This window comes from Arthrobacter sp. AOP29-A2-19 (assembly GCF_058138025.1).
This window is the reverse complement of the sequence record NZ_CM176894.1, coordinates 1,578,361-1,633,935: the sequence shown is the minus strand read 5'-3', so window position 1 is coordinate 1,633,935 and position 55,575 is coordinate 1,578,361. Positions and strand designations below refer to the sequence as shown.

The following is a 55,575-nucleotide window of genomic DNA, read 5'->3' as shown; positions in this document are numbered from 1 at the left end:
GGCCGCCGCGGCGGCGGACGCGGAACGGCTTCGCTTCGAGGCCGCGTCCCTCGCCGGCCATGTGGAGGCGGCCCGGGCCAGGCGGGACACGGCGCTGGAACGGCTCCACGAGTCGGACGCCAGGATCTCCGCGGTCGCCGAACGGTTGGGGGACCTGGGGTCGACGCTGCGCCAGGCCGATGGTGAGCGCGAGCGCCTGTCCGCCCAGGCGCGCGCGGCCGAGGCCGAAATCGAACGGGGTCAGGCCGAGCTCGCCGCGGCGATCGCCCGGGCAGAGGCGGCGCGGCAGACTCCGAACGACGACGATCCCTCCACGGCGGAGCGGGACGCCTTGACCGCCACCGCGGCCGCCGCCCGCCAGGCGGAGCTGGAGGCCCGCCTGGCAGTCCGCGGCGGCGAGGACCAGGTGTCGTCGTTGCGATCCCGCGTCGAGTCCCTTCGCCGCGCCGCCGAGACGGAGCGGCTGGCGCGCGAGCAGGGGGAGAAGAGGGCCGCGGTGCGCCGCCTGCAGGCGGCAAGGGCGCGCGCCGTCTCGTTGGCGGTGTCCCAGGCCCTTCGCCACGTCCGCTTGTCCCTTGAGACGGCCGCCGGTGAGCGCGACACCGCGGAGGCCGCGCGCGCGGAAATCGACGCCCGGCTTTCCTCGGCGAGGACGGAGGCCGAGGCCCTGGCGGTCGACGTGGCCCGGACCAAGGATTCCGTGCACCGCGACGAGCTCGCGCGCGCCCAGCAACGCTCCCGGATCGAGGCCCTCGAGAATCGCTCGATCGAGGAGTTGGGGCTGTCGCCGGACCACCTTCTGGACAACTACGGCCCGCATCGCCTGGTCCCGGTGCCGCAGGACTCGACGGACAAATGGGCGGAACTGCGGCGGAGCGTCGACGACGACGGACAGCCGCTGCAGGAACCGGAATCGGGTGTGCCGTTCGACCGGGAGGAGCAGCTCAAGCGCCTCAAGCGGGCGGAGCGCGACCTCGCCTCCCTGGGAAAGGTCAACCCCCTGGCGCTGGAGGAGTTTGCGGCGCTCGAGGATCGACACAACTTCCTTGCCACCCAGCTGGAGGACCTCAAGGCCAGCCGGAAGGACCTGCTGCAGATCGTCAAGGACGTCGACGAGCGCGTTCAGGCGGTGTTCGGCGAAGCCTTCGCCGACACCGCGTCGCAGTTCGAGCGCGTCTTCGGACGGCTTTTCCCCGGCGGCGAGGGACGCCTGGTCCTCACGGAACCCGACGACCTGCTGAACACCGGAATCGAGGTGGAGGCCAGGCCCGCGGGCAAGAAGATCAAGCGCCTCTCCCTGCTGTCCGGAGGCGAAAGGTCCCTCACCGCGGTCGCGCTCCTTGTGGCAATCTTCAAGGCCAGGCCGTCGCCGTTCTACGTGATGGACGAGGTGGAGGCCGCCCTCGACGACACCAACCTCGGACGCCTGATCACCATCTTCGAGGAGCTGCGGGAGTCGAGCCAGCTGATCGTCATCACGCACCAGAAGCGCACCATGGAGGTCGCCGACGCGCTCTATGGCGTGACCATGCGCGGCGACGGCGTGTCCACCGTGATCAGCCAGCGGCTGGAGCGGAGCTCCGGCTAGGCGCCGTGCCCGGGCGGTCCGCCGTCAGCGCGGGCGCCTGGTCAACAGCGTCCCCGGTTCGACGAGGGGGCGCAGCAGGGCGCGCACGGGGGGAGTCACGGAGAGCACGGTCAGCAACAGGGCGCCGCCCAGGTAGATGGCCGTGTTGGGTGTTGGCGCGGCCAAATGCCTGGCGGACGTGGCGCCGACGACGGTGAGCAGCGGCAGGTGCAGGAGGTAGGGGTACATGGTGTGCTGGCCGGCCGTCGCCACCCAGGAGCCGACCGCGCTGGGGGCCCCGGGGCGGCCCGGAAGGGCGACCATAAACGCGCTGGCCACCACGAGTCCGACCACCAGCACGAGGGCGCGCCACAGCATTCCCTCCAGCCAGCCGACGTCGAGCGCCTCGTATGACCTGCTGCCGAGGAACGGCGTGCGCCAGAACTCGCGCCGCAGGATCAGGCAGGTGGCCGCCGCGGCGGCAAGGACCGCGCCGGCGGCGATCCGCATGACCGGCTTGGTTCGCCATTGCGATACCCGGTCAACCACCATCGGACCTGCCAGAAACAGCGGTAGGAAAACGAGGATCCGCGACAACGAGAACGTCCCGCCGATGCGGTCGCTGAGGCCGGCGGCGAGTGCGAGCCCGACGGCGATGGGCAGACCGAAACGAAGGCCGCGGAACCACGGCGCCACGAGGCGCCAGCCGGCCAGCGCCACCAGGAACCACAGCCCGAACGTCTGCGTCGTGAATGCCCAGTTCGGCTCGGTGCCCTTGACCGCGTAGTTCACGCCATAGGCCACCACCTGAAACACCATGAACGGCGCCAGAAGCTGCCACCAGATCTTCGCCAGGCCCCCGCCGGTGGCCTCGATGCGCCGCGCCCCCCAGCCCGCCAGCAGCACCAGCACCGGGATGTGGAACATGTAGAAGAAGTTGGACAGGACAACGGCCAAGTCGCTTTCGCTGCGCATCTGGCCCAAAGCGTGGCCGGCGACGACCAGAAGGATGGCAGCCCATCGGGCCTGGTCTATCCAGGTCTGCCTGACGGTCGTCCGTGCCGTGGTGACGGATGCTGGCGAGGACACTGTGGAGCTCCTTCGGGTGGCGTGCCGCGGTGCGCGGGCGCAGGGCCCCGCCGCGGATTTTGACTAGGTCAACCGTACGGCACGCCGCCTGCCCGGCCCCGAACGTCGGTCGGGTGGGCCCGTCAGGAAGCGGGGGAGGCGTCCCCGCGCCCCCCGGACGGGGTCCTCAACCAGGCCGCGGCGCCCGCGAGGCCGATGAGCCCGGTCAGCGCGAACGCCCACCCGTAGCCGAACCGGTCCGCCAGCAGACCTGCCGCAACGGGCCCCAGGATGGCGCCGAAGTCGGTGGCCATCTGGAAGGTGGCCAACACCTTGCCCCCGTTCGCGTCCTGTCCCACGACGTCCGCGACCGCCGCCTGCTGGGCGGGGTTCATGATCCCGATTCCCGCGCCGGCCACAACGGACAATCCGATGAACAGCGCCACGTTCTCCGTGAGGCCGATCCCCGCCATGGCCACGGAACCCACGCCGAGGCCAACCATGATCGGCATCCGGCGGCCGTAGGTGTCCGTCAACTTTCCGGCGACCGTCAGGGAGGCCCCGTTGCCGATGGCGAAGAGCGCCAAGGAGACGCCGGCCAGCGCAATGCCGTTGGTGAACGCCTGGGCCGCGAACAGGGGCACCAGCGCCACCCGGACCCCGAAGGTCGACCAGCCATTGGCGAAGCCAGACGCCAGGGCGGCGCGGTAGACGGGGGAGGACAGCGCCTCCCCAAGGCCCATGGTGGGGCGGGCATCCCACCGCGGGCCGCGTCGCCCGCCCACGCCGAGCAGCGAGAAGTAGACGATCGCGGCGGCCACCACCAGCGCGCCGCCGTAGATGAAGAACGGCAACCTGTAGCCAAGCCCGGCCAGCAGTCCGCCGATCACCGGTCCCGCGATGCTGCCGGTCAGGAAGGCGCCAGCGTAGAGTCCCGAGATGCGGCCACGGATTTGGGGCGGTGCCAGGCGTGCCATCAGCGACATGGCGGATACGGTGAACATGGTCGAGCCGATGCCGCCCAGCGCCCTGAAGAGGAGCAATTGCTGGTAGTCCGCGGCAAACCCGCACAGGATCGTGGACACCGCCACCGTCAGCACGCCGCCCACGTAGACGAACGGCTCACCCAGCCGGTCCGTGAGCCGCCCGCTCACGGGGGCGAAGGCGAGCCGGGTCATGGCAAAGACGCTGACGATGAAGCCGGCCGCGGCGATGCCAACGTCGAAGCTGAGCGCGAACTGGGGCAGGATGGGCGCGATCAGGCCGAAGCCTATGGCGATTACGAAGGCCGCGCCGATCAGGACCTTGATTTCCCCGGGGACGCGCGGGAGCTGCTCCTGCGGGGCGGGGTTCCGGGGGCTTGTCATGACCCGATGATTCTAGTGGTCACAATCGCTTCGGCCGTCTCCGTGGATAAGCTAGGGGCGTGCCTACTGATCAGCTCATTCTCATCGTTGTTGTCGTTGCCGTCTTTTTGGTGGTCGGGGTCGGCGCTGCCTTCCTCCTGCGCGGACGCAGGACGCCTCCGGGAACCTATCCCACAACCCGGGACGCCAACGACCCTCCCGCCGGCGGCACGCTGCTCGAGGACCGGGAGGCCCCCGTCCAGGAGCGGCCGGCCGACGCGGGGCCCGCGACGGACGCGGACACGCTGGAGGAGGAGGAAACCGCCGGCATCGAGACTGTGCCCGTCGACGTCCCCGCCCCGGTTCTGGGCCGCCTGGCCCGGTTGCGCGCCCGGCTGGTCAAGTCCAACAACGCCCTGGGCAAGGGCCTGCTGGCCCTCCTGTCCCGGGACGACATCGACGAGGATGTCTGGGACGAGATCGAGGAGACCCTCCTCATGGCCGACCTGGGGACGGAGCCGACCCTCGAACTGGTGGACGCCCTGCGAGCCCGCGTCAAGGTGGAGGGCCACCGCGACCCGGAGCAGGTGCGCCTGATGCTGCGCGAGGAACTCGTCAAGCTCGTCGACCCCTCGATGGACCGCTCGCTCGTTTCAAGCCGCCAGGGCGACCGCCCGAGCATCGTGATGGTCGTGGGCGTCAACGGCGTCGGGAAGACGACCACGATCGGCAAGATCGCCCGCGTGCTGGTGGCTGAGGACAAGGACGTGCTGCTGGGCGCGGCGGACACGTTCCGCGCCGCGGCCGCCGAGCAGCTGGCGACGTGGGGCGCCCGCGTCGGAGTGCCCACCGTGAAGTCCGACATCGACGGCGCCGATCCTGCGTCCGTGGCCTTCGAGGCTGTGCGGGCCGGGATCGAGCAGGAGGTCGACGTCGTTATGATCGACACCGCGGGACGCCTGCAGAACAAGATCGGCCTGATGGACGAGCTCGGCAAGATCAAGCGCGTGGTGGAGAAGCAGGCCACAGTGGACGAGGTGCTGCTGGTCCTGGACGCCACCACGGGACAGAACGGGCTCAACCAGGCGAGGGTCTTCTCCGAGGTCGTCAACGTCACGGGCATCGTCCTGACCAAGCTGGACGGCACGGCAAAGGGCGGCATCGTCGTCGCGATCCAGCGCCAGCTCGGCGTGCCGGTCAAGCTGATCGGGCTCGGCGAGGGACCGGACGACCTCGCGCCGTTCGACGCCGAGGCGTTCGTCGACGCGCTTCTGGACTAACGGCAGCGGCGGCCGAACGGGGCCGAAACGCACACGAAACATGGCGGCCACGTTGTTTTTACGTGGCCGCCATGGCCGTAACTTGGCCGAAACGGGCGCCCGATCCGGCCGAAACATGCCGGCGTCAATCTTGTGTAAAGGCGGGAAATGTCCCGCACCGAAGACACAGGAGGACGGACATGGATCTGACCGCAGGTCACGTCTGGATGATGGTATGCGCGGCCCTGGTGCTGCTCATGACCCCGGGACTGGCATTCTTCTATGGCGGCATGACACGCGCCAAGGGCGTGCTGAACATGATGATGATGAGCTTCGCGGCGATCGGCATCGCCGGCGTCGTGTGGGTGCTCTGGGGCAACTCGATGGCCGGCGGCGGCGACAACATTGCCGGCCTCTTCGGCAACCCGTTCACCCAGTTCGGCATGGAGTCGCTGCTGGGCACCGAGGACTTCATCGGCGCAGGCTACGGCGCAACCTTCGCGATCATCACCGTCGCGCTGATCTCCGGCTCGATCGCCGACCGCGCCAAATTCGGAGCGTGGGCCCTGTTCGTCCCCATCTGGGTCACGCTGGTCTACGCGCCCCTCGCCTTCTGGGTTTGGGGCGGCGGCCTGCTGGGCGCCGAGGGCGCGATCGGCAGCTGGGCCGGAGAGGCCATCGACTTCGCCGGCGGCACCGTGGTGCACATCAACGCCGGTGTGGCCGGCCTCGTCCTGGCCCTGACCCTCGGCCAGCGCAAGGGCTTCGGCCGCGACCCGGGCCAGCGCCCGCACAACATCCCGTTTGTGATGCTCGGCGCCGCACTGCTGTGGTTCGGCTGGTTCGGCTTCAACGGTGGAGCGGCCGCGACGGCCGAGGAAGCCGGCCTGATCTGGGTCAACACGCTGGTGGCGCCGTCCGCCGCAATGCTTGCCTGGATCCTGACGGAGCGCATCCGCGACGGACGCCCGACGTCCCTCGGCGCCGCATCGGGCGTCGTGGCCGGCCTGGTGGCCATCACCCCCGCCTGCGCCAACGTCTCGCCCATGGGCGCCATCGGACTCGGCCTGGTGGCCGGCGTTCTCTCCGCACTGGCGGTCGGCCTGAAGTACAAGCTGGGCTACGACGACTCGCTCGACGTCGTCGGCGTGCACCTCGTCTCCGGCCTCGTCGGTACGCTGGCCCTTGGCTTCATCGCCCTCCCCGTCGAGGGCGCGGGCGGCGGCCTGTTCTACGGCGGCGGCGCCGCGCAGCTGGGCGCGCAGACCGTGGCGGCAGTGGTGTCAATCGTCTTCACCGGCATCATGACGCTCATCATCGGCCTTGCGATCCACAAGACCATGGGCTTCCGCATCACCAGCGACGACGAGTCAACCGGTGTCGACCTCACCGAGCACGCGGAGACCGCGTACGAGTTCGGTGGACTGGGCACCTCCGGTACCTTTGTTCCGCACCCCGCGACCTCCGGTCACCTGAAGTCGCACAAGAAGGAAGAGACCAACGCATGAAACTCGTGACAGCAATCGTTCGTCCGGACAAGCTGGACGCCATCCGCGGAGCACTCGAAAGCTACGGCGTGCAGGGACTGACCGTGAGCCAGGCCAGCGGCTACGGCCGCCAGCGCGGACACACCGAGGTCTACCGCGGCGCGGAGTACACGGTGGATCTGCTGCCGAAGGTCCGCGTCGAGGTCCTCGTCAGCGACGAGTGGGCGGGCGACATCGTCGACGTCCTGGTCGCCACGGCCAACACCGGCCGCGCCGGCGACGGCAAGGTCTGGGTTGTCGGCGTCGAGGAAACCGTGCGCGTCCGCACCGGTGAGCGCGGCGACGCGGCCTTGTAGCACAACCCTCTGGCAACGACGGCGGGTCCGCCACCAACCATGGTGGTGGACCCGCCGTTGTTGTGGCCTCGGCCGCCCCTAGCGTGCGGCCGGCTGGTGGGCGCCGTCGCGGCCGATGTCCGTGCCGGGCTTTTCGCCGTCGCCCCGCGGCTGCTGCGGTGCGCTGGTGGCCCAGGAATCCGGACCCTCCGAACCGGCGGCGTACTCTTCGAGCGGAACCTCGTCCGCGGCCCAGGCCGCGAGCACGGGTTCGACAATCCGCCAGCACTGCTCCGCCGTGTCGCCGCGCACGGAGAGCGTCGCGTCGCCGGAGAGGACCCCCAGCAGCACCTCCCCGTAGGGCAGCAGGTCGGGGCTGTTCAGTTCGGCGCTCAGGTCGATGCGGTCCAGTGTGAACATGTCCCCGGGGCCGTTGACGTCCAGCTCGAGATCCAGCGTGTCCGGGCCGAACCCGATGCGGAGCCGCGTGGGGGAGTCGCAGCCCTTGAACCCGCCGGGCAGGTGGGCGACCGGCTTGAACGTCACCACCGCCTCCTTGCGCTTGCGCCCCAGGGCCTTGCCGGAGCGCAGGATGAACGGCACGCCCGCCCAGCGGGCGTTGTTGATGCGCACCTCGATCTCGGCGAGGGTCTCCGTGCCGCGCCCCGCGTCCACGCCGTCCTCGGCCACGTAGTCCGGGACCGGGCGGTCGCGGCTGGTTCCGGCGGTGTAGACCGCGCGGCGCGTGCTCTTTGCGAAGTCCTGCGGCACGGACGCGGCGCGGAGGACGGCGCCGATGTGGTCCCGCAGGTCGCGCTCTCCCAGGGTCGCCGGTGCGTTGATCGTCAGCAACGCCAAGATCTGGAGGAGGTGCGACTGGATCATGTCGCGCAGCGCCCCGGCCTTGTCGTAGTAGCCGGCGCGGCCCTCCAGGGCGAGGTCCTCGTCGTAGAAGATCTCCATCTTGGCCACGTGTTCGTTGCTGAACAGCGGCTCGACGAAGCGGTTGGCGAAGCGCAGGCCGAGGATGTTGAAAACGGTCGCCTTGCCGCGGAAGTGGTCGACGCGGTGGATGTTGCCCTCCGGGACCAGCCGGGTCAAGGTCGCCGTCAGGTCGTGGGCGGACGCGGCGCTCGAGCCGAACGGCTTCTCCATCACGAAGGAGGTCCCCGCCGGAACCTCGGCCGGCTGGAGGACCTCGCAGGCCTTCTGGCTCACGGCCGGCGGCAGGGCAAAGTACACGGCCGTGGGTCCCTCGGTCTCGGCGAGCAGCGAGCCCAGTTCGCCCGGCGCCGTCACGTCCAGGGACCGGTAGGTGCTGCCCGCGGCGATGGCGTCGAGGTCGCGGGCCCCGTCGTCGTTCGCCTTCTCCTTCGCACCGGCGAAGACGGTCGAGACGCGTTCGCTCCAATCCTTGGCCGTGAAGTCCGGCGAGCCGGCGGCGGCCACCACCAGTCCAGGCACGCGGCCGGTCGCGATCAGGCGCGCCAGGCCGGGCAGGAGCAGGCGTCCGGTCAGGTCGCCCGAAGCGCCCAGAATGAGAAGTGTTTTGACCTTGGTGTTCTGTTCGGGGCTCACAATCACCACCTTGCCACTAAATCGGCTCGGATGCCTGCCCGACCTTGGTAACCTTGCATGTTGAGTCCGGCGGGTCTTCCCCGCAGTACCGCCAACCGAAAGAAGTGCACGGCTCGTGTTCAATTCACTCTCCGACCGTCTCACAGCGACCTTCAAGAACCTGCGCGGCAAGGGCCGGCTGTCAGAGGCCGACGTCGACGGCACCGTCCGCGAGATCCGCCGTGCGCTCCTCGACGCCGACGTCGCCGTTCCCGTTGTGCGCGAGTTCGCCGCACACGTCAAGGAGCGGGCCCTTGGCCTCGAGGTCAGCCAGTCGCTGAACCCTGGCCAGCAGGTGGTCAAGATCGTCAACGACGAGCTGGTCCGCATCCTCGGCGGCGAGACGCGCCGCCTGAACCTGGCCAAGAACCCGCCGACCGTCATCATGCTGGCCGGGCTCCAAGGCGCCGGCAAGACCACGCTCGCCGGCAAGCTGGCGAAGTACCTCAAGGCCCAGGGGCACACCCCCCTCCTGGTGGCCTGCGACCTCCAACGGCCCAACGCCGTCAAGCAGCTCCAGGTCAATGGAGAGCGGGCCGGCGTCCCCGTCTACGCGCCCCACCCGGGCGTCAGCTCCGAGTTCGAGGCCGCGACCGGCGACCCCGTGGCCGTCGCGCGAGACGGCGTTGCGGAAGCCAGGACGAAGCTGCACGACGTCGTCATCGTCGACACGGCCGGACGCCTGGGCATCGACGAGGAACTGATGCGCCAGGCCGCGGACATCCGCGCCGCGGTGAACCCGGACGAGGTCCTCTTTGTCATCGACGCGATGATCGGCCAGGACGCCGTCAACACCGCGCAGGCCTTCAACGAGGGCGTCGACTTCACCGGCGTGGTGCTCTCCAAGCTGGACGGCGACGCCCGCGGCGGCGCGGCACTGTCCGTCGCGTCGATCACCGGCAAGCCGGTCATGTTTGCCTCCACCGGCGAGTCCTTGGACGACTTTGAGGTCTTCCACCCGGACCGGATGGCCAGCCGCATCCTGGACATGGGCGACATCCTGACGCTCATCGAGCAGGCGGAGAAGTCCTGGGACAAGGACGAGGCCGAGCGGATGGCGAAGAAGTTCGCCGACCGGGAGGACTTCACGCTCGAGGACTTCCTCGCGCAGATGCAGCAGATCAAGAAGATGGGCTCGCTGAAAAAGATGCTCACCATGATGCCGGGCGCCCAGGTGTCGCGGCAGCAGCTGGAGCAGTTCGACGAGCGGCAGATCGACCGCATCGAGGCCATCGTCCGCTCCATGACCATGCACGAGCGCGTGGCGCCGAAGATCATCAACGGCTCGAGGCGGGCGCGCATCGCCAAGGGATCGGGCGTCCACGTGTCCGAGGTCAACCAGATGCTGGAGCGCTTCGCCGAGGCGCAGAAGATGATGAAGCGCATGGCGGCCGGCGGAGGCATGCCCGGCATGCCCGGCGCCCCCGGTCGCGGGCGCAAGGCCGCCGCCAAGGGCGGCAACAAGAAGAAGCCGCAGAAGTTCGGCAACCCGGCGAAGGCGGCGCAGGCGGAACTGGAGTCCAAGAACCGCAAGCCGGCGGCGCCGACCGGCGCGGCCTTCGGGGGGCAGGCCGCCGGCCAGGACTTCGACCCGGCAGACCTGAACCTGCCAAAGGGCTTCGAGAAGTTCCTCGGAAAGTAGGAGCACCGTGGCGGGTCTGCAGGCACTCGACGGCTTCCTGAGCGCTCGCTGGCGCCACCGTCTTGCCGCGCACGTGCTCCTGCGGCGACGCGACGGCGCGGTGTTGCTGGTCCAGACCACGGACGGCTGGACGCTGCCGGGCGGCGCCGTGCGGGCCGACGCCTCGCCCCGCGCGGCGGTGGGCGCGGCGCTGCTGCGGCTCGCGCTGGAATCGGCCGTCGGGCGCCTGCTGGCCCACGATTTCCGCCGGGCCGACGACGGCGGTTCGGAGGTCCTGCTCTACGACGGCGGCTCCTGGGCCACGGACGCCGACGGCTTCACCGCGGACGGCGGCCAAATCACCGCCCGCTTCTGCCCGGCCGGAGAGTTGGGCGCCTGGCTGGCCCGGGGAGAGTCCGCGCTGGCCGCGGCCGGCCTCCGGGGGCTGGAGCTCGGGGGCGTCGCCGAACTCGAGGACGGGGTGGATGCCTCGCCGGCCGCGGCGCCCGGAAACAGGATGCCCCCGCGGGCGCTGATGCCGTCGCTGCCCGAGAGCTCGGCGGTCCTGTCCGGATCGTGATGTCCGGGACGGGTGGACCGTCGCGGGGCCGGAGCGGCCTTTACTTGAGGATTCAAGTAAAAGGTGCGATGATGGAGGTGCGGCAAGACTCCGGGCACCAGTTCCGGCCGCGGAAGGAGCCACAGCCATGAAGCCACACACTGTCGCCGGCGCAGCGGGGGACCAGGCAAGCCAAGATCGGCTGCCCGACCGGCTCGGCATGGGCGCCGTGACCCTCAAGGTCCGGGACATGGAGGGCATGGCGCGCTACTACGGCCAGGCGCTCGGCCTGGAGATCCTCGACGAGGGCCCGGACGGAACACGCCTCGGCCGCGGGTCGACGACGCTGGTGCGCCTTGAGGCCGGCAAGGGCCTGAACCTGCCGGGCCGCGGCGAGGCCGGACTTTTCCACACCGCCATCCTCTTCGCCGACCAGCCGTCCCTTGCGGCCACGGTCGCCACGGCGGCGCGCTTCGACGGCAGCCTCTTCACCGGCAGCTCGGACCACCTGGTCAGCGAGGCCTTCTACTTCAACGATCCCGAAGGCAACGGGATCGAACTGTACTGGGACCGCCCGCGGGACCAGTGGCGCTGGCAGGGCTCGACAGTCATGATGGACACCCTTGCCCTGGACCCGAACGCCTACCTGCGCCGGCACCTCTCCGAGGACGCCCTGTCCGGGCAGCGGGCCGCCAGCGCGGAGATCGGGCACGTCCACCTGCAGGTGGGAGACACGCGCGTGGCCGAGTCCTTCTACGTGGACACCCTGGGGTTCGCGAAGACGGCGAGCTTCCACGGTCAGGCGCTCTTCGTCTCGGCGGGCGGCTACCACCACCACATGGCCATGAACGTCTGGAACAGCCGCGCCGCCGGACCGCGGAAGGACACGCTGGGCCTGGCCGAGGTCCTCATTACGGTTCCGCTGGCGGACGAGGTGGACGCCATCGCCGACCGCCTGAGGAGCGCGGGCGTCTCGAGCCATCACACGGGCGCGGAGTTGCGCTTCGAGGACCCCTGGCGCAACCGCCTGCGGGTCGTCGCGGCGTAGCCCCGGCGGCCGCCGGCAGCACCGCGCGCGCCGGTTCGCGCGCCGACGACAACCTCTGGCATAATGGCAAGGTACTCGATCGGCGCGGCCCCTCTCTCCGCGTGCGCATCTTGTCCCTTGAACCCACGAAGTATGGCCCGCCCCACGGGTGCAGAAACACGGGTTCACCCTTTGTTGAGAAACAGGAGTGACCACTACAGTGGCCGTTAAAATTCGTCTTAAGCGCTTCGGCAAGATGCGCGCCCCGTACTACCGCATCGTCATCATGGACTCCCGCGCCAAGCGCGACGGCCGTGCCATCGAGGAGATCGGCAAGTACCACCCCACCGAGGAGCCCTCGTTCATCGAGGTCGATTCCGAGCGTGCCCAGTACTGGCTGTCCGTCGGCGCCCAGCCGACCGAGCAGGTTGCCGCGATCCTGAAGATCACCGGCGACTGGCAGAAGCACAAGGGCATCGAGGGCCAGGAAGGCACCTTGCGCACCAAGGCTCCCAAGGAAGCCTTCGTCGCCCCGGAGAAGGGTTCCGTCATTCTGCCGGAGGCCATCACCAAGAAGGCGGACAAGACCGAGGCTCCGGCCGAGGAAGCTGACGCCGAGACCACCGAGGCCGAGTAGCAATGCTCGCCGAGGCTCTCGACCACCTGGTGCGCGGCATCGTCGACTCCCCGGAGGACGTTGCCGTCACCTTGAAGGGCAACCGCCGCGGGGACATCCTCGAGGTTCGCGTGAACCCGGAGGATCTGGGCCGGGTCATTGGCCGGCAGGGCCGCACGGCCAAGTCGCTGCGCACCGTCGTTGCCGCCCTGGCAAACGGCGAGCCGGTCCGGGTCGACGTCGTCGACACCGACCGCCGCCGCCCGTAGGTCGAAGAGCCGCGTCGCCACCGCGCGTCGCACGCTGGCCCCGTACCGTTCGCGGTGCGGGGCCAGCGCATTTAAGGGCGCCGCGCCGGCCCGCCGCGCGCCGCTAGGATTTGTACCGGAACCGCCCACAAAGGAGACATCCATGCGCCTCCAGGTCGCACGTATTGGCAAGCCCCACGGGATCCGCGGTGAAGTCACCGTCCAGGTGATGACCGATTCTCCGGGTGAGCGCTTCACACCCGGGGAGGTCTTCGACGTAGAGCCGGCGACGATCGGCCAGCTCACCGTCGAGGGCGCCCGCTGGAACAAGGACATCCTCCTCCTGGCCTTTGAGGAGGTCCTGGACCGGAACAGGGCGGAGACGCTGCGCGGCGCCAAGCTGTTCGTCGAGACGGACGGCGACGCCGACGACGATGACGACGACGATGCCTGGTACGAGCACGAGCTCGCGGGCCTCGACGTGCGCGTGGACGGGCAGTCCGTCGGCAAGGTCACCGGACTGCGCACGCAGACCGCTCAGGACCTGCTGATCGTCGCCTCCAGCGACGGACACGAGGTCCTTGTTCCCTTTGTCGAGGCCATCGTTCCCGTGGTCGACGTCGCGGGCGGATTCATCGCCGTGACGCCGCCGCCCGGCCTCTTCGGCCTCAACGCCGACGACGACGCGGCGGGCGGCGGGAGCTAGCGGTGCGCATCGACGTCGTCAGCATCTTCCCCGAATACCTGTCCGCCCTGAACCTGTCGCTGATCGGCAAGGCGAGGCGCGACGGGCTTCTGGACCTGCGCGTGCACGACCTGCGGGACCACACCTCGGACCGCCATCGCACCGTGGACGACACGCCGTACGGCGGGGGCGCGGGCATGGTCATGAAGCCGGAGCCCTGGGCTGCGGCCCTGTCGGGGATCGCGGCCACGGCGGACGCGTCCGGCGGACGGCCCCTGCTGGTGGTGCCCTCGCCCGCCGGGGCGGTGTTCAATCAGGCGATGGCCCACGAACTGGCCGAGCGCTCCCACCTGGTATTCGCGTGCGGGCGCTACGAGGGGATCGACGAACGCGTCCTGGAGTGGGCGGGCGAGCACTTCGAGGTTCGACCCGTGAGCCTCGGGGACTATGTGCTCAACGGGGGAGAGGTTGCCGTCCTGGCCATGGTCGAGGCCGTCGGGCGCCTGGTGCCGGGCGTCGTGGGGAATCCCGAATCGCTCGTGGAGGAGTCGCATGCGGACGGGTTGCTCGAGTACCCGGTCTACACGAAGCCGGCCGTGTGGCAGGGGCGGGCCGTGCCGGACGTCCTGCTGGGCGGAAACCACGGCAAGGTGGCCCGCTTCCGTCGCAACGAACAACTCCAAAGGACCGCCCGACGCCGCCCGGACCTGATCCTCGCCTTGGATCCGGCCACGCTCAACCGGCACGACCGCGACACGCTGTGGCACGCCGGCTTTGCGGTGGACGGCCAGAGGATCGTGGCCAAGCCGGCGGCGCCGCCGGCCGGTGTGGAGGGGGACGCGGAATCGGTCGCCGGTTGACGGCCGCCAATTAGCGGCCCCGGACCGCTTGTGGCAGAATTAAGCCTTGTGCCTACTGGGCTCTCTTCTGCCGTAGGGGGAGGGCGCCAACAGTCAGGCCAACCGGCATCCGATTCCGGACCGGCCGGTTCATCATCTTCGGTCGCGGAGGTTCCCGGCACCCCAGTGGTACCGGCCTTGCGACCGTGTCGACGGTGGGTGACCTGCGGCGTCCACCCAAGGAGTAGCATCCAATGCAGATCCTAGATTCAGTCAACGCGGCCTCGCTGCGCACCGATGTCCCCGTGTTCCGCGCGGGCGACACCATCAAGGTGCACGTCAACATCGTTGAGGGCAAGAACTCCCGTATCCAGGTGTTCCAGGGCTTTGTCCTGGGCCGCCAGGGTGCAGGCGTCGGCGAGACCTTCACGGTCCGCAAGGTCTCCTTCGGTGTCGGCGTGGAGCGTACCTTCCCGGTGCACTCCCCGATCATCGAAAAGATCGAGGTCCTGGCCAAGGGCGACGTCCGTCGCGCGAAGCTGTACTACATGCGCGATCGTCACGGCAAGGCCGCGAAGATCAAGGAAAAGCGCGACTTCGGCAACGCCAAGTAGCCTGATCCCTGACCGCGGCGTCCGCTCCGGACGGCGCGAATGATCTTGCACACGACATCCGGCTCCAGTGATTCCTCGCTGGAGCGCACGAAGCGCCAGCCCCGCCGGCGGGGCTGGCGCTTCGTCGTCTGGGCGCTCGCCGCGGCGGCCGTGCTCGCCATCGTCGTCCGCGCCACCCTGGTTGACTTCTACTACATCGGCAGCGGGTCCATGCGCCCCCTCCTGCAAGAGGGGGACGGGTTGCTGGTCAGCCGGATCGCCTACGGTCCGGAACCCGTGCGGCGCGGCGACGTCGTTGTGTTCGACGGGCGGGGCTCCCTGCTGGCCTACGGGAGGGACAATCCCGTCGAGGCGACGCTCCGGGCCCTGCGCGTGGCCGGCGACGACACGGTCTTCGTGAAGCGTGTCGTCGCCGTCGGCGGCGACACCTTAAGCTGTTGTGACGACGACGGTGCCCTGGTCCTCAACGGCGTCCCGCTGGACGAAGCGTACCTGGCCCCCGGGGAGTCGCCGAGTGGGCAGGCATTCAGCGTGACGGTACCCAAGGGGCGGCTGTGGGTCATGGGAGACCACCGCTCCGACTCGACGGATTCCCGGGCGCTGCTCGGCGCGCCAGGGGGCGGCATGATTCCCGAGGACCGTGTCATCGGGCGCGTGGAGTACATCGTGTGGCCGCCGGAACGCTCCGGGCCACTGCAGAGGGAAGGCATCAAGTGAACGAGCAGGAGTCCGACGGCACCGCCGCCGAACCGGCAGGACCCACGGCCGGGGCGCGCGCATGGGGTTGGCTGAAGGAGGTCCTGATCGTCATCGGGATCGCGTTGATCCTCTCCTTCGTCATCAAGACCTTCTTCTTCCGCGCCTTCTACATCCCCTCGGGCTCCATGGAGCCGACGCTCGAGATCGACGACAGGATCTTCGTCAACCTCATGGTTCCGGGGCCCTTCGACCTCGCGCGCGGCGACGTTGTGGTCTTCCGCGACGACCAGGACTGGCTGGGGGAGGCCGTGCCGGTACCCACCGACCCCGTCACCACCGCGCTCGCCTTCGTCGGCCTGGTACCCGATGCCGCCGACCAGCACCTGGTCAAGCGCGTCATCGGCCTGCCGGGGGACACGGTCGAGTGCTGCGGGGACGACGGACGGATCAGCGTCAACGGCGAGCCCGTGACGGAACCCTACATTTGGCCTGGCGCCGCCCCCTCCGACGAGGAATTCGCCGTCACCGTGCCGGAGGGCAAGCTGTGGGTGATGGGCGACCATCGGGACGCTTCCGCGGATTCGCGCTTCCACCTTGACGCGCAGGGCGGGTTCGTCGATGTGGCCCAGGTGGAGGGCAAGGCGACCGTGATCGCGTGGCCGCTGAACCGCGCCGGCGTGATCGACGGGCAGCACGAAGTCTTTGGCAGCGTGCCCGCGGGTTCCGACGGTTCGGGATCGGGCGGATAGGCGATGCCTCGCGCGGGAGCTTCCCCGACAACACAGGCCATTCCGGGTCCCGGTCGGAAAGTGGCTGCCGCGCGCGCGGCACGCCTCGTGGTGCCCGCGCCCACCCTCGCTATCGAGAGGCGCCTCGCCGTCGGCGGCGTGCGGTTTGTCGGAGGGTGCGACGAGGTGGGCAGGGGCGCCCTCGCCGGTCCGGTGACCGTGGGCATGGTCGTTGTCGACCCCGCGCGCACCGGCTCGCTGGCCGGGGTGCGGGACAGCAAGCTCCTCTCTGCGGCCTCGCGGGAGGAGCTGGTGCCGCAGATCCGCTCGTGGGCCGCGGGCTGGGGCGTCGGCCACGCCTCGGCGGCGGAAATCGACGCCTTCGGACTGGTGGCGGCGCTGCGGCTCGCCGGCGTCCGGGCCTGGGAGGCGGCGTCGGCCGCCGCGCGGCCGGACATAGTGCTCCTCGACGGCAATCAGGATTGGTTGGGGAGGAAGGCGCAATCCGCCCTGTTCGGGGAGGCGGTGGCGGACACGCCGGTGCCCGGCGCCCCTTCGCCGCCCCACAAGGAACCGGATCCCGACATCGGGGTGGATGTCCCCGTCAGCCTGCGGATCAAGGCGGATCTCGCGTGCCTGTCGGTCGCGGCCGCCAGCGTCCTCGCCAAGGTGGAACGCGATGCGCTGATGGCGGCCTACGACGAGGAGTGCCCCGGTTTCGGCTGGTCGCGGAACAAGGGCTACGGGACCCTCTCCCACCGCTCCGCAATCCTGGAACTGGGACCGAGCCACCACCACCGGCGCAGCTGGCGGCTCACGGACACCGGTCAGGGACAATAGACTTCAATACCAGGAGGAACCATGAGCGCCGAAGACCTAGAGAACTACGAGACCGACATGGAGCTGCAGCTCTATCGGGAGTACCGCGACGTCGTGAACCTTTTCAGCTACGTCGTCGAGACTGAACGGCGGTTCTACCTGGCGAACCACGTCGATCTGCAGGCCCGCTCCGCCGACGGCGAGATCTATTTCGACGTCACCCTGCAGGACGCCTGGGTCTGGGACGTCTACAGGACGGCCCGCTTCGTCAAGAACGTTCGCATCATCACGTTCAAGGACGTCAACGTGGAGGAGCTGTCCAAGTCGGAGGACCTCACCATCCCCAAGGATGCGGGCATGGGCACATAGTCTCGTGCGTCTCGACCCCCACAGCGCGCCGGTGGGCAGCTGAATCCACAAAGGTCCCGGGCACCCGCCCGGGACCTTTGCGTTCCCCGAAGACTGGGGGCGGAGGTGGAGACACATGAGACGCAATCAAACGCTGGGACGCAGGGGCGAGGCCCTCGCCGCGGACTTCCTCGCGGGGCTGGGCATGACTGTCCTCGAACGCAATTGGAGATGCCGCGCCGGCGAACTGGACATCGTCGCGGACGACGCCGGAACCGTCGTCGGCGTGGAGGTCAAGACACGCAGCGGGCTGGGCTACGGCCATCCCGCCGAAGCCATAGGCCGGGCAAAGCTGCGCCGGCTGTTCGTCCTCACGGGCGAGTGGTGCAAGGCCAACGGGCGCGCCGTCCGGCACTCACGCGTGGACGTCGTCTCGGTCCTGCTGTTGCCCGGAGCGCCCGTGGCCATCGAACACTACGTCGAGGTGGGGCCGTGAGCCTGGGCCGCGCCGCCGGCGTGGCCCTCGTGGGCCTGAACGGCTACATCGTGGACGTCGAGGCGGACATCGGGGGAGGACTGCCGGCATTCGTCCTGCTGGGGCTGCCCGACGCGGCCCTCACCGAGTCCCGGGACCGGATCAGGTCGGCGGCCCGCAACTCCGGACTTCCCCTGAGCCCGCGCCGCATCACGGTCAACCTCCTGCCGGCATCACTGCCGAAGCGGGGGTCCTCGCTGGATCTCGCCATCGTCATGGCGGCCCTGGCCGCGGCCGGGGACGTTCGCAGCCCCGCGGATGCCGTCCTTCTGGCCGAGCTTGGCCTGGACGGGTGCCTGCGCCCGGTGGCCGGCGTGCTGCCGTCCGTGATGGCGGCGGTCGCGGCGGGGCGCACCCGGGTGATCGTCGCCAAGGACAATGAAGCAGAGGCCTCCCTGGTCCCCGGGGCCGAGGTCCGCGGATACCACCACCTCGCGGAGGTGCTTGCCGCCTATGGAGGGGACCCACAAACACTCACTGACCGCGCCGGCCTGCGTCCCGCCGTGCCGGCACGTAACGTGGCCGGGGCGCCCGGGGAGACGGCCGCAACGGGCGGCGGACCGCCCGCGGACATGGCAGACATCGTCGGCCAGGCCGAGGCACGGTTTGCCCTGGAGGTCGCCGCGGCGGGCGGCCACCACCTGCTCCTGATCGGTCCGCCGGGAGCCGGCAAGACCATGCTGGCCGAGCGGCTCCCCGGTATCCTGCCGGACCTGACAGATGCCGAGGCGATGGAGACCACGGCGGTCCATTCGCTCGTGCGCGCCGACCGCCGCCTCGACTCGCTCGTTCGGCGCCCGCCGTTCGAAAGCCCACACCACAGCGCGAGCATGGTGGCACTCATTGGGGGCGGGTCGGGGCTCCCGCGGCCGGGCGCGGCCTCCCGTGCGCACCGCGGCGTGCTCTTCCTGGACGAGGCCCCGGAATTCGCGGTGAAGGCGCTCGACAGCCTGCGCCAACCGCTCGAGTCCGGACGATTGACGCTGCACAGGGCGGCGGGCTCGGCGAGCTACCCGGCACGCTTTCAGCTGGTCTTGGCCGCCAACCCGTGCCCCTGCGGCCTGTCCTCCGGCAAGGGCATCGACTGCACCTGCACACCCATGCAGCGCCGAAGGTACTTCGAGCGACTCTCCGGCCCATTGCTGGACCGGATCGACCTGCAGATCGTTGTGCCGCGCGTAGCCGCCGTCCAGCTGCGATCGGGGCCGGCAGCCGAGGATTCCGCGGCCGTTGCGGCCCGCGTCGCCACCGCGCGGGTGCGGCAGCAGCAACGGCTGTCGCGGCTCGGATTCAGCCGCAACGCCGACCTCCCGGGCCGCTTGCTGCGCGGCGAGCTTGCGTTGCCCAACGAAACCACCCTGCGGGCCGACGCGGAGGTCGACCGCGGCAGGTTGACCGCCCGGGGCTACGACAGGGTCCTACGCATCGCCTGGACTGTGGCCGACCTGGCCGCGCGGGAACGGCCGGCGCGGGAGGACGTGGACGTCGCCCTGCAGCTGCGCCAGCATTCGAAGGGGGAAGCGGCATGACCGCCAGCGAACAGCTCAGGATCGCCCGCGCCGGGTTGTCCCGGTTGATGGAGCCGAACGACCTCACCGGTCTGGCACTCGTCGCCGTGGCCGGCGCGGAGGAAGCGTTCCGCATGATCACGGAACACGCGGGGCCGGCACCGGCCCAAGAACAACAGGCCGTCGCGGAACTTCTGGGAGACGGGGCGTCCCCGCGCGCGGAACAGCGCCTCGGGGCCGGACTGGAGCGCTGGCGGCCGCGGGCGCGCGACTGCGCCCCCGCCCGGGACCTGGAGGCGATGCGGAGACTGGGCGGCGGGCTCTTGGTCCCCGAGGACCAAGGCTGGCCGGAACAATTCGACGCGCTCGGGATGGGTGCGCCCCTCTGCCTCTGGTGGCGCGGCCGGGCCGAGCCGTCCCGCCTGCCGCGGGTGGAGCGGCTTATGGCCGTCGTCGGCAGCCGCGACGCCACGGAGTACGGACGGCACGTCACATCCGAAGTGGCCGCGGCCGTGGTCCGGGCCGGCGTCACCATCGTCTCCGGCGGTGCCTATGGCATAGACGCGAGGGCGCACGAGTCGGCCCTCGCCGCCGGGCAGGATCTCGCGTCCTCCGACTTAGCCGCCCAGCTGGGGCAACCCGCGACGGTGGCGGTCATGGCGGGCGGTCTGGACAGGTTCTATCCGGCGGGAAACGAGGAGCTGCTCCGGGCGATCGCCGCGGAAGGGGTCCTGGTCGCGGAGGTCGCGCCGGGGACGGCCCCGACGCGCTGGCGGTTCCTGCAGCGAAACCGGATCATCGCGGCGCTCTGCGGCGCGACGGTTGTGGTCGAGGCGCGGTGGCGGTCCGGAGCCCTGACCACGGCCCGCCGTGCCAGCGAGATGGGCCGGGACGTCGGCGCGGTGCCGGGGTCGGTCTTTTCGCCGAACTCGGCGGGCTGCCACCGGCTTCTTCGGGAGGGCGCCGCGGTGGTGGTGACCGACGCCGCGGAGGCCCTGGAGCTGCTGGGGGGACCTCCCGGCGGTGTCTCCGCCTCGACGGATCCCGTGCCGCGGGACGGTGGCGCACGGCCACACGACGGGCTGGACATCCAGGACCTCCTACTGCTTGACGCCCTGCCGGTCCGTTCCGCCAGCACGCCCGACAAGTTGGCAACCGTCGCCGGACTGGGCATCGGAGCGGTGCTCGGCGGATTGTCGAGGCTAAGCGCCAGGGGCCTGGCCAGGAAGGCGGGGGAGGGATGGCAGCGAGCCGGCCAGTAGTCTCCATCCCGGGGGTGATCCGTCGGCCCGACGGGCTCCCGACGGGCTCCCGACGGGCCCGCCGGCCTCCGCCGCACGGGCGTCCCACCGCTCCGGTCGCGTGTCCCCCCACCACTGCTGCCAACCGGTTTCCCTGGTTAGCCCACCCGGCGGGCGGCGTGGGGCCTAGGGGTTCGCCGCCGTGTGCGGGAGAGTTGCACCATGGGCAGGGATGAGGCAACCGGCGAGGCTGCCGAAGACGGGAACCCCGGCCGCGCCGGTGCGGAGGGCGTCGCGACTCCCGAGAGCTTCCGCGCGGCCGTAGACGCTTTCGAGCGGCACCTCTTGCTCGAGCTGGGGCGGAGCCCCCACACCGTTCGGGCCTATGTCGGCGACGTCAACTCCCTGCTGCTCGCCTGCGCTGGCCGGGGTGGGCGCGGCCTCGAGGATGTCGACCTTGCGCTCCTGCGGCTGTGGCTTGGCGACCAACGCTCGGCGGGCAAGTCGCGCTCGACCCTTGCGCGGCGCTCGGCCGCCGCCCGCACCTTTTTGGGGTGGGCGAAGCGCGAGGGCCTGGTGGATCTGGACCCATCCTCGCGGCTCCAGTCGCCGCGAGGTGGCAGGGGCCTTCCGCACGTCCTCCAACAGGCGCAGATGCAGCGCTTGTTGGATGCGCCGGATTCGGTTGCGGGCGACGATGTGGGGGGAGGATCCTCCGCCCGGCAGTCCGCCGTGCGGGACCGCGACGCCGCGATCCTGGAACTCCTGTACGCAAGCGGGCTGCGGGTCGGCGAACTGGCCGACCTCGACATCGACGACGTGGACCACGATCGACGCACGCTTCGCGTGGTCGGCAAGGGGAACAAGGAGCGCACCGTGCCGTTCGGCCTGCCCGCCCTCGATGCGCTGGGCAATTGGCTGCGCCGCGGCCGCCCGGTGCTGGCGACCCCGGCGAGCGGGCCCGCGGTCTTCCTGGGTTTGCGCGGTTCCCGCATCGGCCAGCGGCAGGTCAGGGACATGGTCTCCAAGGCGTTGACCGCACTCGGCGACACCGCGGCGACGGGGCCGCACGCCCTGCGGCACACGGCGGCGACGCACCTGCTCGACGGCGGAGCCGACCTCCGAACCGTCCAGGAGATGCTGGGGCACAGCTCGCTGGCGACCACGCAGCTCTACACGCACGTCTCCGTGGAGCGTCTGCGCTCCAGCTATCAGCAGGCCCACCCGCGGGCATAGCGCGGCTCCACTCGGCTTTGAGGACGCCGCCCGTGGCGTCCTCCCACGTCGCGGGTCGATTCCCGCGGCCATGCCGGTGGCGAGTTTGCGCGGCATCGTGCACAATGAGAAGCGGAACACGCCATTCAACGGGTTTCTGCCGCGGTCGTAGGGGAAGACGTACCAACGGCAACTGGAGGATGGCATGTCTGTACCCATGACGAGGGGCGTACTTTTCGTACACTCGGCCCCTACCGCGTTGTGCCCTCACATCGAGTGGGCCATCGGGTCGGTCGTTGACCAACGAACCGAGCTGAAGTGGTCCCCGCAGTCTGCCGCGCCCGGAATGTACCGTGCCGAGGTCGGCTGGAGCGGTCCCCAAGGAATCGGAGCGCAACTCGCGTCCTCCCTGAGGGGATGGGCGCACCTGCGCTACGAGGTGACCGAGGAGCCCAGCCCCGGCGTCGACGGCAGCCGCTGGTCCCACACCCCGGACCTGGGCATCTTCCACTCCACGACCGACAGCGCCGGGAACATCGTTGTGGGGGAAGATCGTATCCGCTACGCCTACGAACAAGGGGCCGGCGACCCGGCCGCGGTCTACCACGAGCTGTCCCTGGCGTTGGGCGAGGCGTGGGACGAGGAACTCGAGCCCTTCCGCCACGCCGCGGACGGCGTGCCCGTCAGGTGGCTCCACCAGGTCGGCTGACACCCCCAGAGCGGCGGCTGGCCACCCGTTCGACCCGTCCACTAGTCGATCTTCCTTCTGGTTCAGTGGCCGTGACCGTTCCGCCGGACGCCAGCCAGCGGCGGTGCGGACGCGGAGAAGGCCCCGAACCTCGAGGTTCGGGGCCTTTCACGTATTCCGGGGGCGGCGGGATTCCCCACCACGATTGCGCTAGATGCTGCGGATCGCAACCACCGCGTTGTGGCCGCCGAAGCCGAAGGAATTGTTCAGGGCGACGATCTGTCCCTCCGGCAGGGTGCGCGGGGTGCCGGTGACGACGTCCAGCGGGATCTCCGGATCCTGGTTCTCCAGGTTGATGGTGACCGGAGCGCGGCGCTCGTAGATGGCCTTCACCGTCAGGACGGACTCGACGGCGCCGGAGGCACCGAGGAGGTGGCCCATCTGCGACTTCGTTGCGGAGACCGCCACGTTGTCGACGTGCTTGCCCAGCGCAGCCTTGAGGGCGGTGTATTCGGGCTTGTCGCCGACCGGCGTGGACGTCGCGTGCGCGTTGACGTGGACGACGTCCTCAGGCTGGATGCGGCCGTCGAACATGGCGGCCTTGAGCGCGCGGGTTGCCCCGAGACCCTCGGGGTCCGGTGCCGTGATGTGGTACGAGTCCGAGGTGACGGACGTCCCGGCCAGCTCCGCATAAATCCGCGCTCCACGGGCGAGGGCGTGCTCCTCGGCCTCCAGGACCATGGCCCCCGCGCCTTCGCCCATGACAAACCCGTCGCGGTCGACGTCGTAGGGCCGCGAGGCGTGCTCCGGGTCGTCGTTGCGCTTGGACAGGGCCTGCATGGCGGCGAACGAGGCCAACGGCATGGGGTGGATGGCGGCCTCGGCGCCGCCGACCATCACCACGTCGGCCTTGCCGCTGCGGATGAGATCCAGGCCCAGGTGGACGGCTTCGGTTCCCGAGGCGCAGGCGGAGACCGGGGTGTGCGCTCCGGCCCGGGCGCCGATGTCGAGGCTGACGGCCGCTGCCGGGCCGTTGGGCATCAGCATGGGGACGGTCATCGGGAGCACACGACGCGGACCCTTTTCCTTTAGGGTGTCCCAGGCGTCCAGCAGGGTCCAGACGCCGCCGATGCCGGTCGCGAAGGCCACACCGAGGCGGTCGTGGTCCACCTCTTCGATGCCCGAGTCCCGCCAGGCCTCGCGCGACGCCACAACGGCGAACTGGGTCGACGGGTCCATCCGCTTCATCTCGACGCGGGCCAGCACGTCGGATGCGGGAGTGGAGGCGCGGGCGGCGAAAGTCACCGGGAGCTGGAACTTCTCCACCCAATCGTCGGTCAACGTGTGGGCGCCGGAAACGCCCTTCAAGGCGTTGGCCCACAGGGTGGGCACGTCGCCGCCGATCGGCGTCGTGGCGCCGAGGCCGGTGATAACTACTTTGCGGGCCATCGGAAAACTCTCTGTGCTGAGGTGCGTGGTCGAAACCGCGGAAGGCGGAAACCTGGGTGGGACGGCCCGTGTTTGCGGGCCGCCCCGGGGACCTTGCGGTCCATGCCCCGGTAGGGGCGGGTGCGGCTGTGGGAGGCTGCTAGGCCTGGGCGCCGGCGATGAAGTTGACGGCGTCGCCGACGGTCTTGAGGTTCTTGACCTCTTCGTCGGGGATGCGCACCCCGAACTTCTCTTCGGCGTTGACCACGATGGTCATCATCGAGATGGAGTCGATGTCGAGGTCGTCCGTGAAGGACTTGTCCATCTCGACGGCTTCCGTCGCGAGTCCGGTCTCTTCGTTGACGATCTCGGCCAGGCCGGCCAGGATTTCTTCGTTGCTAGCCATAGTGGCTCCCTTTCTCTTGTGCCGGGACTTTCCCGGCGCGTATTTCTGCGCCTCTCGGCGTGGAACTTTGGAGGTACCCGACCAGCCTAGGGCAGGGTGACGACTTGCGCGCCGAAGACGAGCCCCGCCCCGAACCCAATCTGGAGGGCAAGGCCGCCCGAGAGCTCGGGCTGCTCCTTGAGGAGCCGGTGCATGGCCAGCGGAATCGAGGCGGCGGACGTGTTGCCGGCATCCACGATGTCGCGGGCGATGGCTACGGATTCGGGAAGCTTCAGCTGCTTGGCCATCTCGTCGATGATGCGGATGTTGGCCTGGTGCGGCAGGAAGGCCGAAAGGTCCTCGACCTTGATCCCGGCCTCGTCGAGCGCCCGCTGCGCAACCTTGGCCATCTCCCACACGGCCCAGCGGAAGACCGTCTGGCCGTCCTGGCGCAGGGTCGGCCAGAGCTTGGCCTCGGAGCCGCCGACGAAGACGGTCCCCTCCTCCTGCTCCTCCGCCTCAAGGGCCATGTCCCGCAGGTCGATCATCGAATGGGTCATGCCGATGGCGTCCCACTTGCTGCCGTCGGAGCCCCACACGGACGGGCCGATCCCCGGGGTGTCGGAGGGGCCGATGACGACCGCGCCGGCGCCGTCGCCCAGCAGGAACGAGATGGTGCGCTCGTGCCGGTCGATGATGTCGGACAGCTTCTCGGCGCCGACGACCAGGACGTAGTCGGCCGCGCCGGACTTCACCAGCGCGTCGGCCTGGGCAACGCCGTAGCAGTAGCCGGCGCACGCGGCGGAGATGTCGAAGGCCGGGGCGGGCGTTGCGCCGATGCGGTCGGCGAGGGCGGCGGCGGCCGACGGCGTGGCGTACGGCGAAGTCACGGTGCTGACGATGACGGCCCCGAGCGCGGACGCGTCGATGCCCGCGCTGGCGAGCGCCTCGCGGGCGGCGATCTCCGCCATGTCCACCACGGACGTGTGCTTGTCGGCGCGGTGGCGCGTGACGATCCCGGTGCGTTGACGGATCCACTCGTCGGAGGAGTCGATCCACTGGCAGACGTCCTCGTTGGTCACGATAACGTCCGGGCGCGATGCGCCGACCCCGTGGATCCGGGTGTGTTCGCGCAGCGGCTTCTGGGACAGTACGGCAGTCACGTTAGTTGGTTTCCTCTCCGGTGGCGGTACCGGTGTGTTCGGCAACGAACGCTCGGGCGGCGTCCAGATCTTCGGGGGTCTTCACGGCGAGGGTCGCGACGCCCTTGAGGCCGCGCTTGGCCAGGCCCACCAGTGTGCCTGCCGGCGGCAGTTCAAGGATGCCCGTCACACCGAGGGCGGACAGGCCCTCCATGCACAGGTCCCATCGCACCGGGCGGGACACCTGCGCCACGAGGCTGGCGAGATTCGCCGCGCCGGAGGTGACGGGCGCGCCGTCGAAGTTGCTCAGCAACACACCCCGCGGGTCGGCCGGGGCAAGCGCTGGGACCAGCGCTTCCAAGGTCCCGACGGCCGGTCCCATGTGCGACGTGTGGAACGCGCCCGCGACCTTGAGGGGAATGACCCGCGTCTTGGCCGGCGGGGAGGCGGCGAAGGCGGCTATCGCCTCGCGCGTGCCGGCCGCCACAATCTGGCCGCCACCGTTGGAGTTTGCCGCGGTGAGGCCCGCGTCCTCCAGGGCCGCGAGCACCTCGGCGCGGTCTCCGCCGAGGACGGCCGCCATCCCGGTGGGCGTCGCCGCGGCGGCCTGGGCCATGGCATTGGCCCGCTCGCGGACGAAGACCATGGCGTCGGCCTCCGTGAGGGCGCCCGACAGCGCGGAGGCGGTGATCTCGCCGACCGAGTGGCCGGCCAGGACGGTGCCCTCGGGGACGGTCGAGCCGTCGAACAACGCGCGCGCCGCGACGAGTCCCGCGGCGACGATCAGGGGCTGCGCGACGGCGGTGTCCTTGATGGTTTCCTCGTCTGACACGGTCCCGTGTTCGAGCAGGTCCCTTCCGGCGAGTCGGGACAGTTCGCCCAGATGTTCGGCGACGCCCTGGACCTCAAGCCACGGGGACAGCAGGCCGGGGGTCTGGGAGCCCTGTCCGGGGCACACGATTGCTAGCACTATTCCAGCTTTCCAAAGATCGGTGGGGTACCGCGTGTTTCGCGGCACCAAGCTCCCCACGGTGGGTTGTAGGTATCCTACAACCCCTGCGTGCGGTCGAGCCGGCCCACAACGAGCGCCGTCTGCAAGACAAACGCCTCCCGCGGGACCAGGGGATCCCACCCCGTGACGTCGCAAACGCGCTTGAGCCGGTAGCGGACGGTGTTCGCGTGGACAAAGAGTTCGCGCGCGGTGCCCTCGAGCGAGTGGCCCAGCGACAGGTAGCTTGAGAGCGTCTCGATCAGTCCGTTCCCGGCCTTCTCCAGCGGCTCGTAGATGCTGTGCGCAAGCGCCGCGCGTGCCGCGGCGTCCCCGTTCATGACCCGCTCCGGCCAGAGGTCCTCCGAGGAGACCGGCCGTGGCACCAGCGGCCACGCGCGTGCCGCCGCGATGCCGGCGAAGGCCGCGTGTGCCGAGTCCGCGGCTTCGCGCAGGCTGGAGGCCTCGGGGCCGTAGACGACCGGCCCGGGCCCGAAGAACTCGCTCAGCCTCGGGAAGCCGGACTCGCGTTCGCCGACGCCGCCGAGCATCAGGATCAGCCGGTCGCCTTGGATGCCGACCAGGCAGTCCCGCGCATAGCGCAACCCGGCCCGCCGCAGGTCGCCCACGAACCCGGCGTTTGCGACCTCCGGGGAAGTCCCCACCATGACCTGGATGCCGCTCTGCGACTCCCAGCCGACGGCGGCCACGCGGGAGCGGAGCGCGTCGGGGCTCTCCCCGCGCAGCACGGCGTCGACCACCAGGGCCTCGAGGCGGCTGTCCCAGGCGCCCCGCGATTCGGCGGCCCGGGCGTACACGTCCGCGGCGGCGAACGCCACCTCGCGGGAGTAGCGCAGGACGGCCTCGCGCAGCTGCACCTGCTCGGACTCGGGTGCCAGGTCCGGCACCTGGTTCTCCACCACCTCGACAATGGTGCGGATGAGCTGAAGCGCCTTCTGAAGGCTGATCGAGCGCGTGAGCTCCGTGGGGGCCGCGCCGAAGACGTCCGTGAGGACCCACTGCGGGGACGTGGGGCGCTCGTACCAGGAGACGAAGGAGGCGATGCCCTTCTGCGCGACTAGTCCCAGGGCCGCTCGTTCCTCCGGGCGCAGGCCCCGGTACCAGGGCAGCGACTGGTCCAGGTGCTTGAGCGCCACCGTGGACAGGACGCCGAGGTGCGACTTGAGGCGCTGCAGCGTTTCCGCGCTTGCCTTGGGCTGCCGGACGGGCCTGATGCGGGGGACTCCGGCGGCCGGACGCTCTTCGCTCATCCATCGAGGATACGCACGTTGCCCGAACGGCGCATTTTGTGTGAACGCTACAAAAACGACGGCGGGCCCCGCGTTCCGTGCGTTGGCACGGGGTCGCGGGACCCGCCGTCGTTTCGCCGTCGTGAGCGGGTGGGGACTAGGAGTCTCCGCCCGCGTTGCCGGACGTGCCGGCGTTGACGTCGTTGAGGCTGTACTTCTCGAAGGCCTTGGCCGCCGCGTCCGCGTCGACCTCGCCCCGGCGGCCGAGCATCTCGAGCGCCCGGACCACCACGCTGTGCGCGTCGATCTTGAAGTAGCGGCGGGCGGCCGCGCGGGTGTCCGAGAAGCCGAAGCCGTCGGCGCCCAGGGTCGCGAACTCGTTCGGGATGAACTGGCGGATCTGGTCCGGCACGGCCTTCATGTAGTCCGTCACGGCCACGATCGGTCCGGTCGCGCCGGCCAACTGCTGGGTCACGAACGGCACGCGCGCCTCGGTGCCGGGGTTGAGGAACCGCTCCTCCTCCGCGGCGAGCCCGTCGCGGCGCAGTTCGGTCCAGCTGGTGACGGACCAGACGTCGGCCGAAACGCCCCAGTCCTCCGCGAGGATCCGCTGCGCCTCGATGGCCCAAGGCACCGCCACGCCCGACGCGAGCAGTTGCGTCCTGGGCCCGTCGACCTTGGCCGGCGCGGCGAGGTAGATGCCCTTGAGCAGGCCCTCGACGTCCAGTTCGTCCGGCTCCACGGGCTGGCTGATCGGCTCGTTGTAGACCGTGAGGTAGTACATGACGTTCGGATCCGCGTGCTCGCCGCCGTACATGCGCTCGAGGCCGGCCCTCATGATGTGGCCGATCTCGTAGCCGTACGCCGGGTCGTAGGTGACGACGGCCGGGTTGGTGCTCGCGAGGATGGGGGAGTGCCCGTCCGCGTGCTGCAGGCCCTCGCCCGTCAGCGTGGTCCGTCCCGCCGTGGCGCCGATGATGAAGCCGCGCGTCATCTGGTCCGCGGCGGCCCAGAAGGCGTCGCCCGTGCGCTGGAAGCCGAACATGGAGTAGAACACGTAGATCGGCACCAGCGGCTCGCCGTGCGTGGCGTAGGACGTTCCCGCGGCGGTGAACGCCGCGACGGCGCCGGCCTCATTGATGCCCGGGTGGACGATCTGGCCGCTGATGGACTCCTTGTAGGCCAGGACGAGGTCCCGGTCCACGGACAGGTAGTTCTGGCCCTTGGGGTTGTAGATCTTCGCCGTCGGAAAGAACGAGTCCATGCCGAAGGTACGGGCCTCGTCGGGGATGATCGGGACAACGCGCTTCCCGAACTCCTTGTCCCTCATGAGGTCCTTGAGCAGACGCACGAACGCCATGGTGGTGGCGGCCTGCTGCTTGCCGGAGCCGCGTTTGGCGACCTCGTAGGCCTTGTCGTCCGGGAGGTGGATGGCGTCGTGGTTGGCCCGCCGCTCGGGGACGGATCCGCCGAGCGCGGCGCGGCGCTCCATCATGTACTGGATCTCCGGGGAGTCCATTCCGGGGTGGTAGTACGGCGGCAGGTACGGATCGGCCTCGAGCTGCTCGTCCGTGATGGGGATGCGCAGGTGGTCGCGGAAGGCCTTGAGGTCATCCAGCGTCAGCTTCTTCATCTGGTGGGTCGCGTTGCGGCCCTCGAAGTGCGGTCCCAGGCCGTAGCCCTTGACGGTCTTGGCCAGGATGACGGTGGGCTTGCCCTTGAACTCCGTGGCGGCCTTGTAGGCGGCGTAGACCTTGTTGTAGTCGTGCCCGCCGCGCTTGAGGTTCCAGATCTGCTCGTCCGTGAGGTCGGCGACCATTTCCTTGGTCTCCGGGGACTTGCCGAAGAAGTGCTCGCGGACGAACCCGCCGGACTCGGCCTTGTAGGTCTGGTAGTCGCCGTCCGGAGTCTGGTTCATGATGTCGACCAGCGCGCCGTGCTCGTCCCTGTCCAGCAGGGAGTCCCACTCGCGGCCCCAGACCACCTTGATGACGTTCCAGCCGGCACCGCGGAAGAACGCCTCGAGCTCCTGCATGATCTTGCCGTTGCCGCGCACCGGGCCGTCGAGGCGCTGCAGGTTGCAGTTGATGACGAAGTTGAGGTTGTCCAACTTCTCGTTGGCGGCCAGCTGGAGCAGGCCGCGCGACTCGGGCTCGTCCATTTCGCCGTCGCCGAGGAACGCCCAGACCTGCTGGTCCGCGGTGTCCTTGATCCCGCGGTTGTGCAGGTAGCGGTTGGACTGCGCCTGGTAGATGGCGTTCATCGGCCCGATGCCCATCGACACCGTCGGGAACTCCCAGAATTCGGGCATGTTCCGCGGGTGCGGGTAGGACGGGAGCGCGTGGCCCTCCTTGGACTTCTCCTGGCGGAAACCGTCCATGTCCTGCTCGGAGAGGCGGCCCTCCATAAAGGCGCGGGCGTACATGCCGGGCGAGGCGTGGCCCTGGAAGAACACCTGGTCGCCGCCGCCGGGGTGGTCCTTGCCGCGGAAGAAGTGGTTGAAGCCGACCTCGTAGAGCGTGGCCGCGCCCGCGTAGGTGGAGATGTGTCCGCCGACGCCGATGCTCGGGTGCTGCCCGCGGTGCACCATAACGGCCGCGTTCCAGCGCATCCAGGCGCGGTAGCGCCGCTCGATCTCCTCCTTGCCGGGGAAGGTCGGCTCCTGGTCCACCGGAATGGTGTTCACGTAGTCCGTGGTCGTGACCATCGGCACGCCGACGCTCTTGGCTCCCGCACGCTGCAGGATGGACCGGACAATGAACTGGGCACGTTCGGTGCCCTGGGTCTCCACAAGATCGTCGAATGACTCTAGCCATTCGGCGGTCTCATCCGGGTCGCGGTCCGGCAGCTGGCTGGTCAAGCCGCTGCGGATGTGGGAAATGTGATCGTCTTCAGCCACGTCCAACTTCTCCTCGTTACGGGTACAGCGTGGGGCGAGCGGCGGGTTCCGCCGTGCAGTGGAAACTCGTCGCGGCGGCTCGGCCGCCTGGTGGCACGCCACCGACTCATGGTCGGAGGTGCCTCCACGACACTCTAATGCTCGGGCGGGCGCGATGCGTAGCCGGACTCACGCGGCGCGGGCGAATGAGTCACGCCGCGTACGCGCGTAGCATGACGCGTCCCCGGGGGCGTCATCGGGTGCCATTCGGCACCTTTGACGGCGTGTCAAGGCCCTCCCGCTTGATGGTGGCCGATTAAAGGTGTTGGCTGGTGGTGACGCTAACCACTAGTAGGAGGAGAAACGTGAGCGACGCCGGAGCGGCTAAAACCGCGGCTGTGGGCAAGATGGGCTTCAAGGACGGAGACCTGATCCAGGAGCTGGGGTATGACGACGACGTCGATTACGAGTTGCGCGACGCCCTCGAAGAGGTGATTGGCGGGGAACTGCTGACCGAGGACGACCACGACGTCGTCGACTCGGTGCTGCTGTGGTGGCGCGACGACGACGGTGATCTGGTGGATGCCCTGATGGACTCTCTCACCACGCTCGGGGAGGGCGGGGTGGTGTGGCTGCTGACGCCCAAGTCCGGCCGCGACGGCTACGTGCGCCCCGCGGAGATCCTCGAGTCCGCTCCGACCGCGGGCCTGCACGTCACGACCAGCGAGGGCGTGTCCGCGGACTGGGCCGCGTCGCGGCTGGTGCCCCGGCGCAAGAACTAGCTGGTGGGGATGGACGGACCGGCCGCTGCGGGGGGAGAAGTTCCGCGTGACGGGCCGGCCGTTGGCGACGCGGTTCCCGCCTTCACGCTGGAGAACCAGTTCGGCGAGCGCGTGTCCGACATTCTGTTGGGATCCGCGGACTACTTCCTCGTGTTCTACCCGTTCGCGTTCAGCCGTGTCTGCACCTCCGAGCTTGCGGAGCTCGAGTTGGCTCGCGCGGACTTCGCCGAACGGGGCGTGCGCCTGTTCGGAATTTCCACCGACCACAAACACGCCCTGCGGGCCTACGCCCACGAGTTGGGCATCGGGTACGAGCTCCTGGCGGACTTCTGGCCGCACGGGGCCGCGGCGCAGGCGTTCGGTTGCTTCGACCCGGAGCATGGGCGGGCCGGAAGATCGACCTTCCTCGTGTCCGGCGGGCGGATTGCCGCGCGGTTCGACAGCGCCCCGGGCGTCGCCCGCGGACTGGATAGCTACCGGGCCGCCCTCGCTGCCCTGGCCGCGCCCTGAGGGTTATGGGTCGGCGGATCCGCGCCGATTGGCGCCCCCGGGGCCGGAACGGTAGGCTCTAACGTCGCAAGGGTCTTTAGCTCAGCTGGTAGAGCGCCACGTTTACACCGTGGATGTCATCGGTTCGATCCCGGTAGGACCCACCGCTGAAAACCCCGCCATTCCAAGGGATTCAAGCCCGTAATGGCGGGGTTTTTCCATGTCAGGCGGGATTGCGCCTTGGGCCCACTTGACCCCCTTTGAGGCGACTTGTCCGCACTGAAGTTCCCCCAGAGTCCCCCGGGAGAATCCCGGGTGGTGGTGAATAATCGGCTCATGCAAAAGCTATTGAGCGTGTTCGCGGCGGCCGAACTCTTGGACATGCACCCACAATCGGTCCGGAAGATGCTCCGGACAGGTGAGTTGGCCGGGGATCAAAGCGAAAGGCATCAGGGGCGCATGGAAGGTCGAGCCTGCCGCTATTGAGCGTTGGATCGCTCGGCACCGTTACGTGGCTGGCACGTAGCGCGCATGCACTATTCCGCCCACAGTCCCAGCTGTTCGAGTTTCCTTCGCTGGTCGTCGCTGAGCCGGCCAGACCGGTCGGCGAACTTTTGTCGATCGCACCAGGAGGCTAACCGGGACTCGGCGTCATAGGAATGTGGGTTGTACCGCGGCAGCCGTCCCTGATCTTCAACGAACGCTGCCAGGCGCTGAAAAGTGTCGCACCAGTTGATGGCATGTTGACTTGGAGATCTCTTCAGCTGGGTGAAATAGTGCACCGGAAAACATTACCTGACTAGGGAAGGGCTGGATCACGGACTCCGCCCCACCCGCGGTCGCCCTCGTCATCCGGTTCCCAATCGTCGGGGTGCAGGTTGTGCGGCATCACGTTCATGCGGGGTATGGGCTTGGGGAGCCTCGGTGCCCTGGGTGGCCTTTGCGTGCGCTTGTCCTCGCGCCGGGCGTCGAGCTCCCTTTCGGCCTTATGGACTGAGGCGAGAGCCTTCTCGACGTCGACCTTGTTCACGGTGGTTCCTCAAACGAATGAGCGGCCCCGCACCCCCAAGCGGAGGTTGCGAGGCCGCTCTGCTTCCCATCACGGATTGCTCCGTCGCCGACACTTCTCACGATGCCGGCGCGACTATGCTATTCGAAGATGTGTTCGATTGCCAGTTAAAGAGAGACGCCCTCACCTGCCTATGCGGTGAGGGCGCTCGCGCTATGCCGGCCGAAGCTGCAGCATCGCGATGGTTCCGCCACTTGGGGGTTGGCGAAACACTGTCCTGATCTCGCTTGGGGTCAAGGCCAAGACTACTGAAGAGTAGCATGCACGATCCCACCAGCACCACGGGCACCACATCGGGACTTTGGGGCACCAACGTCAAGACGGCACACGGCGATGCCACCAACGCCTATCGCGACGCGGCGTTCCGTGCCCGCTCTAGGGCACTCCTGCTGAGCTGTCCCGCTCTTGGCATTGAGATCTTAAGCGACCACGCTTTGACGCTTGCTAAACGAAATGCGCGTCGAGAACTGCGAATCTGCGCCTGACTGCTTGGATAGGGGTATGGGCGATTTCTTGACTGTGGTGGGCATATTGCTGGCATTCATTACTGGCGGTATCGGCATATTGCAGGCGCATAAGGCCAACCAGGCTGCCGACGGAGCGATGCGAGCATCCGAGGAGGCCGGGAGAGCCAGTGCGGATGCTCTCGAGATAGCCCGCCGAACCGAGTCCAGAGCAACGGAAGTCAGCAATATCCATTGGGAAGGGTACTGGGCGGGCCGCGGCGTGTACCGGCTTGTGAACAAGGGCGACGATGACGCGCACAATGTTAGGGCCGTCGTAACTGTCGATGATGAGGAGATACGCGGCGCCGAGGCGCTCGTGGCTGCTGCTGGGGGAGAGCTTGAACTTCGCTTTCCTCAAGCGAATCTCCAATGGCAGCAGGATCGTGCCGAGTACAGACAATGGGAACGCGACTCCGGGCGCACCGGACCCTACGGAATCCCGCTCTCGAGTTCGATAGCGCCAATGTTCTTCCACACGATTCGCGAGCGCGTGGACTGGGTTACAGAGAGCGGTGCCCCGGGAAAGTACGAAAAGTTCTGGAAGCTAGCCGACATCGGTCCCGAGTTCTAGCGTTTTGTTCGTCCGAATCGCTATAGCCTCTAAACGGCAAAATGGCCCCCACGCGTGAAGCGTGGGGGCCATAGTCGTCTGTTTCTATGCGCGGTGGTCGGCGCCTTCGACGCGGTCGCTGTCGGCGTGCCGGTTGGTGCTGATGCGGGGGAGCAGGGCGCCGGGGATCGGTGCGTAGACGGTCTGGTCCTCGTCCTTGTTCGTGGTTGGCGAGACGTAGACAGGGGCCTTGGCAGAACCGAGAAGCCAACCGAACCGCGGTGCGACGTGCGTTTCGAGCAGCCTGGCCACGAGGTAGTAGGCCGCAGTGAAGGCGAGGCTCAGCGCCGCCGTGAGCGCCGACTCAAACTCCGGATCGACAGGGATGCCAAGGCCGGCGAACCAGCCGAGCACGATGCCCACGATGGGCGGCACGATGGTGCGGACGAAAGACGTCCAGAGAGTGGATAGCGCGGTGATCATGCTGCGTCCTCCTGGGGGCTGGTGACGAGTTCGAACGTGAGGCCGGAGAGCGCGGACCCGATCTGGGTGCGCATCTCTTCGGCGGTCTTGGTGTGGTCGTGCTGGAGTTCCTCGAGCAGGCCGAGGATGGGGCCGAGGCCTTCCCGGACCGCGTAGACCTGGCCGTTGGTGGCGAGCAGGTGGGCGGCCATGCTGTGCTTGGCTTTCGGGTCAGCGCCTGGCGCCCGAGAGGGGTACTGCGTGTCCAGCCATACGCCACGCCCTGCGAGCTTGGGGATGTCCTTGCGGAGGTTGTCGGCGGCCTTGGACGTGTGCGCGGTGATTTCGCGCTTGGTTTTGAGCAGCTCGTCGTGGACGACGGCGCGGATCTGGGCTTCGGTTGCCATGTCTGACCATTCCTTTGCTGGGGGTGTGACCACGATGGGCGCGGCCGGCTTGCTGATGGGCTTGGACGTTGCGGGGACGAGGGGCGGAATGCCGTACTTGTAGGTGAGCGGCCAGACCCCGAGTTGCTTGAGTACGGGCGCGGGGTTCTTCCATGCGCCGCCAACGCGCAGGCCGAGGTGCAGGTGACTGTTGGTGGCGTGGCCGGACTTCCACATGTCGCAGAGCAGCGTGCCTGCCTCGACGCGCTGGCCGATCTTCACGCGGAAGTTGCGGCCGTGCTGGTAGGTCCAGACGCGACCGATGTCGTCGCGGATGGCCACGATGTTCCCGGTGTGGCCGGGGTAGAGCGGGTTGGACCAGTCGCCGGGCTCGATGTCGGTGAAGAGTGCTTCGACGCGGCCGCCGACGACGGCGTAGATGGGGCTTGTGCCGCCGGCGATCTTGGGCTGGAAGTCGATGCCGAGGTGCTTCATGCCGGCGCGGATGCCGACGGTGTCGTTGGCGAACTCGCTGCCGTAGATGTGCCGGCAGTTGGGGCCGACGGGGGGATGCGCGATCATGGTGCGGCCTCTTCTGTGGGGGTTTCTACGACGGTGGACTCGAGGCGGCATGGACCGTCCGAGTTCTGGGTAGTGCCGTCGGTGTAGGTGACGTGCCAGTAGGACGTGGTCCCGGTGCCAACACATTCGATCGCGCTGATGCCGACGCCTGGCAGCCCGTCCATGCCGGCGGGTCCTACGGCGCCCGTCGCACCGTCCTTGCCGTCCTTGCCCGCGGGGCCGACGGGGCCGGGTTCTCCGGTCGCGCCTTGCGGTCCTGCCTCGCCGGTGGCACCCGTTGCGCCTGTGGACCCAGCCGCACCGTCCTTGCCATTGAGCCCGTTCGCTCCGACCGCTCCGGTCGCGCCAACTTCTCCGGCCGCGCCGTCCTCACCGGAAGTGCCATCGGTTCCATCTGAACCGGCGGGGCCAACCTTGCCCGGTTCGCCTGGTGACCCGTCCGCGCCGTCTTGCCCGTCGGTCCCGTCGGTCCCGTCGGTTCCGGGCGTGCCCTGCGGTCCCGGGTCGCCTTGATCACCCTTCGGCCCGGCTACGGCCGCGGCGGGCTGCGCTGCGACATCTTCCGCCTTCTGGCAGAGGTCCTGCTCGTTGATCAGCAGCGGGCCTTTGGCGCAGGCCGTTTTGACCTGTTCGGCCAGCGTGAGCGCGTTCGTTGTGGCGACGTCGGCGCGCTTGGCCGACAGCACTCCGATGGTGAACACCGCGCCCACGAGCATGATGGCGAGGACGGCGAACGCGGCACCGATCAGGTTTCGTTTCCGCTCGAGCGGGGTCTTACCGATCATGGCGCCTCGACTTCCTCTTGCTCGATGGGGTCCGCACGGGACCCGGGGTAGCGCAGCGCGTAGTAGCCCTGCTGGTACTTGTCTCGCTCGGCGCGGAGCTTGTCGAGCTCCACGTCCTTGGCGGCCAGTTCGCCGTTCTTCCGGGCGATGACGCCTTCCTTTTCCTCGCGGAGTTCTCGGCTGGCTTTGAGCCACCAGAACGCGAGGGCGAGGATGACGACGAGCGCTCCGGCGAACATGCCGAACTGTGCGAGTACGCCGCCGAGTGCGCCGCTGGTTGCTTGCTCCACACGCGGGCTCCTCCTGGTTCTTCTGGGGTGCCCGGGGGCATGGGAAAGGCCCGCCGGCTGAGTCCGACGGGCCTTAATGGGTGGTGCGGGGACTTCACTTATCCGGCGGTTACATGACGCGCACATGTCGCATCTGTTGAGTCCGGCGGGCCCGTTGGGGCTCTTGTTGAATGGGTGAATTCGTCATTTGACTAGGGGGTACAGGCCGACCTAGCCTTCGTTAGTTGAACATGGAAGTTCGGCCCTTACAGAACGGTTTGCTCATGGACGCCCTACGGAATCTTCGGTCCCGCTGTGCCCAGTGGTGGGAGCGCCACATCTCGGCCGCGGACCCTAATCCCCAGCCGTCGAAGCTGGACTCCGTAGACCGGCCGGACCGACAGCCCATCGGGATCGCGCCGCGGAAATCAGATACCGGCTTCAAGAAGTCCGCGTAGCCAAGAACCTCACTTATCCGGCGGTTAGGTGGGCGCTAGGATCTGGGGCATGACTCAATCGCCAGAAGATCAGTACCTCGAATCCGTGCTCATGGATGACGCGGAGGGCTCCCACTGCCCGCGCTGCGGAGAGTGGCACGCCCCTGACGGCATGGGTCCGGAGATCGAGGACTGGTGCAAGCGCGAAATCGGATAGTCGACACTTAGCCGGACCGCTAGGCTGGCACGAGTCTGTTGACATTCCGGGGGGAGCAACAATGCAGCGATTGGCTTGGCTGGACGCGTCAAAGGGCATCGCCATCGCGTGTGTCGTTTTCCTGCATGCAACGCTGTGGTTCGAGTACGTCGGCGTTCGGAGCGAGGCCTTGACTGCGTTCAATACCGCGCTCTCGAACGTTCTGATGCCGGTGTTCTTCGTTGCGGCTGGCCTTCTCGCCGGCCGGTGGGTCACCTCTGAGTGGAAGAGTCTCTATAGCGGCAAGTTGGCACGTCTCGTCTGGATCTACTTGGCTTGGCAGCCGGTTTTCTTCCTGTTCAAGTTCGTCGCTGGCGGCGTGCTGCCGAACCAGCAAGACACTGGCGTCGCCGCCCACTTGCTTCGCATGGTCGCGGCACCGGTGCGCCCGAACGGTGAGACGTGGTTCTTGTGGGCCCTTGTCCTGTACTTCGTAGCAGCGAAGGCGCTGTCCCGATTGCGACCAGGTTTTCATGTTGCGCTAGCCGCCGCCGCATCAGTCGCCTGGTTCGACTTGGTAGTCCCCCTCCTTTCGGACGAGCAGTACAGACTCTTGGGGGTCGGACTGGGGACGGCACCGGGCCTGTACGTATTCTTCATTGCCGGCGTCGTCTATAAGCGACAGTTGCTCGCGATTGCCGAGGCTACGCCGCCCATCGCGTGGCTTGCGCTGTGGGTGGCGTTTATCGCAGTCTCGGCGGTTGTTTGGGGGGCAGGGTTGATGACCGCCCCGCTTGTCCCCACAACGATGCGCGCCTTCGGGTGCTTAGCCGGAATTGGGGCAGGCGTTCTTCTATCAAGAGCCGCCCCGGTTGTATTCCTCGGGACCCGTTCCTTACAGGTGTACGTGACGCACATGCCGGTGATCGCGTTCGCACTGGTGGCACTGTGCGCGGCTGGGATCTACGTCGAGTCGCCCGCGTTGGTGGCGGCGCTTGTGGTCTCTCTCAGCGCCGCCACCCTTGCGATCGTTCTTTTCGTGCCGGCCCGTTTCGGCGCGGGGGCCCTCAGGTACATGTATGACTGCCCTGATTGGTTCCGGGCTACGCGGCCTCTAGCCAGCTGGTCCCGTTCCAGACGAGTGTGATGGCTTTCTGCGGTGCGAGTGTCTTGTTCGCGTCGCCGTCGAGGTCGGTCTTGGTCGCCGTTCCGTGAGGGATGATGAGGCCGACGGTGCCGATGTTGACGATGCGGAGCATCTGGGCCTCGCGCCGCGCCACCGGGAGGGGAGCGAGTGTCGGGTTCGTGCCTGTCGCTTGGATATTCGCCACAATGACGGGTTCCAACGATCGACGGACTCGGGTCGACACATCGTAGGTTCCCTGCTGGAAGGAACTGGAAGACCGCCCGTCCGATGCCACGACATAGTCGAAGACGATGTCACCCGTCGACGTGCTGGCAGATGTTGCCGGCGGGTAGTCCACATCCACGCCACGCAGCTTCACGATGTCTCCAACCGTGTTGCGGATCATCTGCGATCGTGCGGCTGCGGCACTAGTGTTGCGCAGTCGGATCCGCTCCAGCAGCACCATCCCATTTGCGGACGTATCGATGACCGCTATCGGCGTTCCCGACGTGTTGGCGGTCAGGTCCACCGTGATGCCGCCGCCGACGAACGCGCTATTTTGACCGCTGATGACGGTGGCACTGGCTGGCAGTTCCGCCGGTGAGACGATCCGAATGTCCCAGAGTTCCAGCGTCCCGTTCTGCGACCTAATTGCCGAGTTCAAGTAGTTCGGCGAGTCGATGCGCAGGTCACGGAGGGTGCTCGAGCGGGTTTCTCGCACGCTGTTGTGACTGTTCAGGTAGACGTTGACCGGGGTTTCCTGCATGCCCTCAGCCGTGACGTTGGTGACGTCGTGACCCCAGGACTCGCAACCCGCCGCTTCCGTGAAGATGTTGATGGCATTCTTGCCCCCGCGCACGAATCCGTTACGGATGATGTGCTTGCGGCCTCGCAGCGCGAACCCGGCATAGCAGTTGATGGCCTGGCAGTTGATGAAGTGGACGTTTTCGGCTGCGTGGTGGGTGTCCCAGCCCGTCACGGTCGCTCCGTGCGCCACAGAGTCGATGATTTGCGCCCCGTAGGTGCGCCCGTAGTGGTCGGGGTTTGAGTTCGTGACGATACGGCTTGAGTCGTCGGAGTAGGCGTGGCGGACATGCCTCGCATTTAGGCCGATGATGCGACCGTAAGAGGAGGAATTGTCCAATACGCCGTAGCCGAACTGTCCAGCAACGGGATCATTGCTGAGGTTGAGCACAGATAGATTGCGGATCGTGTACCCGTAGCACCCAACCACGGTCACTCCGGCGCCACCGGCACGCTCGATAATGACGTCATCCATCGTCGGGCCAGTCATTCGGATCAAACCGACGAGGGTTGCCGTCGCGGTGGAGAGTGATGCAGTTAGGCGCAGTCCTCGGATATGGACGGCATGGTTTTCCATCTTCGCCAGACGGACGTTCGTGGAGTAGGTTTCGCGAAGACGACCCATGACCGTGACCGTGCTGCTGACGATGGAGTCGACAACCGCGAACTCGCCGCGACGAGAATCCTTCCCACCCGAGCCTGGCCGCGAACCTTCGATGATGTCTTCGGAATAGATCTTGACGACATCGCCACGCTGAAGGTTCGGAGTGCTGGAGAGGGAGATGGCCGTTGTCCACACCGCTTCGCCGCCAGATGTGACGGTGGTCGGAGAGGTCCCGGTGACGGCATGAACGGCACCATAAGCGCCGTTCATGTTGAGCACTCCGTGGTTTCCAGCGGCGACGAGCGTCGCACCGTAACCCTCAATGATGATCGACCTACCGGTAAGCGTCAGCTCGGCAGTCAACTTATAGGTGCCCTGAGGAATAATGAGACGCTGCCCCTCGAGGGTGGCATCGAGTGCCGCCTGCAACTTCGCGGTATCGTCCGTGACGCCATTCCCGGCCACGCCATAGGACGCCGCAGAGACGGTGCTCGTGCCGGCCGTGATCGCGGTTCGAAGTGAAGTGTTGGCCGCGCCGCCCGGCTTGATTGCGACGTCAACGGCGGCGCCCGCAGGAGCGCCGACCAACTGCGCACTTGCGGCGGCTGCGGTTGCGGACTGCTGCGCCAGCACCAAGGAGGACGCCGCAGACGTAGCGGATTCCGCAGCACCCTCCTTGGCTTCCACGGCTTCCCCAACGAGGTCGACGAAACTCGGTCCTGCGTTCGCCGGAACGGCTTCGAACAGGGTGAGGTCGTTGTAGGTCAGCGCGCCCGTACCGGCAGGAACGCCGACGGGTTTCGACCATGCGCGGCCAGACCGAGCGTCACGAACAACCAGCTTGTAGCACCACTCGGGAAGCGGGCCGGCGGGCGAGGGTTCCACGTCCGGGAACTCGGCAGCACCGTTAATGATCGCCACTTTCGTCGGCGCGGGGAAGACCGTGGCGGCTCCGACCTTGTGCATCGAAGTAGGTTCAAGGAGAGCTTCGCCAATCACCACCTCGTCAGCGGAGCCACCGCCGACGCGGGTGTTGATGGTTATCTTGCGGCCCATGATGTGGCTCCTTAGATGAAGTATTCAGGCTGAGGTTCGGCTGGTGGGGCCGTCACGGTTTCGAGGACCTCGGTGAGTAGGGCTGTAATCTCACGCTGGGCGGCGAGGGCGCGGAGCGCGGACGGGTCGGACGTGCCCATCTAGGCGGTCCGGAACATGCCTTGGAACGAGAACTCAGTTCCAGCCGTCAGGGGGAAGCCGGGCGGCAGCGTCGACAGGGCGAGTTCCCCCGCAGAGGAGACTGCGATGCCTGCCGACGGCCCAGTGTGCCCCGTCGCCATTCCCGCCATGTAGCGGGGCCGGTACTGCGACTGGAGCGTTCCGATCGAGATGTTGCCGATGTTGCCGCTTGACGGTGCGGTGAGGGCTGCCCCGGTGTAGGTGCACCGCATCTGGATGTCGACGTCGAAGCCGGTCCGGTTCAGGGCGAACGCCGTGACCGTCCAGTCCGGGGCGAGGGTCATGGCCGCCCCAAGGTTCTCCGTGGCGATCCAGCCGGAGTTGTAGGGCAGTCCCTCCGGGGACATGCCCAGGATCCATGTGCGTATGTATCCGAACCACTCGCTGAACGACAGGACCGGTCGGAGCGGGCTGCTCCGCGTTGGTGCGCTCGGGGCGGAGCTCGTTAGTGGTGTGCTCACAGGGTTCCTCCGAAGTTGGTTAGCCATTCATCAAACTGGTCGAACGTGGTGAAGCCTTGCAGGGCGAGCCAGTCGTCGAGCTGGTAGACGTAGTCCAGCCCGTTGTTCTCCATCCACCGGTCATAGTCAGCGAAGACGACGTCCAGCAGGGCGAAGTCGAGCGACTGCGTGTAGGACCCGGCGTCGCCGGAAAGGTGGACGCCAGTGATGAGCGCCTTGGACCGGAGTTCGGTGTGGGCGTCCTTCAGCAGAACGACGTCGCCGAGTTGCCGGCCGAGGTCCGGCTTGACGCGCACCTGGTTGACGGTCGCCTTGGCCCGGGCGGTCTGGGACGTGAGCCACTCGAGCATCTCCTGCGCGGTGTTGTTGTCCTGCACCCAGCCGCCAGCATCGACCGACAGCGGGTTGAGTGCCTGCTCGTCGTCGGCCCCGCTGCTCGCCGTGACCGGCTCGCCGGGCTGAATGTGCAGCGACGTGCGGAGGATGAGGCAGGGGTTGCCGTTGCCGTCGACCAGCCACAGCGTGCTACTCGTCCGGTTGGTGACCTGGATGCGGACCCGCGACGGGCTGACCATCTTCGCTGTGATGCCTAGCGCGTCGCTTGAAGGGCGTGTGCCGGAGCCGTCTTTGCTGGTCGCTGCGGCCCAACGGGACATCTGGGTTTCGGGGACGTTGATGGGAAACTCGGGGTCGCTGAACGACCAGATGGGGATGAAGGGGCTGAGCCTGTCCGTGGTGCCGGTGATGTCTGCCCCCACGATGACGGTTTGCCCGGGCTTCACGCGGATGGTCTCTGTGGCCTCCCAGAGCGTAGAGGTGCCCCGTGACTCGGCAATGTCCGAGGGCGTGTAGGTCAGTTCGACACGGTCCGCGACCTCGGCGGGGTCGACAGACCAATCGAGCGACTCGAGGGAGTCCTGCGCCTCGATGATCTCGCTGTAGCCTCCGGTGCCCCGGAGGCTTTCGCGGTTCCGATAAGTGAACGCGCCGCCCTCGGTGATCCAGACGGCGCCCATCGTCGCGGCGGCGATGTTCTGCGCCACATCCCAGGCGGAGTTGCCGGCGACGCCGAAGACGCCCCGGAGCGGGGAACCTGTCGGCTCGATGTCCGTGGGGTATCCGGCCGACTCGGCAATGCGGCTCAGCACCCACGCCGCGTCGAAGGTCTCGACGGCGGGGTCGTAGTACCAGTCGAGCTTGAAGGGGAGGTTGAGCCGGGCGGAGCTCTCGTCCAGGTCGAGGCTGACCGCGTTGCTGACGTTGCTGCCGCTGATCGGGGCGACGACGAAGCTGCCGAGCGACAGCCCCGCGCCGGGCCCGTCGTGGGAGGCGTAGAGGCTGCAGGATCCGCCGGCTCCCAGCGCCAGGGCCCCGGTGCCCCACGGGCTGAGAGGGGCTCCCTCCGGCTGTGGGAAGGACGCCGAGGCGGTGGCGATCGAGAAGCCCGACGCGCCGCGCACCTGCCCGGGGAGCGACGATCCGGTGAGTTGCCGGTCGACGCTCCACGACCCGACCCGGGCCGTGCCGGCTGGCAGGTCGTCTCGGGCGGGAGGCCATGCGGATCCGGTCAAGCCCAGGAAGACCTCGGGGACAATCTCGACCTCGCCCTCGGCGGGCCACCCTGCCGGTTTGCTCTGCACGAGGGCCTCCTAGACCACGCCGGGTTTCCCAACCTCGGACAGGGTGACGTTGAACGCCGAACGGGATTCGTTGGCGGTGACCAGCTGGAGTGTGCGGCCGGGGTCGGCGACACTGACTTTGCACGGCGTACCCATGCCGGGGAACCATGCGCCGTCCGGTGGCCCCTCATGGACGCGGATGCCGGACACTCCCGTGTCGGCGACTCCGGCGGTGCCCGGAACATAGAGGGTGAGGACGACGTCGGCGGTCGGCGTGAGGAACGCGACCGCTTGCCGCGGGCCCGCGCCGGGGGGTGCGGTGACCTGCCAGCCCTGAAAGCTGCCGAGATCGTAGTGGGCGACGTTCGTACCGGCCGCGGCCGCGGACCACACACTGACCGCGTACATCCGGTTCGCGAGCAGCGGCACGGATACCTGGTGACCTCTCGGGACCGACCCGAGGGCCAGCCCGTCAACGTTCACCTTCAGCCCCGTCCCGGTGGTCAGGTGCGCGGCAACCATGTTCTCGCGGGCCGCGGCCACGTCATACAGCCAGCAGTCGCGCAGGATGCCCTGCGCGGCCGCCGTGAGAGACCGGACGACTGTGGCGTCCTTCCAACCCCAGTCCAGCGTCCAGCGGCGGGGCGCGTACCGTGCGCGTTGCACATACCGCACCCCGCCGGAGGACACGAACTCGGAACCGCCGCGCTCCACTTCCACCTGGACGTCCGGGCGGACCCTAACCAAAGGGACCATGCCGCCCAATGGGCCAAACAGGAATCCGGACACGCGGCCCCTCCTAGTGGTTGTTTGCGAAACGCCGGCCCTCTTGGACCAACGTGCCAGCCTGCCGGCCGTTGACCTGCAGCTTGGCGTGCAATTGAACGTTCGCCATCGCCGCCGCCAACTGGTTGTAGTCGATGCCAGACGATGCCGCGGTCCTCGAAGCCCCGTACCGTGCGACCTCGGGCGACTCCGGGACCCCGGAGCGGGGAACCGATACGAGCGTGCCCATGGCCGCGTCGACGTCGCTCTGCCGATTGCCCAACTGGATCGTGTAGCCGTCCACGGTGTCGTCGGCGGCGCCCATCATCACCCGCGAAGGCGACTTGATGCCCAGGGACCGCTTGAACGCCTTCTCAGCCTGCTTGCCGAGGTTGTAGAACGCCGACTCCACAGCCTTCTCCCGGCTGTACAGACCTGCGACCAGACCCTCGGCGGCGTGGAGGCCGCCCTTCTGCATGGCCTCCGTCAGCCGGAAGCCCGTGGACCGCCCGTAAGCGCTGACGCTATCGAACGAAGCGTCTAGGGCGTTCGCCTCGGACTTGGTCATCGACAGCATGGCGTCCGCGAGCTCAAACGTGCCAGAGGAAGTCCACTCGTCAATGGCTTGTTGGATCAGTTCGGGGCCGAAGCCCTTCTTCTGCAGACCCTTGATCTTCGAGTGCAGCTTTTTGGCGCTGGCCGCTTTCTCGCGGCCGGCGGCGAGCAGCGTCTTCTTGGTGACGGGCGTCTTATATCCGTAGGCGTCCTCTTGCCCGACCATGGCGCCGAGATCGAAGGTGCCCTCGACGGCGCCGCGGACATTGTTCACGACGCTCCGGAGTTCGTCGCGGGAATCCCGCGCCTTGTCCAGCGCCTTCGTGAGTCGGTTCGCCTTCTTCTCCAGCGACATGAGCTGCGCCTCGAAGGAGAACGCCTGGCCCTTGAGGTTCGACCGCTGTTTTTTGGACAGGTCCGTGTTGCGGGACTGCTCGAACATCTGGTCCACCACGGACATGCCGCTGCCGCTTGTGAACGACTCCCGGATGTTGCCGCGCTTGAGGTCGCGGGACAGGTCGAAGGACTGAGAAGCGAGTCGGGCCCGGCGGTCCCGGGCTTCCTCGTACCGCTTCTCGGCGCGGTCCAGACGTTTTTCGGCGGCCGAATCGTCCTTCTCGGACTTGGACTTGCGTGCCCGAACGGCTCCGGCCCGTGCGCGTTCCAACTCCCGTGCCGCTGATGCTTTCTGGTCGTCCGCCCAGCCGAGTCGGCCGCCGCCGGCGAGACCCGACAACCCGGCGAACGAGCGGATCGCGCTCGAGTCGTCCCGGTTGATGGCCGCCAACAGTCCGTTGTGCTTGTCGCTGGACCGCCGGTTGACCACCCATTCCTTGTCGTCCACCCACGCCAACGGCGTGCCGTCGGAGTTGACGCCGAGGATCTTGTCGGTACCCAACCCCGTGGTCGGCAGGCGCCCGCCGAAGGTAAGGCCGGGCATCCGCCGCCCCTTGGCTGCCTGGGGGCCGCCGAAGTAGGACCCGCTGAACGGTTCGATCTGCCGCTGCACCCGCTGCTTGATCGTCTCCGAGCGGGTCACGCTCACGTTGACGGAGACCGTCTTGCCCTTGAGGGAGTTGATCCTGCCCTGCACGCCGGCGACCGTGCCGTCATCGGTCACCCGAACGTACTCGGTCTTGCCGGTCGTCCGGTTGATGCGGGCCTGCACCGTCTGCACGGTCCCGTCGTCGGACACAAGGATGAACTCGTTCTTGCCGGAGACGCCGTTGATGCCGCCCTGGACCTCCATGATGGTGCCCTCATCGGTCACCGTGGTGCTGACCGTGCGGTCCCGGATATCTTGGATCTTCGCCGCGGTCACCGCGACCGTGCCGTCCTCCGTGACGATTACCTTGACGCCCTTCATCTCCGGGATGCGGTTGACCTGTTCGGTGGTGGCTTCGGCGGTCTTCTTCGCCTGGTCGCTCATCCACGTGTCGACAGACACGCCGTCGGGAATGCCCATAATGTCGCGGGCCATGTCCCGAGCGGCCTGGCCCTCGAGCCCGAACGCTTCCACCTGCTTCAGGACGGAATCGTACGACCCGGACAGGGACTTCTGGACGTCGCCCTGCGTGTAGACGTACTTGCCATTCTCGTCCACCGCCATGGCCATTGCCTCAGCCTGCGCCCGGGCGGCCTCGCCGAGGTCGTACAACATGGCCTCGTTCTCGCTGCCCTGCTCGGTGTTGGTGTTGAGGCTGGTCCCGTTCTCCTTGATGGACTCGGTGACCTCCCGCATGGAATCCTTGAAATTGCGCTTCGCGGCCGCGACGCTGGCCGTTCCCTCGCCGAGTGCGAAAAGCGACTCCATGAACTTGTCGAGCGACTGGACAGCGCCGTCGGCTTCCACTCCGGCTTCCTCAAGGGCCACGGAGAGTTCATCTGCGGCCCCTGCGGCTGCTACCGCTGCCGGTGGGGTACCGGTGATGGCGTAGTTCATCAGTTCCTGCGCAGTCATGGCCACGCCAGCGTTGGTGGCTACCTGGACGAGTGCGTCCTTATAGCCGGGCAGCGAGTTCAGGGCGGTCTGCGCCGACTGGCCATTGGCCTCGAACTCGGCGGCCAGCACCCGGAAGCTTGCGGCCGCAGCGTCTGCGTTGCCGCTGTCCACCAGCGAACCCATTTCGTCGGAGAGGTCGGAGAGGCGATCCTCCACTTGGCCGACGTCACTCTTGGCCCAGCCTGTCCAGGCGAACATGTCGTCGGCCCAGTTGTTGAGACCGTCGCCGAACTTGGGGTTGGAGATGCGTTCGATGCTTTGTGCAAGTGAGTCGATCTGCGGGCCCTTGCCCAGCATGCCGTCCCAGCCGCGGAACACGCTGTCGAGGTCTCTGGAACTGGCCTTCTCTCCAGCTTCGGCGACCCGCATCATGGCCTGGGCGTAGTCGGTGGTGGTCTTGATTTCCCGGTGCCCAAGAATTTGGGCTGCGACGGCTACCCCGGCAAGTGCGATGCCTGCGATGCCTGCGACCTTGGTGATCTTGCCGAGCGTGCCGGGGACTTTACCGCCCTGGGTCCCGAGGGACTGGAAGGCGGTCACGGTCTCGATGGCCGCCGGGACGAGACGCATCAGCCCGCCGGCGGCCAGTGCGCTGACGCCGACTATTCCAGCGACGGCGAACCCGGTGCTGAGGACAGGCTCGGGAATCTTGCCGACGACGTCGACGACGTCTTCCGCGCCCTGCACGATGCCGCGCAGCGCGGTGGAGACGCCCTTGCCGCCCTTGATGAAGACGGTGTCGAAGGATCCGCCGAGCTTCTCGATGTCGCCCAGCAGGTTGTCCTGGTTGATGCTGGCGGTGAGCGCTGCGAAGCCGGCCGAGTTGACGGCGGTTTCCCATTTCTCGATGCCGGCGGCGCCCTGCTCGTAGATGACCGAGGCGGCGCGCACGGCGTCGGACCCGAAGATGGTCTTGAGGGTGGCGTTTCGCTGTTCGGCGGACATGTCCTTGAGCGCGTCCTGCAGTAGGCCCGCGTATTCGGACATGCCGATGAACCGGCCTTGTGCGTCGTAGGCGCTGATGCCTAGTTCGTCGATGAGGCCGGCAGCCTTGTCCGAGTTGGGGGAGAGGGACTGCAGCATGGTCTTGAAGGACGTGCCAGCGTCGGAGCCGGTGAGGCCCGCGGCGGCGAATGCTGCGAGGGCGCCCGTGGTCTCTTCGACGGAGAGACCCGTCTGTGCAGCCACGAGACCGGACTGGTTCAGTGCCGCGCCAAGGTCAGCCACGGAACCCTGCGCCTTGCCCGCACCTGCGGCCAGCAGGTCGGCAAGGTGGGGGATTTGGTCGCCGGAGAGCTTGAACTGGGTGAGGGCGGAGGCGGCTATTTCCGCTGCGTCCGCGACGGCGAGTTCGCCGGCTGCGGCCAGGGACAGCGCCCCGTCTAGTCCGCCGCCGAGGATGTCCGCGGTGGACACGCCAGCCTTGGCCAGTTCTTCGATGGCGCCCGCGGCCTCTGCCGCGGAGAACGCCGTGTCTGCACCGGCCCGAATTGCAGCATCCCGCAGAAGGTCCATGTTGCCGGCCGACTCGTGCGTCGCCGCTTCCACCCGGGACATGGCCTTCTCGAACTCGGCATACTTGGCTACGGACAGGCCGACCATGGCGACCACGGAGGCGCCGAAGCCCATCATGGTGTTTCCGGCGGTCTGCCAAGACTGCTCGTTGTTCTTCGCGTCCAACAGCAGTCGGCCCATGGCCGAACTGGACTTCTTGCCGGCCTTCTCAGTCTCCTCGGCCGCTTGCTTGGCAGCACGGGCCGCGGCCTTCATGTCCGCTTCGAAGGCCCGGTATTCGGCCTTGATACGGACAGTTACGGTGCGTTCGGCAGCCAAGGGGACCCCCTATGTGTGGGTTGGGCATGGCAGAATGGCGCCATGACTGAAAATGGGGGGAAGGTCCGGCACAAGCGCGGACACAACGCGATCATGACCGGGCTGGCGATGCTGGTATTCAGTGCGCCGTTCATCCTGGGGTCATGGGGCAATGACGGGCCGTCCGGGTTTCCCGTGCTCGTAGCGTTCGCCGGCCTGATCACGCTGATCGTCGGCTTTGGCGTTCGCCGCGAGCAGTCGGTTTCTAGTCCCAGCTGACGACGGGATAGATCTTCTGCCCGGGCCACTGCTCTCGGTTTTTGTCGTCCTTCAGGGCATCGAGCGGTTCGCAGCCGTGGCACATGGCGTCGTCTTTCCATTCGACGCGGCCCACGTTGGCGTCCCCGCGGGTAATGGAGTGCGGCAAACCGCACCCCCCGCAGATTGAATCTTCGTAGGCGCGCAGGGCCAGCGCGATGAGCCGGTCCCGGTCATTGATGGTGCCGTCCTGTGTGCGTCCAAGGAGAACCGTGATGGGCCAACGCTGCTCCCGCGCCGTGCGCGCCTCCAGTAGAAGGTGCGCCCAGCGCGGGCGAGCGAAGGCTTCTATGATTTTGGGACCGTGACCACCGGTGCCTCGTTGGCGGATCGGGACGCGGCCTGGGCGAGCAGTTCGACCTGCGCTTCGCCGAGCTTCGCGTAGAGGGCGCGGACCTGCTCGGCGGTGATGGGCTTCCACGTCTCGCGGACCTTGACGGTGGTGGACGCGGCGATGGTGCGGACGGCGACTTCGAACTCCACCAGCTTGCCGATGTGCTCGAGGGCGCCGGCGCGGACGATGCGGTTGACGTCCTCCACGGCCTTGATACCCATGCGGTCAGCGCTCTTCTTGCCTTCGGCGCGACCCAATGCAGCGGCGGCATCGATTTCGGCGGACAGCTCCTTGCGGATGGCCGCCTCGATGGCCTGCGTCTCTTCGGTGGTGCGTCCGGCGACTCGGAACTCCTTCTTGGACGCGCCCAGCTGCTGCCACAGCGAGTCGATCTGCAGCTGCAGGTCGGCGTTCGGGTCGGCCTCGCCGCCGAGAGAGGCGTCGAGCTCGTCGGTCTTTGGGACGTCCACCTTCTGGCGCTCGAGCGCGTCGATGTCGGCGTAGAGGTCTCCGCGGGCGTAGAGGTTCACCAGTTGGGTGTTGCGCTGGCCGCCAGCGAGCCAATCGTCGAGGTCCAGTTCGGTGGTGGCGGGGTTCAGGTTCTCGGACATGGGTTTCAGGCTCCAATGTTTGTGGGGTGTTCAGGCTCGGGTGGTGCGGGGTGGAACCGTGCGGGCGGGGAGCCTGAATTACCCGCCCGCACGGCAGTTGTGGGGCTTGTTAGGCCGTGACGATGGCGCGTTCGTCGATCTTTTCCTGGGGGTACCAGGTGAGGCCGAACTTCTCGTAGGACGCCGTCTGCGGCGACAGGACGCGGGGCGTGCCGGAGTGGACTTCGAACACACGGACCTCGTCGCCTGCCGCGAAGGGCACCTCGTGGGCCTTCTCGCCTTCGGCGATCTGGCCGATGCGCTCCACGAGGTAGCCGCCGATGCCGGACTTGGTGAACGTGGTCCACGCCTTGTCGTCGGCGGTTTCCTTCCAGCGAAAGAATGTGGTGGCCGCCTCGTAGGTGGGCAGGCCGGGGGCCTTCACCTCGTTCGAGGCGCACAGGGCGGGGTCGGCGATTTCCGCGTTGCCCGTGGCGCCCAGCTGGTAGTCGGCGAGCGTGATGAGGCAGGACAGGTCCAGCACTCCGACGCCGTTCAGTTCACTGAGCGGCGGCGCGTGGTAGTCGGACAGGGTGGGTACGTAGACGAGCTTCCGGTTTGCGTCGGTGAGCATCTTCAGCGCCATGGTTAGCGGCCTTCCTTCTTGGATGGAACTTCTTTGAGTTGGGGGAACCGTCCATCGAGGAAGGTTGCCGGGACGGGGCGATCGACCTTGACCCCGGTGTTCGCGTCGTAGACGTGGACCAGTCGGCGCGGGTCTACCGGTTCGGTGGCTTCCACCTCGTCCGGGGCCCCGGGTTCGGTGACGACGTCGACGGTGGTGTCTTTGGCCGGTTCGGTGACTCTTCGGGTTGCCACGGGGGCCTCCTTATGTGGTGGTGAGCCGCCATGGGAGCGGCAGGAAGAACCGGGCCGGGGTGACCTGGTTGTCTTGGATGGGGACGTTGATCCGGAACCCGTCGGGGTCTGGCATAAGCCAGCCGGAGCCGATGGGCTGGTTGGTGAGGGCGCTGCGGGCTTGCTGGGCGACGATCCGGCAGGTGCTGGGGTCTGCGGCCACAACGTTGGTTTGCGGCGCCCAGTCGAGGACCCCCGTGTCCGTGAGGCCGGTCAGGTCGCGCTCAAGAGGTAGGTCGCTGCCGATACCGGACCAGACAACGATGTACGGGCGGATCCTGCCGGCGACTTCGGGGACGCTGGCGGGCACATACCCGTCGTAGATGCGTTGCCCGACGTCGGGGAGCGCCCGTAGGAGTGCGATGTACCGGGCGTGGAGGACGTTCGGGTCAGGTGCCACCTGCCGCCCTCTCCGCTATGTCCGCCATCGCCTGTTCGAAGCCCGGCGCGTGCTTGTCGAGGGCTGGGCTCATGAACGGTCGGGCCGGCATTCGCGAGGTGCCGAGCTCGTTGAACTCCGAATAGTTCGCGGAAGCGATGACCTCGGCTTGGATCGACCCGGACGTGCTCACGGCGCGGAGGTCGCTGGTGCCGATCTTGTCGATCAGGTTGCCGGTGTCGATCACGTCCTTCGCGAAGGCGATCTGTTTCGCTGAACCCTGCACGTCCTTCGCGGTCTTGCGGACGGCTACTCTGGCCAGCTGGCCGAGCGCTCGCGGCCCCTTCCCAAGGTCGGAGGCGAGGGTGCGGAACTCCGAAGCGTCGAAGGTCATGGCTACCCCCTACGGGTTTTGCTGGGTCTGGTTGTCCTGGCAGATCAGGTCGGCTTCCCAGAGTTGGGAGCCGTGCATGGCCTGCTGGATTTGGTATCGGCGCCCACGAACGAGGAGGACGTCGCCGCGTTCGCCGACGCGGACGATGTTGAGGACTTCGACGGGCAGGACGGCGAGGTAGTCGCGCAGCTGCGTGGGTTGCTCGCCGGGGACGGGTGCGGCCTCGCGTTTGAGTGGCTGCAGTCTGCACGAACCGGTCCAGATGGCGGGCTCTCCGGTCCAGCCTTCCGGCAGCGGATACGGCGGGGGCTCGGCACTGCTGCGCAGGATGACACAAGGTGAGGTCATTGTGGCCGCCGCTACAGGCCTGTGGTGTTGTGACCAGTCCTCCGGCAGGACCGGCCAACCCGGTAGGGGGCTCACAGCCGGTGCTCCGCGCCCTCGGGTTTACAGCCGGGGTAGAACGGGATGATTTCGAAGAACCCCTCGTCGTCCGCGGCGTCGGCCGCGTCTGCCTTGCCCCGCAACACTGCGGCCTGTTTGCGCAGGTCTGCGGCGACGGCGGGCCCGTCGGTGGACAGGTCCTGTGTGCGAATCTTCTTCGCGAGGAGGACCTCTGAGGTGGCCATCGCGTCGAGGACATCGGCGGCGGCACGCCAGAGCATCCGGTCGGTGTGCTCGCCGGCGTTGGACGAGTCGGCCGTGTAGGCGTCGAGGTCCCAGCCGTGCAGGCCGAGGTAGCCGGCGAGGATGTCGTCGCCGATGAGGGGCGGTTCGCCCAGGTCGGAGACCAGCAGGCGCACTTTGCCGATTGCCGTGGTGAAGTCGACCATGCTGTCCTCCGTAAGTGTGGGGTGGCGCGCACCCCCGTCTGGGACCAGGGTGCGCGCCGGTTGGGTGCCGGGGTTCAGAACGCGGTTGATTTGCCGCTTCGGAACTGACCCCGGCGCCCGGGGGTCTTACTCGGTGGTGCCGGTGGACGCGTACGTGCCCAGCGGGGACAGTGCCGCGCCGCCCGTGACCTGACGGCCGCGGTACCAGATGGTGTCGTCCTTGAACGAACCGTCCTCGATGCCGACCGCGCCGCCGCCCGGGCGCTCGCCCTGATCGCGCTTCACCCGGATGTCGAGGTCTTCCTCGCCGACCATGGTGACCTTGCCGACCGCAGCGTGCTTGGACTCCTTCGGCGGCAGGATGTACCAGGTCGAGGCCGCGTTGGCGGACTGGTCGATGACCGACACCCGGTAGGAGACGACCACGTTGAACTTGCCGAACAGCGGGTTCGCCTTGGTCGCGGTCGAGGATCCGTCGACCGGGATGCGGGGTTCGCTGACCAGAGCTTCGGCCTCGAACTGCAGGGTCTGCGGGACGACCAGGTTCAGGCGTTGCCCGGCCAGGTTGATCGGCAGCTTGTCCTTGTCCTTGCGGACCACGATCGACTTGAATGCGGCGAGCAGGTTCGCGTGGTTCAGGATCTTGTTGGACGGTGCGTTGCCGTTGCCGGCGTTGAAGAACGCGGCGTTGGGGCCGGCCGCGGACACGAACTGCGAGAACACGTACTGGTCCTCGGTGGCGCGGGCCCCGCTGCCGAGGCGGCCGGGGAAGTCGAGCAGCTGGTGGAACTGGTTGTTCTTCCGCAGCTCCCACGTCAGACCGAACGTGTTACCGGTCTTGACGGCGGAGAACTCGAATGCGGACTCGCCGAGGGTCCGGCCCTTGTACTCCTCGCCTTCCTTGACGAGGTCGAAGGACTCGCGGCCGCCGAACACGTCGACGTCCTTGGCCGGGCGGAAGTCGTTGACATTCTTGATCGGGGCGAGGGCCTGCCACTCGGGCGTGGTGTTCTCGTACAGGTCGCGTGCCTGGATCTGGAACGCCGCGCCGAGGAGGTGCGGGAAGTCGGACGTGGTGAACGCCTCGGTGAGGCGCCCGAGCGCGAACGAGGTCTTGTTCGCCACGCCCTCGTTGAACAGCTTGGCGGCCTCGAGGATGCGGTCCCGCACGTGCGGTGCAGTGCGGAAACCCTCGTTGGCCATGATCGTCTGGATATCAATGGTCATGTTTGTTGCCTTCCTAGGCCAGTGCGGCGGTCGTGGTGATCTTGCCGAAGGGGGCGACTTCGGCGATGCCGGAGCCGGTGGCCTTGGCCGTGATGGCCGCGCCGTACGGGAAGTTTCCGGTGGCGGTTGCGGTCAGCGTGTTGTCCGCTTCCTTGATGTAGACGGCCTGGCCTTCGGTGAGGGCGCCGACAACGGTGACGTCGTAGGACCCGTCGAGCCAGATGGTGACCTTCTCGCCGACGGCGGCCTTGGTCTGGGCGACGCCGACGAACTGGCCGATTTTCACTGGGGCGCCGGATTCGACCGCCTTGGTGGCGGTGAGCGAGATGTGCTTGCCGTGCGTGTAACGCTGGTTCTTCGCCATGGTTACTTGCCTCCCTTGAGCGCGGAGATGATGTCGGAGTCGGTGGCCTTGGGGCCGTCGCCGGCCTCGGTGGCCCCGATGCCGCGGACCTGGCCGAGCCCGTTCTCCTTGGCCAGCTTCGCGAGGTACGTTTCCTCGGCCTCGCGGGCGGCGTTGACGGTCGCGGTGAGCGTGTCCGTGTCCAGCTGCAGGTTCTCCGTCAGCGGGAGGCTGTCGGCGGCCGTGGACGCGGCGACGATGCGGGCGACAACCGATTCGGACAGATCGGCGTTGGCCGCGGTCACGATGGTCGTGGCGAACTCGCGGGCACGGTTGGCGGCCTTGGCCTTGGCCAGCGCCTCCTTCAGGTCCGTGTTCTCGGCCTCGGCGGCGGTGAGCTTGGATTCGAGTGCAGGCACCCGGCCGTGGGACTCTTCGAGGGTGCGCAGGCGCGCTTCCTCGACGGTGATGTCAGCCATGTTGGTGGTCTCCTTAGACTTGGCTTCCTTGGTTTCCTCAGCCGGGATCGGAGAGGAGTCATTGGGGACCGGGGCGTGCGCCTCGGTCGAGATAGGGTCGTACTCGGTGCGGCGGCGAACCTCGACCGGGTCGCCGGTGAAGGTCACGTTGACTCCGTCGAGGGTGTACGCCTGGCGGAACATGCTTCGGCCGGTCGTGAAGAACACGTACGAGTCGTCGTGGTCTTCGAGGTACGCCCAGTTGTCGCCGGCGCCGTGCGTGGCCCGTACCGCCTGGGACAGCCAGTGCCGCACGTCGTCGGCTACGGTCTCGGTGACGATGCGGTTCGCGGATTCGAGGACGGCGCTGATGCGGCCCCCGCGCCCGGCGACCGTCACGTAGTCCACACGGTTCAGCGGGGACGGGTGCAGCTTCTCGATGATGTTGCCCTTGCGGCCATCGGCTTCGCCTTGGCGTATGGTCGCTGCAGCGCTCAGCGAGGCGCCAATGTAGTCCTTGGCTTCGTGCAGGAACGTGCGCCATGGGGAGAAGACACTGTTTTCGGCGACCAGACGCCCCGGAAGTGGTCCAGGATTGTCCGGGTCTACCCAGTCGGGCTCCCATCGGGCGTCTTCGGACAACGCTGCGGCGAGCCGGGTGAGCGACCCTGCCGGCTGTTCGAAGCGTGCCATCTCGCCGTCGTGGTCCATGTGCTGTTGCGTGCCCTTGCTGAACACGCGGTCTGCTGCGGCCTGTTCGAGGACTTCCGGGCTGTAGTAGCCGGAGCTGCCCCATCCAGGCGTGGCAATGGTGATCTCTTGCCGGTTGCCCGTCAGTTCGCCGACGGCGGCTGCCTCGCGGATGATGTCAGTCATTGACCGACCTCCTAGAATTGGTTGCTATGGGGATGGATGATCGGAACGACGATCCGGGCGCCGCGGGGGAGTGCCCCGGCCATGAGTGGGTGATGGCGCACATCGACTTGTCTCGGCACGGCGGATTCATTTACGACGAGTGCAAGTGGTGTGGAACGCAGGCGGTTACGCGGCCTTAGCCAGCAGGTCTTTCACGGGGGTGACATGCCAGGAGTCGCGCCAGCCGTCGGTGTGCTTGACGGTGGCGAGGTCGTCCCAGCCGATGGCTCCACTGTTGAGCAGGTCGCGGCGGGCGCGGCCCATAATCTCGGCCTGCGAATCCGGGGTGAGGTTCCCGTACCAGGCTTGCGCGTCGGGGAACGTGTCTGCCGGCTCGTCAATGTTGAAGCCGAGTTCACGCCACGTCTTGGTGAGGTCGATGCGGGCGCACCGGCAGTTTTGGTGCCCGTCAGGCCCGTACGCCTCGTTGTCGTAGAGCGTCCCGTGTTTGGACAGGCACGCCGGGCAGGTGCGGGTTGAGAGGTCGCACCCCCACTTCCATCCGGTGAGGATGTCCGCGTTTTGTTGCGCTGCCGCGTGCGCCGCCGTGCGGCTGGCGTCCAAGGTTTCGGTGCGGGCGATGGTCAGGGCCCGTGTGAGGCCGCCGTTGAAGTTTCCTTCGGCCCGTT

The 55,575-nt window shown here is 67.9% G+C and carries 59 protein-coding genes and 1 tRNA gene (2 of these 60 cut by a window edge); 28 read left to right on the top strand and 32 right to left on the bottom strand.

Going from position 1 to position 55,575, the window contains the following annotated elements:
* A protein-coding gene (smc, locus tag AC3ZJJ_RS07575; protein ID WP_489895070.1) for a chromosome segregation protein SMC crosses the window boundary here: on the top strand, nt 1-1,588 show its 3' portion. 2,003 nt of this gene lie to the left of the window's left edge; only the last 1,588 of its 3,591 coding nucleotides appear in the window; its start codon lies beyond the left edge, outside the window; it ends in the stop codon at nt 1,586-1,588.
* Nucleotides 1,589-1,612: 24 nt separating this feature from the next.
* On the opposite strand, the gene AC3ZJJ_RS07570 is transcribed toward smc, so the two are convergent.
* Together AC3ZJJ_RS07570 and AC3ZJJ_RS07565 are read right to left on the bottom strand one after the other, a co-directional pair.
* Complete coding sequence (locus tag AC3ZJJ_RS07570; RefSeq protein ID WP_489895068.1) at nt 1,613-2,656, bottom strand: acyltransferase family protein; 1,044 nt, start codon at nt 2,654-2,656, stop codon at nt 1,613-1,615.
* A 122-nt stretch (nt 2,657-2,778) separates the two neighbouring features.
* Entirely contained in the window at nt 2,779-4,002 is a 1,224-nt protein-coding gene (locus AC3ZJJ_RS07565) for an MFS transporter (protein WP_489895066.1), read from the bottom strand.
* Nucleotides 4,003-4,061: 59 nt separating this feature from the next.
* Between AC3ZJJ_RS07565 and ftsY the strand changes: the two genes are divergently transcribed.
* From ftsY to AC3ZJJ_RS07550, 3 genes are all read left to right on the top strand, one after another.
* Nucleotides 4,062-5,261 (top strand): signal recognition particle-docking protein FtsY, encoded by a 1,200-nt coding sequence (ftsY, locus tag AC3ZJJ_RS07560; RefSeq protein ID WP_489895064.1) that lies wholly within the window; start codon nt 4,062-4,064, stop codon nt 5,259-5,261.
* 179 nt (nt 5,262-5,440) lie between these two features.
* On the top strand, nt 5,441-6,748 hold the full coding sequence (locus tag AC3ZJJ_RS07555) for an ammonium transporter (protein WP_489895062.1): 1,308 nt from the start codon (nt 5,441-5,443) through the stop codon (nt 6,746-6,748).
* A complete protein-coding gene (locus AC3ZJJ_RS07550; protein ID WP_489895060.1) occupies nt 6,745-7,083 on the top strand; it encodes a P-II family nitrogen regulator in 339 nt (112 codons plus the stop codon). The genes AC3ZJJ_RS07555 and AC3ZJJ_RS07550 overlap by 4 nt, the downstream gene beginning before the upstream one ends.
* Nucleotides 7,084-7,161: 78 nt before the next feature.
* Here AC3ZJJ_RS07550 and AC3ZJJ_RS07545 read toward each other — a convergent pair whose 3' ends face one another.
* The gene (locus AC3ZJJ_RS07545; protein ID WP_489895058.1) at nt 7,162-8,640 is read right to left on the bottom strand and encodes a glucose-6-phosphate dehydrogenase; all 1,479 of its coding nucleotides are present in this window, start codon (nt 8,638-8,640) and stop codon (nt 7,162-7,164) included.
* Between the two features lie 115 nt (nt 8,641-8,755).
* On the opposite strand from AC3ZJJ_RS07545, the gene ffh reads away from it, so the two are divergent.
* From ffh to AC3ZJJ_RS07460, 17 genes are all read left to right on the top strand, one after another.
* A complete protein-coding gene (gene ffh / locus AC3ZJJ_RS07540) occupies nt 8,756-10,321 on the top strand; it encodes a signal recognition particle protein (protein ID WP_489895056.1) in 1,566 nt (521 codons plus the stop codon).
* A gap of 7 nt (nt 10,322-10,328) precedes the next feature.
* Nucleotides 10,329-10,880 carry an NUDIX hydrolase gene (locus AC3ZJJ_RS07535; protein WP_489895054.1) on the top strand — a complete coding sequence of 184 codons (552 nt, stop codon included), beginning with the start codon at nt 10,329-10,331 and terminating at the stop codon, nt 10,878-10,880.
* A 127-nt stretch (nt 10,881-11,007) separates the two neighbouring features.
* The gene (locus AC3ZJJ_RS07530; protein ID WP_489895052.1) at nt 11,008-11,907 is read left to right on the top strand and encodes a VOC family protein; all 900 of its coding nucleotides are present in this window, start codon (nt 11,008-11,010) and stop codon (nt 11,905-11,907) included.
* Between the two features lie 199 nt (nt 11,908-12,106).
* Nucleotides 12,107-12,523, top strand: a complete 417-nt coding sequence (gene rpsP, locus AC3ZJJ_RS07525; RefSeq protein ID WP_489895050.1) for a 30S ribosomal protein S16 — start codon at nt 12,107-12,109, stop codon at nt 12,521-12,523.
* A gap of 2 nt (nt 12,524-12,525) precedes the next feature.
* On the top strand, nt 12,526-12,771 hold the full coding sequence (locus tag AC3ZJJ_RS07520; RefSeq protein ID WP_489895048.1) for an RNA-binding protein: 246 nt from the start codon (nt 12,526-12,528) through the stop codon (nt 12,769-12,771).
* A 142-nt stretch (nt 12,772-12,913) separates the two neighbouring features.
* Nucleotides 12,914-13,456 (top strand): ribosome maturation factor RimM, encoded by a 543-nt coding sequence (gene rimM, locus AC3ZJJ_RS07515; RefSeq protein WP_489895046.1) that lies wholly within the window; start codon nt 12,914-12,916, stop codon nt 13,454-13,456.
* Between the two features lie 2 nt (nt 13,457-13,458).
* Entirely contained in the window at nt 13,459-14,295 is an 837-nt protein-coding gene (gene trmD / locus AC3ZJJ_RS07510; RefSeq protein WP_489895044.1) for a tRNA (guanosine(37)-N1)-methyltransferase TrmD, read from the top strand.
* Between the two features lie 233 nt (nt 14,296-14,528).
* Entirely contained in the window at nt 14,529-14,888 is a 360-nt protein-coding gene (rplS, locus tag AC3ZJJ_RS07505; RefSeq protein ID WP_489895043.1) for a 50S ribosomal protein L19, read from the top strand.
* 78 nt (nt 14,889-14,966) lie between these two features.
* The gene (gene lepB / locus AC3ZJJ_RS07500; RefSeq protein WP_489895737.1) at nt 14,967-15,605 is read left to right on the top strand and encodes a signal peptidase I; all 639 of its coding nucleotides are present in this window, start codon (nt 14,967-14,969) and stop codon (nt 15,603-15,605) included.
* A complete protein-coding gene (gene lepB, locus AC3ZJJ_RS07495) occupies nt 15,602-16,336 on the top strand; it encodes a signal peptidase I (protein ID WP_489895041.1) in 735 nt (244 codons plus the stop codon). Before lepB (AC3ZJJ_RS07500) ends, lepB (AC3ZJJ_RS07495) begins: the two co-directional genes overlap by 4 nt.
* A 60-nt stretch (nt 16,337-16,396) precedes the next feature.
* Nucleotides 16,397-17,155, top strand: coding sequence for a ribonuclease HII (gene rnhB, locus AC3ZJJ_RS07490; RefSeq protein WP_489895039.1), 759 nt, complete (start codon nt 16,397-16,399; stop codon nt 17,153-17,155).
* A 21-nt stretch (nt 17,156-17,176) separates the two neighbouring features.
* On the top strand, nt 17,177-17,503 hold the full coding sequence (locus tag AC3ZJJ_RS07485) for a DUF2469 domain-containing protein (protein WP_489895037.1): 327 nt from the start codon (nt 17,177-17,179) through the stop codon (nt 17,501-17,503).
* Nucleotides 17,504-17,618: 115 nt separating this feature from the next.
* Entirely contained in the window at nt 17,619-17,978 is a 360-nt protein-coding gene (locus tag AC3ZJJ_RS07480) for a YraN family protein (protein WP_489895035.1), read from the top strand.
* Nucleotides 17,975-19,546: a YifB family Mg chelatase-like AAA ATPase gene (locus AC3ZJJ_RS07475; RefSeq protein WP_489895033.1), complete on the top strand. Its 1,572-nt coding sequence runs from the start codon at nt 17,975-17,977 to the stop codon at nt 19,544-19,546. The genes AC3ZJJ_RS07480 and AC3ZJJ_RS07475 overlap by 4 nt, the downstream gene beginning before the upstream one ends.
* A complete protein-coding gene (dprA, locus tag AC3ZJJ_RS07470) occupies nt 19,543-20,787 on the top strand; it encodes a DNA-processing protein DprA (RefSeq protein ID WP_489895031.1) in 1,245 nt (414 codons plus the stop codon). The genes AC3ZJJ_RS07475 and dprA overlap by 4 nt, the downstream gene beginning before the upstream one ends.
* 201 nt (nt 20,788-20,988) lie before the next feature.
* The gene (locus AC3ZJJ_RS07465) at nt 20,989-22,002 is read left to right on the top strand and encodes a tyrosine recombinase XerC (RefSeq protein ID WP_489895029.1); all 1,014 of its coding nucleotides are present in this window, start codon (nt 20,989-20,991) and stop codon (nt 22,000-22,002) included.
* 184 nt (nt 22,003-22,186) lie between these two features.
* On the top strand, nt 22,187-22,690 hold the full coding sequence (locus tag AC3ZJJ_RS07460; RefSeq protein ID WP_489895027.1) for a DUF3145 domain-containing protein: 504 nt from the start codon (nt 22,187-22,189) through the stop codon (nt 22,688-22,690).
* 189 nt (nt 22,691-22,879) lie between these two features.
* Here AC3ZJJ_RS07460 and fabF read toward each other — a convergent pair whose 3' ends face one another.
* The 6 genes from fabF to aceE all read right to left on the bottom strand — a co-directional run bounded on the left by fabF (nt 22,880) and on the right by aceE (nt 30,761).
* Entirely contained in the window at nt 22,880-24,118 is a 1,239-nt protein-coding gene (gene fabF / locus AC3ZJJ_RS07455) for a beta-ketoacyl-ACP synthase II (protein ID WP_489895025.1), read from the bottom strand.
* Between the two features lie 139 nt (nt 24,119-24,257).
* Nucleotides 24,258-24,503, bottom strand: coding sequence for an acyl carrier protein (locus tag AC3ZJJ_RS07450; RefSeq protein WP_489895023.1), 246 nt, complete (start codon nt 24,501-24,503; stop codon nt 24,258-24,260).
* Between the two features lie 86 nt (nt 24,504-24,589).
* Nucleotides 24,590-25,645: a beta-ketoacyl-ACP synthase III gene (locus AC3ZJJ_RS07445; protein WP_489895021.1), complete on the bottom strand. Its 1,056-nt coding sequence runs from the start codon at nt 25,643-25,645 to the stop codon at nt 24,590-24,592.
* Nucleotide 25,646: 1 nt separating this feature from the next.
* On the bottom strand, nt 25,647-26,594 hold the full coding sequence (locus AC3ZJJ_RS07440; RefSeq protein ID WP_489895019.1) for an ACP S-malonyltransferase: 948 nt from the start codon (nt 26,592-26,594) through the stop codon (nt 25,647-25,649).
* 77 nt (nt 26,595-26,671) lie between these two features.
* Nucleotides 26,672-27,883 (bottom strand): PucR family transcriptional regulator, encoded by a 1,212-nt coding sequence (locus AC3ZJJ_RS07435; RefSeq protein WP_489895017.1) that lies wholly within the window; start codon nt 27,881-27,883, stop codon nt 26,672-26,674.
* A 136-nt stretch (nt 27,884-28,019) separates the two neighbouring features.
* Nucleotides 28,020-30,761, bottom strand: a complete 2,742-nt coding sequence (gene aceE, locus AC3ZJJ_RS07430; protein WP_489895015.1) for a pyruvate dehydrogenase (acetyl-transferring), homodimeric type — start codon at nt 30,759-30,761, stop codon at nt 28,020-28,022.
* A gap of 344 nt (nt 30,762-31,105) precedes the next feature.
* On the opposite strand from aceE, the gene AC3ZJJ_RS07425 reads away from it, so the two are divergent.
* The 3 genes from AC3ZJJ_RS07425 (at nt 31,106) to AC3ZJJ_RS07415 (ending at nt 32,175) form a co-directional block, all read left to right on the top strand.
* Nucleotides 31,106-31,522: a DUF3052 domain-containing protein gene (locus tag AC3ZJJ_RS07425; RefSeq protein WP_489895013.1), complete on the top strand. Its 417-nt coding sequence runs from the start codon at nt 31,106-31,108 to the stop codon at nt 31,520-31,522.
* Nucleotides 31,523-31,531: 9 nt separating this feature from the next.
* Nucleotides 31,532-32,032, top strand: a complete 501-nt coding sequence (locus AC3ZJJ_RS07420; RefSeq protein WP_489895011.1) for a redoxin domain-containing protein — start codon at nt 31,532-31,534, stop codon at nt 32,030-32,032.
* Between the two features lie 70 nt (nt 32,033-32,102).
* Nucleotides 32,103-32,175 (top strand) — tRNA-Val (locus AC3ZJJ_RS07415).
* Between the two features lie 372 nt (nt 32,176-32,547).
* Here the strand turns inward: AC3ZJJ_RS07415 and AC3ZJJ_RS07410 are convergent.
* Both AC3ZJJ_RS07410 and AC3ZJJ_RS07405 read right to left on the bottom strand, forming a co-directional pair.
* Nucleotides 32,548-32,793 (bottom strand): helicase associated domain-containing protein, encoded by a 246-nt coding sequence (locus tag AC3ZJJ_RS07410; RefSeq protein WP_489895009.1) that lies wholly within the window; start codon nt 32,791-32,793, stop codon nt 32,548-32,550.
* Between the two features lie 17 nt (nt 32,794-32,810).
* Nucleotides 32,811-33,041: a hypothetical protein gene (locus AC3ZJJ_RS07405; RefSeq protein WP_489895007.1), complete on the bottom strand. Its 231-nt coding sequence runs from the start codon at nt 33,039-33,041 to the stop codon at nt 32,811-32,813.
* Nucleotides 33,042-33,581: 540 nt separating this feature from the next.
* Between AC3ZJJ_RS07405 and AC3ZJJ_RS07400 the strand changes: the two genes are divergently transcribed.
* Nucleotides 33,582-34,157, top strand: a complete 576-nt coding sequence (locus AC3ZJJ_RS07400) for a hypothetical protein (RefSeq protein ID WP_489895005.1) — start codon at nt 33,582-33,584, stop codon at nt 34,155-34,157.
* Between the two features lie 84 nt (nt 34,158-34,241).
* Here AC3ZJJ_RS07400 and AC3ZJJ_RS07395 read toward each other — a convergent pair whose 3' ends face one another.
* The 4 genes from AC3ZJJ_RS07395 to AC3ZJJ_RS07380 are packed head-to-tail and all read right to left on the bottom strand — an operon-like array spanning nt 34,242 to nt 36,641.
* Nucleotides 34,242-34,619: a hypothetical protein gene (locus tag AC3ZJJ_RS07395; RefSeq protein ID WP_489895003.1), complete on the bottom strand. Its 378-nt coding sequence runs from the start codon at nt 34,617-34,619 to the stop codon at nt 34,242-34,244.
* Entirely contained in the window at nt 34,616-35,566 is a 951-nt protein-coding gene (locus AC3ZJJ_RS07390; RefSeq protein ID WP_489895001.1) for a M23 family metallopeptidase, read from the bottom strand. The genes AC3ZJJ_RS07395 and AC3ZJJ_RS07390 overlap by 4 nt, the downstream gene beginning before the upstream one ends.
* Nucleotides 35,563-36,351, bottom strand: coding sequence for a hypothetical protein (locus tag AC3ZJJ_RS07385; RefSeq protein WP_489894999.1), 789 nt, complete (start codon nt 36,349-36,351; stop codon nt 35,563-35,565). The genes AC3ZJJ_RS07390 and AC3ZJJ_RS07385 overlap by 4 nt, the downstream gene beginning before the upstream one ends.
* Complete coding sequence (locus AC3ZJJ_RS07380; protein WP_489894997.1) at nt 36,348-36,641, bottom strand: hypothetical protein; 294 nt, start codon at nt 36,639-36,641, stop codon at nt 36,348-36,350. The genes AC3ZJJ_RS07385 and AC3ZJJ_RS07380 overlap by 4 nt, the downstream gene beginning before the upstream one ends.
* A 486-nt stretch (nt 36,642-37,127) precedes the next feature.
* Here AC3ZJJ_RS07380 and AC3ZJJ_RS07375 point away from each other — a divergent pair, with 486 nt between their 5' ends.
* Both AC3ZJJ_RS07375 and AC3ZJJ_RS07370 read left to right on the top strand, forming a co-directional pair.
* Nucleotides 37,128-37,274: a hypothetical protein gene (locus tag AC3ZJJ_RS07375; protein ID WP_489894995.1), complete on the top strand. Its 147-nt coding sequence runs from the start codon at nt 37,128-37,130 to the stop codon at nt 37,272-37,274.
* 70 nt (nt 37,275-37,344) lie between these two features.
* Nucleotides 37,345-38,400, top strand: coding sequence for an acyltransferase family protein (locus tag AC3ZJJ_RS07370; RefSeq protein WP_489894993.1), 1,056 nt, complete (start codon nt 37,345-37,347; stop codon nt 38,398-38,400).
* Here AC3ZJJ_RS07370 and AC3ZJJ_RS07365 read toward each other — a convergent pair.
* The 5 genes from AC3ZJJ_RS07365 to AC3ZJJ_RS07345 all read right to left on the bottom strand — a co-directional run bounded on the left by AC3ZJJ_RS07365 (nt 38,357) and on the right by AC3ZJJ_RS07345 (nt 48,258).
* Nucleotides 38,357-40,843: a glycosyl hydrolase family 28-related protein gene (locus tag AC3ZJJ_RS07365; RefSeq protein WP_489894991.1), complete on the bottom strand. Its 2,487-nt coding sequence runs from the start codon at nt 40,841-40,843 to the stop codon at nt 38,357-38,359. The genes AC3ZJJ_RS07370 and AC3ZJJ_RS07365 overlap by 44 nt on opposite strands.
* 140 nt (nt 40,844-40,983) lie before the next feature.
* On the bottom strand, nt 40,984-41,370 hold the full coding sequence (locus AC3ZJJ_RS07360; protein ID WP_489894989.1) for a hypothetical protein: 387 nt from the start codon (nt 41,368-41,370) through the stop codon (nt 40,984-40,986).
* Between the two features lie 110 nt (nt 41,371-41,480).
* Nucleotides 41,481-43,124 (bottom strand): hypothetical protein, encoded by a 1,644-nt coding sequence (locus tag AC3ZJJ_RS07355; protein WP_489894987.1) that lies wholly within the window; start codon nt 43,122-43,124, stop codon nt 41,481-41,483.
* 9 nt (nt 43,125-43,133) lie between these two features.
* Nucleotides 43,134-43,892 carry a hypothetical protein gene (locus AC3ZJJ_RS07350; RefSeq protein ID WP_489894985.1) on the bottom strand — a complete coding sequence of 253 codons (759 nt, stop codon included), beginning with the start codon at nt 43,890-43,892 and terminating at the stop codon, nt 43,134-43,136.
* Nucleotides 43,893-43,902: 10 nt separating this feature from the next.
* Nucleotides 43,903-48,258, bottom strand: coding sequence for a phage tail tape measure protein (locus AC3ZJJ_RS07345; protein ID WP_489894983.1), 4,356 nt, complete (start codon nt 48,256-48,258; stop codon nt 43,903-43,905).
* Between the two features lie 42 nt (nt 48,259-48,300).
* On the opposite strand from AC3ZJJ_RS07345, the gene AC3ZJJ_RS07340 reads away from it, so the two are divergent.
* Nucleotides 48,301-48,516 (top strand): hypothetical protein, encoded by a 216-nt coding sequence (locus tag AC3ZJJ_RS07340; RefSeq protein ID WP_489894981.1) that lies wholly within the window; start codon nt 48,301-48,303, stop codon nt 48,514-48,516.
* Here the strand turns inward: AC3ZJJ_RS07340 and AC3ZJJ_RS07335 are convergent.
* The 12 genes from AC3ZJJ_RS07335 to AC3ZJJ_RS07280 all read right to left on the bottom strand — a co-directional run.
* Nucleotides 48,503-48,664: a hypothetical protein gene (locus tag AC3ZJJ_RS07335; protein ID WP_489894979.1), complete on the bottom strand. Its 162-nt coding sequence runs from the start codon at nt 48,662-48,664 to the stop codon at nt 48,503-48,505. The two genes, AC3ZJJ_RS07340 and AC3ZJJ_RS07335, sit on opposite strands and share 14 nt — an antisense overlap.
* Nucleotides 48,665-48,843: 179 nt before the next feature.
* Complete coding sequence (locus AC3ZJJ_RS07330; RefSeq protein ID WP_489894977.1) at nt 48,844-49,500, bottom strand: hypothetical protein; 657 nt, start codon at nt 49,498-49,500, stop codon at nt 48,844-48,846.
* Nucleotides 49,501-49,609: 109 nt separating this feature from the next.
* Complete coding sequence (locus tag AC3ZJJ_RS07325) at nt 49,610-50,125, bottom strand: phage tail tube protein (RefSeq protein ID WP_489894975.1); 516 nt, start codon at nt 50,123-50,125, stop codon at nt 49,610-49,612.
* A 2-nt stretch (nt 50,126-50,127) separates the two neighbouring features.
* A complete protein-coding gene (locus AC3ZJJ_RS07320; RefSeq protein ID WP_489894973.1) occupies nt 50,128-50,358 on the bottom strand; it encodes a hypothetical protein in 231 nt (76 codons plus the stop codon).
* A 10-nt stretch (nt 50,359-50,368) separates the two neighbouring features.
* On the bottom strand, nt 50,369-50,797 hold the full coding sequence (locus tag AC3ZJJ_RS07315; protein WP_489894971.1) for a hypothetical protein: 429 nt from the start codon (nt 50,795-50,797) through the stop codon (nt 50,369-50,371).
* Nucleotides 50,787-51,170: an HK97-gp10 family putative phage morphogenesis protein gene (locus AC3ZJJ_RS07310; protein WP_489894969.1), complete on the bottom strand. Its 384-nt coding sequence runs from the start codon at nt 51,168-51,170 to the stop codon at nt 50,787-50,789. Before AC3ZJJ_RS07310 ends, AC3ZJJ_RS07315 begins: the two co-directional genes overlap by 11 nt.
* A gap of 9 nt (nt 51,171-51,179) precedes the next feature.
* Nucleotides 51,180-51,518 carry a DUF6093 family protein gene (locus AC3ZJJ_RS07305; RefSeq protein WP_489894967.1) on the bottom strand — a complete coding sequence of 113 codons (339 nt, stop codon included), beginning with the start codon at nt 51,516-51,518 and terminating at the stop codon, nt 51,180-51,182.
* 71 nt (nt 51,519-51,589) lie between these two features.
* A complete protein-coding gene (locus AC3ZJJ_RS07300) occupies nt 51,590-52,003 on the bottom strand; it encodes a hypothetical protein (RefSeq protein WP_489894965.1) in 414 nt (137 codons plus the stop codon).
* Nucleotides 52,004-52,129: 126 nt separating this feature from the next.
* Nucleotides 52,130-53,230: a phage major capsid protein gene (locus AC3ZJJ_RS07295; protein WP_489894963.1), complete on the bottom strand. Its 1,101-nt coding sequence runs from the start codon at nt 53,228-53,230 to the stop codon at nt 52,130-52,132.
* A 13-nt stretch (nt 53,231-53,243) separates the two neighbouring features.
* Complete coding sequence (locus AC3ZJJ_RS07290; RefSeq protein ID WP_489894961.1) at nt 53,244-53,594, bottom strand: DUF2190 family protein; 351 nt, start codon at nt 53,592-53,594, stop codon at nt 53,244-53,246.
* 2 nt (nt 53,595-53,596) lie between these two features.
* Nucleotides 53,597-54,907, bottom strand: a complete 1,311-nt coding sequence (locus AC3ZJJ_RS07285) for a hypothetical protein (RefSeq protein WP_489894959.1) — start codon at nt 54,905-54,907, stop codon at nt 53,597-53,599.
* A 165-nt stretch (nt 54,908-55,072) separates the two neighbouring features.
* On the bottom strand, nt 55,073-55,575 hold the 3' end of the coding sequence (locus AC3ZJJ_RS07280) for a phage minor head protein (protein ID WP_489894957.1). It continues 550 nt past the right edge of the window; 503 of the gene's 1,053 nt are visible here — the last part of the coding sequence; its start codon lies off the right edge, out of view; the stop codon is at nt 55,073-55,075.

Bases quoted from the DNA above. Each gene is read 5' to 3' on its own strand.
- AC3ZJJ_RS07420 (WP_489895011.1), top strand. From the start codon at position 31,532: ATGGACGGACCGGCCGCTGCGGGGGGAGAAGTTCCGCGTGACGGGCCG.
- AC3ZJJ_RS07435 (WP_489895017.1), bottom strand. From the start codon at position 27,883: ATGAGCGAAGAGCGTCCGGCCGCCGGAGTCCCCCGCATCAGGCCCGTC.
- AC3ZJJ_RS07450 (WP_489895023.1), bottom strand. From the start codon at position 24,503: ATGGCTAGCAACGAAGAAATCCTGGCCGGCCTGGCCGAGATCGTCAAC.
- AC3ZJJ_RS07485 (WP_489895037.1), top strand. From the start codon at position 17,177: ATGAGCGCCGAAGACCTAGAGAACTACGAGACCGACATGGAGCTGCAG.
- dprA (WP_489895031.1), top strand. From the start codon at position 19,543: ATGACCGCCAGCGAACAGCTCAGGATCGCCCGCGCCGGGTTGTCCCGG.
- AC3ZJJ_RS07325 (WP_489894975.1), bottom strand. From the start codon at position 50,125: ATGGCGCTGAAGATGCTCACCGACGCAAACCGGAAGCTCGTCTACGTA.
- AC3ZJJ_RS07480 (WP_489895035.1), top strand. From the start codon at position 17,619: ATGAGACGCAATCAAACGCTGGGACGCAGGGGCGAGGCCCTCGCCGCG.
- AC3ZJJ_RS07295 (WP_489894963.1), bottom strand. From the start codon at position 53,230: ATGACCATTGATATCCAGACGATCATGGCCAACGAGGGTTTCCGCACT.
- AC3ZJJ_RS07310 (WP_489894969.1), bottom strand. From the start codon at position 51,170: ATGACCTTCGACGCTTCGGAGTTCCGCACCCTCGCCTCCGACCTTGGG.
- AC3ZJJ_RS07365 (WP_489894991.1), bottom strand. From the start codon at position 40,843: ATGGGCCGCAAGATAACCATCAACACCCGCGTCGGCGGTGGCTCCGCT.
- AC3ZJJ_RS07460 (WP_489895027.1), top strand. From the start codon at position 22,187: ATGTCTGTACCCATGACGAGGGGCGTACTTTTCGTACACTCGGCCCCT.
- AC3ZJJ_RS07290 (WP_489894961.1), bottom strand. From the start codon at position 53,594: ATGGCGAAGAACCAGCGTTACACGCACGGCAAGCACATCTCGCTCACC.
- AC3ZJJ_RS07360 (WP_489894989.1), bottom strand. From the start codon at position 41,370: ATGTCCCCGGAGGGACTGCCCTACAACTCCGGCTGGATCGCCACGGAG.
- rplS (WP_489895043.1), top strand. From the start codon at position 14,529: ATGCAGATCCTAGATTCAGTCAACGCGGCCTCGCTGCGCACCGATGTC.
- AC3ZJJ_RS07330 (WP_489894977.1), bottom strand. From the start codon at position 49,500: ATGTCCGAGAACCTGAACCCCGCCACCACCGAACTGGACCTCGACGAT.
- AC3ZJJ_RS07375 (WP_489894995.1), top strand. From the start codon at position 37,128: ATGACTCAATCGCCAGAAGATCAGTACCTCGAATCCGTGCTCATGGAT.
- AC3ZJJ_RS07395 (WP_489895003.1), bottom strand. From the start codon at position 34,619: ATGATCACCGCGCTATCCACTCTCTGGACGTCTTTCGTCCGCACCATC.
- AC3ZJJ_RS07530 (WP_489895052.1), top strand. From the start codon at position 11,008: ATGAAGCCACACACTGTCGCCGGCGCAGCGGGGGACCAGGCAAGCCAA.
- AC3ZJJ_RS07400 (WP_489895005.1), top strand. From the start codon at position 33,582: ATGGGCGATTTCTTGACTGTGGTGGGCATATTGCTGGCATTCATTACT.
- AC3ZJJ_RS07565 (WP_489895066.1), bottom strand. From the start codon at position 4,002: ATGACAAGCCCCCGGAACCCCGCCCCGCAGGAGCAGCTCCCGCGCGTC.
- AC3ZJJ_RS07385 (WP_489894999.1), bottom strand. From the start codon at position 36,351: ATGATCGGTAAGACCCCGCTCGAGCGGAAACGAAACCTGATCGGTGCC.
- AC3ZJJ_RS07550 (WP_489895060.1), top strand. From the start codon at position 6,745: ATGAAACTCGTGACAGCAATCGTTCGTCCGGACAAGCTGGACGCCATC.
- AC3ZJJ_RS07390 (WP_489895001.1), bottom strand. From the start codon at position 35,566: ATGATCGCGCATCCCCCCGTCGGCCCCAACTGCCGGCACATCTACGGC.
- AC3ZJJ_RS07465 (WP_489895029.1), top strand. From the start codon at position 20,989: ATGGGCAGGGATGAGGCAACCGGCGAGGCTGCCGAAGACGGGAACCCC.
- AC3ZJJ_RS07285 (WP_489894959.1), bottom strand. From the start codon at position 54,907: ATGACTGACATCATCCGCGAGGCAGCCGCCGTCGGCGAACTGACGGGC.
- AC3ZJJ_RS07340 (WP_489894981.1), top strand. From the start codon at position 48,301: ATGACTGAAAATGGGGGGAAGGTCCGGCACAAGCGCGGACACAACGCG.
- AC3ZJJ_RS07305 (WP_489894967.1), bottom strand. From the start codon at position 51,518: ATGACCTCACCTTGTGTCATCCTGCGCAGCAGTGCCGAGCCCCCGCCG.
- AC3ZJJ_RS07555 (WP_489895062.1), top strand. From the start codon at position 5,441: ATGGATCTGACCGCAGGTCACGTCTGGATGATGGTATGCGCGGCCCTG.
- AC3ZJJ_RS07520 (WP_489895048.1), top strand. From the start codon at position 12,526: ATGCTCGCCGAGGCTCTCGACCACCTGGTGCGCGGCATCGTCGACTCC.
- fabF (WP_489895025.1), bottom strand. From the start codon at position 24,118: ATGGCCCGCAAAGTAGTTATCACCGGCCTCGGCGCCACGACGCCGATC.
- rimM (WP_489895046.1), top strand. From the start codon at position 12,914: ATGCGCCTCCAGGTCGCACGTATTGGCAAGCCCCACGGGATCCGCGGT.
- AC3ZJJ_RS07300 (WP_489894965.1), bottom strand. From the start codon at position 52,003: ATGGTCGACTTCACCACGGCAATCGGCAAAGTGCGCCTGCTGGTCTCC.